Origin of the sequence: Streptomyces sp. NPDC088246 (assembly GCF_044741025.1) — a bacterium.
GTDB lineage: Bacteria > Actinomycetota > Actinomycetes > Streptomycetales > Streptomycetaceae > Streptomyces.
Window position 1 is genome coordinate 177,409 of sequence record NZ_JBIURV010000006.1, and the last position, 57,164, is coordinate 234,572.

Annotated in this window: 47 protein-coding genes and 5 pseudogenes (2 of these 52 only partly in view); 18 read left to right on the top strand and 34 right to left on the bottom strand. The window is 70.0% G+C overall.

Annotated features, from left to right (window positions below):
• Positions 1–69 (top strand): annotated as a pseudogene (locus tag ACIPEK_RS11620) (polyphosphate kinase 2); its annotated part reaches 60 nt to the left of the window's first position; the annotation flags it as partial.
• A gap of 126 nt (positions 70–195) precedes the next feature.
• On the opposite strand, the pseudogene ACIPEK_RS11625 reads toward ACIPEK_RS11620, so the two are convergent.
• The 11 genes and pseudogenes from ACIPEK_RS11625 to ACIPEK_RS11675 form a co-directional block, all read right to left on the bottom strand.
• Positions 196–354: pseudogene (locus tag ACIPEK_RS11625) on the bottom strand (alcohol dehydrogenase); the annotation flags it as partial.
• Between the two features lie 12 nt (positions 355–366).
• Positions 367–537: pseudogene (locus ACIPEK_RS11630) on the bottom strand (aldehyde dehydrogenase family protein); the annotation flags it as partial.
• Positions 538–726: 189 nt separating this feature from the next.
• Positions 727–2,613 (bottom strand): ABC transporter ATP-binding protein, encoded by a 1,887-nt coding sequence (locus tag ACIPEK_RS11635; RefSeq protein WP_401993822.1) that lies wholly within the window; start codon positions 2,611–2,613, stop codon positions 727–729.
• Between the two features lie 44 nt (positions 2,614–2,657).
• Positions 2,658–2,846, bottom strand: a pseudogene (locus ACIPEK_RS11640) (ATP-binding cassette domain-containing protein); the annotation flags it as partial.
• Positions 2,847–2,895: 49 nt separating this feature from the next.
• The gene (locus tag ACIPEK_RS11645) at positions 2,896–4,149 is read right to left on the bottom strand and encodes an MFS transporter (protein ID WP_401993825.1); all 1,254 of its coding nucleotides are present in this window, start codon (positions 4,147–4,149) and stop codon (positions 2,896–2,898) included.
• A gap of 2 nt (positions 4,150–4,151) precedes the next feature.
• Positions 4,152–5,591 carry a CitMHS family transporter gene (locus tag ACIPEK_RS11650; RefSeq protein ID WP_401993828.1) on the bottom strand — a complete coding sequence of 480 codons (1,440 nt, stop codon included), beginning with the start codon at positions 5,589–5,591 and terminating at the stop codon, positions 4,152–4,154.
• Positions 5,592–5,724: 133 nt separating this feature from the next.
• A complete protein-coding gene (locus tag ACIPEK_RS11655; protein WP_401993831.1) occupies positions 5,725–8,022 on the bottom strand; it encodes a molybdopterin oxidoreductase family protein in 2,298 nt (765 codons plus the stop codon).
• A gap of 167 nt (positions 8,023–8,189) precedes the next feature.
• Positions 8,190–8,810, bottom strand: a complete 621-nt coding sequence (locus ACIPEK_RS11660; RefSeq protein WP_401993834.1) for a TetR family transcriptional regulator — start codon at positions 8,808–8,810, stop codon at positions 8,190–8,192.
• A gap of 49 nt (positions 8,811–8,859) precedes the next feature.
• Complete coding sequence (locus tag ACIPEK_RS11665; protein ID WP_401993837.1) at positions 8,860–10,143, bottom strand: hypothetical protein; 1,284 nt, start codon at positions 10,141–10,143, stop codon at positions 8,860–8,862.
• A complete protein-coding gene (locus tag ACIPEK_RS11670; protein WP_401993840.1) occupies positions 10,140–10,988 on the bottom strand; it encodes a hypothetical protein in 849 nt (282 codons plus the stop codon). The genes ACIPEK_RS11665 and ACIPEK_RS11670 overlap by 4 nt, the downstream gene beginning before the upstream one ends.
• Positions 10,985–13,096, bottom strand: a complete 2,112-nt coding sequence (locus ACIPEK_RS11675; protein WP_401993843.1) for a right-handed parallel beta-helix repeat-containing protein — start codon at positions 13,094–13,096, stop codon at positions 10,985–10,987. Before ACIPEK_RS11675 ends, ACIPEK_RS11670 begins: the two co-directional genes overlap by 4 nt.
• A gap of 121 nt (positions 13,097–13,217) precedes the next feature.
• Between ACIPEK_RS11675 and hmgA the strand changes: the two genes are divergently transcribed.
• The 3 genes from hmgA (at position 13,218) to ACIPEK_RS11690 (ending at position 15,827) form a co-directional block, all read left to right on the top strand.
• Positions 13,218–14,546, top strand: coding sequence for a homogentisate 1,2-dioxygenase (hmgA, locus tag ACIPEK_RS11680; RefSeq protein ID WP_401993846.1), 1,329 nt, complete (start codon positions 13,218–13,220; stop codon positions 14,544–14,546).
• A gap of 83 nt (positions 14,547–14,629) precedes the next feature.
• The gene (locus tag ACIPEK_RS11685) at positions 14,630–15,397 is read left to right on the top strand and encodes a GntR family transcriptional regulator (protein ID WP_401993849.1); all 768 of its coding nucleotides are present in this window, start codon (positions 14,630–14,632) and stop codon (positions 15,395–15,397) included.
• Between the two features lie 25 nt (positions 15,398–15,422).
• Positions 15,423–15,827, top strand: coding sequence for a type ISP restriction/modification enzyme (locus tag ACIPEK_RS11690; protein WP_401993852.1), 405 nt, complete (start codon positions 15,423–15,425; stop codon positions 15,825–15,827).
• A gap of 22 nt (positions 15,828–15,849) precedes the next feature.
• Here ACIPEK_RS11690 and ACIPEK_RS11695 read toward each other — a convergent pair whose 3' ends face one another.
• The 3 genes from ACIPEK_RS11695 to ACIPEK_RS11705 all read right to left on the bottom strand — a co-directional run bounded on the left by ACIPEK_RS11695 (position 15,850) and on the right by ACIPEK_RS11705 (position 17,742).
• Positions 15,850–16,230: a hypothetical protein gene (locus tag ACIPEK_RS11695; protein ID WP_401994076.1), complete on the bottom strand. Its 381-nt coding sequence runs from the start codon at positions 16,228–16,230 to the stop codon at positions 15,850–15,852.
• Between the two features lie 166 nt (positions 16,231–16,396).
• On the bottom strand, positions 16,397–16,660 hold the full coding sequence (locus tag ACIPEK_RS11700; protein ID WP_266362702.1) for a hypothetical protein: 264 nt from the start codon (positions 16,658–16,660) through the stop codon (positions 16,397–16,399).
• 272 nt (positions 16,661–16,932) lie between these two features.
• Positions 16,933–17,742 (bottom strand): SGNH/GDSL hydrolase family protein, encoded by an 810-nt coding sequence (locus ACIPEK_RS11705; RefSeq protein ID WP_401993856.1) that lies wholly within the window; start codon positions 17,740–17,742, stop codon positions 16,933–16,935.
• A 214-nt stretch (positions 17,743–17,956) separates the two neighbouring features.
• Here ACIPEK_RS11705 and ACIPEK_RS11710 point away from each other — a divergent pair, with 214 nt between their 5' ends.
• Positions 17,957–19,060: a DUF5925 domain-containing protein gene (locus ACIPEK_RS11710; RefSeq protein WP_401993859.1), complete on the top strand. Its 1,104-nt coding sequence runs from the start codon at positions 17,957–17,959 to the stop codon at positions 19,058–19,060.
• Positions 19,061–19,175: 115 nt separating this feature from the next.
• Here the strand turns inward: ACIPEK_RS11710 and ACIPEK_RS11715 are convergent, their stop codons facing one another.
• Positions 19,176–19,553, bottom strand: coding sequence for a GntR family transcriptional regulator (locus tag ACIPEK_RS11715; protein WP_383072307.1), 378 nt, complete (start codon positions 19,551–19,553; stop codon positions 19,176–19,178).
• A gap of 69 nt (positions 19,554–19,622) precedes the next feature.
• On the opposite strand from ACIPEK_RS11715, the gene ACIPEK_RS11720 reads away from it, so the two are divergent.
• From ACIPEK_RS11720 to htpG, 3 genes are all read left to right on the top strand, one after another.
• A complete protein-coding gene (locus tag ACIPEK_RS11720; protein WP_401993862.1) occupies positions 19,623–20,543 on the top strand; it encodes a GNAT family N-acetyltransferase in 921 nt (306 codons plus the stop codon).
• Positions 20,524–21,018 carry a DUF402 domain-containing protein gene (locus ACIPEK_RS11725; protein WP_401993865.1) on the top strand — a complete coding sequence of 165 codons (495 nt, stop codon included), beginning with the start codon at positions 20,524–20,526 and terminating at the stop codon, positions 21,016–21,018. Before ACIPEK_RS11720 ends, ACIPEK_RS11725 begins: the two co-directional genes overlap by 20 nt.
• Positions 21,019–21,353: 335 nt before the next feature.
• Entirely contained in the window at positions 21,354–23,291 is a 1,938-nt protein-coding gene (gene htpG, locus ACIPEK_RS11730; RefSeq protein ID WP_401993868.1) for a molecular chaperone HtpG, read from the top strand.
• 297 nt (positions 23,292–23,588) lie between these two features.
• On the opposite strand, the gene ACIPEK_RS11735 is transcribed toward htpG, so the two are convergent.
• Together ACIPEK_RS11735 and ACIPEK_RS11740 are read right to left on the bottom strand one after the other, a co-directional pair.
• The gene (locus ACIPEK_RS11735; RefSeq protein WP_401993871.1) at positions 23,589–25,136 is read right to left on the bottom strand and encodes a trifunctional class I SAM-dependent methyltransferase/NUDIX hydrolase/VOC family protein; all 1,548 of its coding nucleotides are present in this window, start codon (positions 25,134–25,136) and stop codon (positions 23,589–23,591) included.
• Positions 25,137–25,171: 35 nt separating this feature from the next.
• Complete coding sequence (locus ACIPEK_RS11740) at positions 25,172–25,636, bottom strand: GNAT family N-acetyltransferase (RefSeq protein ID WP_401993874.1); 465 nt, start codon at positions 25,634–25,636, stop codon at positions 25,172–25,174.
• A 19-nt stretch (positions 25,637–25,655) separates the two neighbouring features.
• On the opposite strand from ACIPEK_RS11740, the gene ACIPEK_RS11745 reads away from it, so the two are divergent.
• A complete protein-coding gene (locus tag ACIPEK_RS11745; RefSeq protein WP_401993877.1) occupies positions 25,656–25,850 on the top strand; it encodes a hypothetical protein in 195 nt (64 codons plus the stop codon).
• 23 nt (positions 25,851–25,873) lie between these two features.
• Here ACIPEK_RS11745 and ACIPEK_RS11750 read toward each other — a convergent pair whose 3' ends face one another.
• From ACIPEK_RS11750 to ACIPEK_RS11760, 3 genes are all read right to left on the bottom strand, one after another.
• Positions 25,874–26,767, bottom strand: coding sequence for an esterase/lipase family protein (locus tag ACIPEK_RS11750; RefSeq protein WP_401993880.1), 894 nt, complete (start codon positions 26,765–26,767; stop codon positions 25,874–25,876).
• Positions 26,768–26,950: 183 nt separating this feature from the next.
• Positions 26,951–27,958 carry a DNA polymerase thumb domain-containing protein gene (locus ACIPEK_RS11755; protein ID WP_401993883.1) on the bottom strand — a complete coding sequence of 336 codons (1,008 nt, stop codon included), beginning with the start codon at positions 27,956–27,958 and terminating at the stop codon, positions 26,951–26,953.
• Positions 27,955–31,452, bottom strand: a complete 3,498-nt coding sequence (locus ACIPEK_RS11760) for a DNA polymerase III subunit alpha (RefSeq protein ID WP_401993885.1) — start codon at positions 31,450–31,452, stop codon at positions 27,955–27,957. The genes ACIPEK_RS11755 and ACIPEK_RS11760 overlap by 4 nt, the downstream gene beginning before the upstream one ends.
• Before the next feature lie 179 nt (positions 31,453–31,631).
• Between ACIPEK_RS11760 and ACIPEK_RS11765 the strand changes: the two genes are divergently transcribed.
• The 5 genes and pseudogenes from ACIPEK_RS11765 to ACIPEK_RS11785 all read left to right on the top strand — a co-directional run bounded on the left by ACIPEK_RS11765 (position 31,632) and on the right by ACIPEK_RS11785 (position 35,793).
• Complete coding sequence (locus ACIPEK_RS11765; RefSeq protein ID WP_401993887.1) at positions 31,632–32,669, top strand: DUF3533 domain-containing protein; 1,038 nt, start codon at positions 31,632–31,634, stop codon at positions 32,667–32,669.
• 11 nt (positions 32,670–32,680) lie between these two features.
• Positions 32,681–33,064, top strand: coding sequence for a hypothetical protein (locus ACIPEK_RS11770; protein ID WP_401993890.1), 384 nt, complete (start codon positions 32,681–32,683; stop codon positions 33,062–33,064).
• A 238-nt stretch (positions 33,065–33,302) separates the two neighbouring features.
• Positions 33,303–33,683, top strand: a pseudogene (locus ACIPEK_RS11775) (VWA-like domain-containing protein); the annotation flags it as partial.
• Between the two features lie 150 nt (positions 33,684–33,833).
• Positions 33,834–34,346: a hypothetical protein gene (locus tag ACIPEK_RS11780; protein WP_401993893.1), complete on the top strand. Its 513-nt coding sequence runs from the start codon at positions 33,834–33,836 to the stop codon at positions 34,344–34,346.
• Positions 34,347–34,914: 568 nt separating this feature from the next.
• Positions 34,915–35,793 (top strand): septum formation family protein, encoded by an 879-nt coding sequence (locus ACIPEK_RS11785; protein WP_401993895.1) that lies wholly within the window; start codon positions 34,915–34,917, stop codon positions 35,791–35,793.
• A 184-nt stretch (positions 35,794–35,977) separates the two neighbouring features.
• Here ACIPEK_RS11785 and ACIPEK_RS11790 read toward each other — a convergent pair whose 3' ends face one another.
• Positions 35,978–36,427 (bottom strand): ATP-binding protein, encoded by a 450-nt coding sequence (locus ACIPEK_RS11790; protein ID WP_401993898.1) that lies wholly within the window; start codon positions 36,425–36,427, stop codon positions 35,978–35,980.
• Positions 36,428–36,674: 247 nt separating this feature from the next.
• Between ACIPEK_RS11790 and ACIPEK_RS11795 the strand changes: the two genes are divergently transcribed.
• The 3 genes from ACIPEK_RS11795 to ACIPEK_RS11805 all read left to right on the top strand — a co-directional run bounded on the left by ACIPEK_RS11795 (position 36,675) and on the right by ACIPEK_RS11805 (position 38,837).
• Positions 36,675–37,520: a helix-turn-helix domain-containing protein gene (locus tag ACIPEK_RS11795; protein ID WP_401993901.1), complete on the top strand. Its 846-nt coding sequence runs from the start codon at positions 36,675–36,677 to the stop codon at positions 37,518–37,520.
• Positions 37,517–37,723 (top strand): DUF397 domain-containing protein, encoded by a 207-nt coding sequence (locus ACIPEK_RS11800; RefSeq protein WP_401993904.1) that lies wholly within the window; start codon positions 37,517–37,519, stop codon positions 37,721–37,723. The genes ACIPEK_RS11795 and ACIPEK_RS11800 overlap by 4 nt, the downstream gene beginning before the upstream one ends.
• A gap of 238 nt (positions 37,724–37,961) precedes the next feature.
• Positions 37,962–38,837, top strand: coding sequence for an alpha/beta fold hydrolase (locus ACIPEK_RS11805; RefSeq protein WP_401993906.1), 876 nt, complete (start codon positions 37,962–37,964; stop codon positions 38,835–38,837).
• Between the two features lie 86 nt (positions 38,838–38,923).
• Here the strand turns inward: ACIPEK_RS11805 and fxsT are convergent, their stop codons facing one another.
• The 4 genes from fxsT to fxsA form a co-directional block, all read right to left on the bottom strand.
• The gene (gene fxsT, locus ACIPEK_RS11810; RefSeq protein WP_383072329.1) at positions 38,924–42,859 is read right to left on the bottom strand and encodes an FxSxx-COOH system tetratricopeptide repeat protein; all 3,936 of its coding nucleotides are present in this window, start codon (positions 42,857–42,859) and stop codon (positions 38,924–38,926) included.
• Positions 42,843–44,174, bottom strand: coding sequence for an FxsC protein (gene fsxC, locus ACIPEK_RS11815; RefSeq protein ID WP_401993911.1), 1,332 nt, complete (start codon positions 44,172–44,174; stop codon positions 42,843–42,845). The genes fxsT and fsxC overlap by 17 nt, the downstream gene beginning before the upstream one ends.
• 234 nt (positions 44,175–44,408) lie before the next feature.
• Positions 44,409–46,643, bottom strand: a complete 2,235-nt coding sequence (gene fxsBH, locus ACIPEK_RS11820; RefSeq protein ID WP_401993914.1) for a radical SAM/SPASM protein FxsBH, inactivated beta-hydroxylase extension form — start codon at positions 46,641–46,643, stop codon at positions 44,409–44,411.
• Between the two features lie 64 nt (positions 46,644–46,707).
• On the bottom strand, positions 46,708–46,875 hold the full coding sequence (gene fxsA / locus ACIPEK_RS11825; protein WP_401993917.1) for an FxSxx-COOH cyclophane-containing RiPP peptide: 168 nt from the start codon (positions 46,873–46,875) through the stop codon (positions 46,708–46,710).
• A 226-nt stretch (positions 46,876–47,101) separates the two neighbouring features.
• On the opposite strand from fxsA, the gene ACIPEK_RS11830 reads away from it, so the two are divergent.
• Positions 47,102–48,028, top strand: coding sequence for a DUF4231 domain-containing protein (locus ACIPEK_RS11830; protein WP_401993920.1), 927 nt, complete (start codon positions 47,102–47,104; stop codon positions 48,026–48,028).
• 57 nt (positions 48,029–48,085) lie between these two features.
• Here ACIPEK_RS11830 and ACIPEK_RS11835 read toward each other — a convergent pair whose 3' ends face one another.
• The 9 genes from ACIPEK_RS11835 to ACIPEK_RS11875 all read right to left on the bottom strand — a co-directional run.
• The gene (locus tag ACIPEK_RS11835; RefSeq protein ID WP_401993923.1) at positions 48,086–48,565 is read right to left on the bottom strand and encodes a hypothetical protein; all 480 of its coding nucleotides are present in this window, start codon (positions 48,563–48,565) and stop codon (positions 48,086–48,088) included.
• Positions 48,566–48,777: 212 nt separating this feature from the next.
• Positions 48,778–49,677 (bottom strand): S1 family peptidase, encoded by a 900-nt coding sequence (locus ACIPEK_RS11840; RefSeq protein WP_401993926.1) that lies wholly within the window; start codon positions 49,675–49,677, stop codon positions 48,778–48,780.
• A gap of 247 nt (positions 49,678–49,924) precedes the next feature.
• Positions 49,925–50,740 (bottom strand): DUF1684 domain-containing protein, encoded by an 816-nt coding sequence (locus ACIPEK_RS11845; RefSeq protein WP_401993929.1) that lies wholly within the window; start codon positions 50,738–50,740, stop codon positions 49,925–49,927.
• 4 nt (positions 50,741–50,744) lie between these two features.
• Positions 50,745–52,046, bottom strand: coding sequence for an NtaA/DmoA family FMN-dependent monooxygenase (locus tag ACIPEK_RS11850; protein ID WP_401993932.1), 1,302 nt, complete (start codon positions 52,044–52,046; stop codon positions 50,745–50,747).
• Positions 52,043–53,110 carry an LLM class flavin-dependent oxidoreductase gene (locus tag ACIPEK_RS11855; protein ID WP_401993935.1) on the bottom strand — a complete coding sequence of 356 codons (1,068 nt, stop codon included), beginning with the start codon at positions 53,108–53,110 and terminating at the stop codon, positions 52,043–52,045. The genes ACIPEK_RS11850 and ACIPEK_RS11855 overlap by 4 nt, the downstream gene beginning before the upstream one ends.
• A 19-nt stretch (positions 53,111–53,129) precedes the next feature.
• Entirely contained in the window at positions 53,130–54,104 is a 975-nt protein-coding gene (locus ACIPEK_RS11860; protein WP_401993938.1) for an ABC transporter substrate-binding protein, read from the bottom strand.
• A gap of 44 nt (positions 54,105–54,148) precedes the next feature.
• Positions 54,149–54,901 (bottom strand): amino acid ABC transporter ATP-binding protein, encoded by a 753-nt coding sequence (locus ACIPEK_RS11865; protein ID WP_401994061.1) that lies wholly within the window; start codon positions 54,899–54,901, stop codon positions 54,149–54,151.
• Between the two features lie 38 nt (positions 54,902–54,939).
• Positions 54,940–55,839, bottom strand: a complete 900-nt coding sequence (locus ACIPEK_RS11870) for an amino acid ABC transporter permease (protein ID WP_401993941.1) — start codon at positions 55,837–55,839, stop codon at positions 54,940–54,942.
• 59 nt (positions 55,840–55,898) lie between these two features.
• Positions 55,899–57,164: the 3' portion of an FAD/NAD(P)-binding protein gene (locus ACIPEK_RS11875; protein ID WP_401993944.1), read on the bottom strand. It continues 591 nt past the right edge of the window; only the last 1,266 of its 1,857 coding nucleotides appear in the window; the start codon falls outside the window, past its right edge; the stop codon is at positions 55,899–55,901.

Sequence of the window (57,164 nt, forward strand, 5' to 3'; positions counted from 1 at the left end):
TGGCACTTCCAGCGGTACGCGGCCCATCTGCCGGCCGCCGGGGAGATCGTGCTGTTCGACCGGTCCTGGACGTGACAGACGAGCCGGACCCGCTGATCGTCGGCCCGGCCTCCCGGCTCTTCGAGCGCGGCAAGATGGAGGCCCGGCTGCTCGCCACGGGGCGGCGGGCACAGGACGGGCCGACGACGTGACGGACTACTGGAACACCACGAGGGCGCGGCCGCCCTTGCCCGCGATCATGTTGTCGAAGGCCGCCGGGATGCCGTCCAGCGCGATCCGTTCGGTCACCATCGTGGAGAGGTCGAACCTGCCCGCCAGGATGTGCTCGGCGAGGACCGGCAGGTCGCGGGCCGGATGGGCGGTGACCGTCTGCGCGATCTCGTCCTTGCGGGCGACGAGGACGTCGCGCAGGGCGGCGATCTTCGCGGCGCGCTCGGCGGGCGGGGTCGCGGCCCACGCGGGGAAGGCCTCACGCGCGGCGGACACGGCGGCGTCGACGTCCTCGGCGGTGCCTGCCGGGACATGGGACCGCGGCACGCCGGGTCGTCGAGGCGATCTCCGTGGCCGGCGGCGGGGCCGCGCTGAGTGAGTTCGGGCGGGCTGCGGCCCTGGCCAGGGAACTCCCCTATCCCGCAGGGGCGTTCGCGGTGGAGGAGGCCGGCGGGACGGACTGGACCGCCGCCCGCACCGGATTCCCCGGCGGTCCGGCGGTCCGGGCGGCCGTCGTCAGCCGAGCTCCGCGGCCTCCGTACCGGGGCTCTCGAACTGGGTGCGGTACAGCTCCTCGTAACGGCCGCCGGCCGCGAGGAGTTCTTCGTGGGTGCCCCGCTCCACGATCTGCCCGTCCTCCACGACAAGGATGAGGTCGGCCGCCCGTACGGTGGAGAGCCGGTGGGCGATCACGACTGCCGTGCGTCCGGCCAGCGCTTCGGTGAGCGCCTCCTGGACGGCCGCCTCGGAGGTGTTGTCCAGGTGGGCGGTGGCCTCGTCGAGGATGACGACGCGCTGGCGGGCCAGGAGCAGCCGGGCGATGGTCAGCCGCTGGCGTTCGCCGCCGGAGAGGCGGTAGCCGCGTTCGCCGACGACTGTGTCGAGCCCGTCGGGCAGCGAGGCGACCAGACCGTCCAGGCGTGAGCGGCGCAGCGCGTCCCAGAGGTCCTCCTCGGTGGATTCCGGCCGGGCGAGCAGGAGGTTGGCGCGGACCGACTCGTGGAAGAGGTGGCCGTCCTGGGTGACCATGCCGAGGGTGTCACGCAGGGTGTCGGCGGACAGGTCGCGTACGTCGATGCCGCCGATGCGTACCGAACCCTCGTCCGTGTCGTACAGGCGCGGCAGCAGTTGCGCGATGGTCGACTTGCCCGCGCCGGACGAGCCGACGAGTGCCACGGTCCGGCCGGGCTCGGCGCGGAAGGAGACCCCGCGCAGCACTTCGCTGCCGCCGCGGGTGTCGAGGGCCGCGACGTCCTCGAGCGAGGCGAGGGAGACCTTGTCGGCGGACGGGTAGCCGAAGCGTACGTCGTCGAACTCCACGGACACCGGCCCTTCCGGGACCGTCCGTGCGTCCGGCTTCTCCTCGATGAGCGGCTTGAGGTCGAGGACCTCGAAGACCCGCTCGAAGCTGACGAGGGCGCTCATCACCTCGACGCGCGCCCCGGCAAGGGCGGTGAGCGGCGCGTACAGCCGGGTCAGCAGCAGGGCCAGGGACACGACCGCGCCCGCGTCCAGCTGCCCGCGCAGGGCATAGAACCCGCCGAGCCCGTAGACCAGGGCGAGCGCCAGCGCGGACACGAGGGTGAGGGCGGTGATGAACGCGGACTGGGCCATGGCCGTGCGCACCCCGATGTCGCGCACCCTGCCCGCTCTGGCGGCGAATTCGGCGGACTCGTCGGCGGGCCGGCCGAAGAGCTTGATCAGTGTGGCGCCGGGTGCGGAGAAGCGCTCGGTCATCCGGGTGCCCATCGCGGCGTTGTGGGCTGCGGCTTCCCGCTGGAGCCTCGCCATCCGCGTACCCATGCGGCGCGCGGGCAGCACGAACACCGGCAGCAGCACCAGCGCGAGCACGGTGATCTGCCAGGAGATGGAGAGCATGACGCCAAGGGTGAGGAGCAGCGTGACGACATTGCTGACGACGCCGGAGAGTGTGTTACTGAAGGCGCGCTGGGCGCCGATGACATCGTTGTTGAGGCGGCTGACGAGCGCGCCGGTGCGGGTGCGGGTGAAGAACGCGATCGGCATGCGCTGCACATGGTCGAAGACGGCGGTGCGCAGATCGAGGATCAGCCCTTCGCCGAGGTTCGCCGAGAGCCATCGGCCGACCAGGCCGAGTGCCGCCTCCGCGACGGCGATCACCGCGATGAGCAGGGACAGCCGTGTGACGGTGCCCCCGTCGTCACCGGTCACGATCGCGTTCACGACGCGGCCGGCGAGGACGGGGGTGGCGACCGCGAGCAGCGCCGTCGCCACGCTCAGCATCAGGAACAGGGCGACCCGGCGCCGGTGCGGACGGGCGAACGCGGCGATGCGCCGCAGGGTGGCTCGGTCGAAGGGGCGTCGGTCCGCTTGCGCGTTCATCACGTTGTGGAGCTGCGTCCACGCGGTTGCTTCCATGCTCATGGGAGGAACGTACGACCTCCAGTGGACTTGAGGTCAACCGCCCCGGTTCGGCCGGTGCTCCTGGACGTCGAGACCAGGGATGTCCTTGGGCAGTGGGCAGATCCGGCGGCCGTGGTGCGGAGTTCGGCGTCGAGGTTGGAGAGCGGCTCGTCCATCAGGAAGACGGAGGGCCTGCGTGAGATGGCCCGGCCCATGGCGCCCCGCCGGCGTTCACCGCCGGAGAGCTGACCGGGATGACTCGGGCAAAGGTTGCGTCGCACTGGGATGGGTGCGGCGGAATTGTCAGGTGCGGTTGCGGTCCACGGGGCACTGTCGGGGCCGGGGCGCCGGCACGACCGGGGTCGCTTCGGCGTTTCCGGCGCGCCCGCCGCGTAGCCCCAGCCCCGCCGCCGCGAGCAGGAGTGCGCCGAGCATGACGAACGGCGCCGCGGTGCCCGCCACTGCGGCGATGAGACCGGCGGACGCCGGGGCGCCGGCCTGGCCCAGGCGGTTTCCGGTCAGCCGGAGAGCGAGTGCGGTGGAGCGGGCCTCCGCCGGGGCGGCCTGGACGACGGTGCTCATCGACAGCGGCTGGCCGACCCCGAGACAGAAGCCGAGCGCGGCGAGCATCACGGCCAACGCTGCTACGGGTACCGGCAGGGCGATGCCCGCGCAGAGCATTCCGGCCAGCAGACAGGTCGCGGTGAGCAGCGCTGTGCGGCCGAGGACGCGGAGCATCGGGGTCATCACCAGGCGGCAGGCGATGGTGGCGGCGGCGCGCAGACTGAGCAGCAGCCCGATGGTGGCGGGGGCGATGCCCCGGTGCTCGCCGACGACGGGCAGATACGCGGTGAGGATATCCGTGGCGGAGAGCACGGCGAGGCTGATGAAGATCCCGGCCGGAACCCCGCGGGCGCGCAGGATGCGGCCGACGGGAACCTTGTTGACCGGATCCGCGCGCCGGGCCGTGGGCGCGGAGCGGTGCTCGATGCGGCAGAGCGAGACGAAGGAGACGGCGGCGACGGCTGCCGAGACGGTCAGGGCGAGTGCGCTCGTACGGGCCATGGCGCCGTCCCGCTCGGAGATCACATACCCGGCGGCGATCGGACCGATGAGCTGGCCGAGGGAGGCGCCGATGGTGAAGTGGCCGAAGTTGCGGTCCTGTTCGTCCGGCGCCGACTGCCGGGCGACGATCGACTGGGCGCCGATGACGAAGCAGAGGTGACCGAGCCCCATCACACCGCTCCAGGCCGCCATCGCCGTCAATGAGTCCGCCCTGCCGCTGAGGGCGCAGCCTCCTGCGATCAGAACGACGCCGATCGGCAGCAGGGGTGCGCACCGGCCGTGATCGGTCCTGCGCCCGAGCGGGACGGCGGCGAAGAGCGGCAGGAGCGCGTACACCCCCGCGATCACACCGATGGCGGGCTCTTCCGCGCCCAGTGAAAGAGCCCGGTAGGAGACGGCGGGCCGCGCCATCGACACCGCCCCCTGCGCGAAGGCGAAGGCGATGACGAGGCGCAGCAGCCAGCTCCTGCCGGGCTCTTGTGTACGGGGCACGGTCAGATGATTCCGAAGAGGAGTCCGGCGCAGAGCACCACGAGTGAGGTGAGCGCGGCCCACTTGACGGTGAACCTGGTGTGGTCGCCGAACTCGACCTTCGCCATGCCGACGAGGACATAGACGGCCGGGACCAGCGGGGACGACATGTGCAGGGGCTGCCCGACCAGGGAGGCGCGGGCGATCTCCAGCGGGGAGACACCGTGGGCGGCACCGGCCTCGGCGAGCACGGGGACGACGCCGAAGTAGAAGCCGTCGTTGGACATGAAGTACGTCAGCGGGATGCTCAGGATGCCGGTGACGATGGCCATGTGCGGGCCCATGCCGTCGGGGATCGCGCCGACGAGCCAGTCGGCCATGTGGTCGACCATGCCGGTGCCGGAGAGGACGCCGGTGAAGACGGCGGCGGCGAAGACCATGCCGGAGACATTGAGGACGTTGTCGGCGTGGGCGGCGATACGGGCCCGCTGGTCGGGCATGTGGGGGAAGTTGACGGTGAGGGCGAGGGCCGCGCCGAGCAGGAAGAGCACCGGGATCGGCATCAGTTCCATGATCATCGCGGTGAGCAGGGCGACGGTGAGGCCCGCGTTGAACCAGTAGAGCTTCGGGCGCAGGGTGGCGCGGGCCGGGTCCAGGCCCTTGAAGCCCTCGTCCGCATCCGCTTCGTCCTCTGCCGCCTCGTCGCCGACAGCGCCCGTGCCCGTACCGCTTCCGCTTCCGCTTCCGCCGGGGCTCTTGCGGGTACGGCCGCTGCCGCCGCCCGCCCCGACGAGAACCGTCTCCGACTCCGTGACCGTCTCCGTGACCAGCACCTCGTCGAGGGTGAGCGTGCCGAGCCGCTTGCGCTCGCGCCGGCCCAGAACGACGGCCAGGAGCAGAACGGCGACCAGTCCGACGCCGAGCGCGGGAATCATCGGGACGAAGATGTCGCCCGCGTCCAGCTTGAGCGCGGTGGCGGCACGGGCAGTGGGGCCGCCCCAGGGAAGGGTGTTCATGACGCCGTTCGCCGTGGCGGCGACACCGGTCATCACGACCAGGCTCATCTTGAGGCGCTTGTAGAGCGGATACATCGCCGAGACGGTGATCATGAAGGTGGTGGAGCCGTCACCGTCGAGCGAGACGATCGCGGCGAGCACCGCCGTACCGATCACGATCCGCATCGGGTCGGCCTTGCAGAAGCGCAGGATGCCCCGCACGATCGGGTCGAAGAGGCCGACGTCGATCATCACGCCGAAGTAGACGATGGCGAACATCAGCATCGCGGCGGTCGGGGCCAGATTGCCGACGCCCTCGATGACGTAGTCGCCGAGCTTCGCACCCTTCCCGACGGCGACGCAGAACAGTGCGGGGATCAGGACCAGCGCCGCGATCGGCGACATCTTCTTCATCATGATCAGGACCAGGAAGGTCGCAATCATGGCAAAGCCGAGGATTGTCAGCATGTGGGATACCTATCGCTCACCCTTGAACTCCCACCGGAGTCGGCGGTGCGGATGACGTTAGGGCGCGCCTCGCAGCGTTAACAAGATGTTGACATGCGAGCAATAAGAGCAAAACACCAGGTCAACGCGGTGGTCACGTGATGGGCACAGCCGGTGGCACCCCCTGGCTCATGGCATCGGACGCCGTGGCGGGCGCCACCGCCACCGGGATGCCGTTGAGCACGGCGGTGCCGGAGAGCGGGTCGAGCCGGCTGCCGTCGAGAAGCTGGTTGACGTTGACGCCGGGGCGGGCCGCGGCAATGGACAGCCGGGTGCCGGGGCGGTTGTGCCCCCACCCGTGCGGGAGGCTCACCACCCCGGTGCGTACGCCTTCCGTGAGCTCGACCGGGGCGGTCACCGAGCCGCCGTCCGATGTGACCGTGGCCGGGCGGCCGTCCGTCAGTCCGAGCCGGGCCGCGTCGGCGGGGTGCATCTGCAGGGTGCAGACGTTCGAGCCGCCGCTCAGCTCCGCGATGTTGTGCATCCAGCTGTTGTTGGAACGCAGATGGCGGCGGCCGATGAGAAGGAGTGCGCCCGGTCCGCGGCGGTCGGCCAGGGCGTGGCGGAGCCTCGGCAGATCGGCGGCGATCGGTGCGGGGAGGAGTTCGATGCGTCCGCTGCGGGTGGTGAGGACCTCCGGGATCCGGGGCCGGAGCGGGCCGAGATCGATGCCGTGCGGGTGGGCGAGCAGCCGCCCCAGCGTGAGGCCGTCGGGGGCGGCGCCGAAGCCCTCGCCGTACGGGCCGAGGCGGAGCATCAGGTCGAGGCGGCGTTCGGGTCCGGTGCGGCCGGTGAGGGACGCGGCGAGTTCGGCGGGCGTGCGGCCGTGCACGGGCGAGTGCGGGTCGCCGACGGCCCTGGTCAGCATCCGGTCGATGACCACGGCATCAACCGCGGACGGGTCGGTGCCGTGCATCCCGGACACGGCGAGGACGAGCCGGGCGAGGATCTCGCTCTCGTCGAGCAGACCGTCGTCGAGGGGGACGGCGGGTCGGGTGTAGCGGACCTGGTTGTGCACGGCGAAGGCGTTGAACGCGAAGTCGAAGTGGGCGCTCTGCGAGGGCGGCGGCGGGGGCAGCACCACGTGCGCGTGGCATGAGGTCTCATTGAGGTACGGGTCGACGCTGACCATGAAGTCGAGACCGTCGAGAGCCCGGTCGAGTCGGTCGCCGTCGGGTGCGGAGAGTACGGGGTTGGCGGCCAGGACGATCAGGGCGCGGATCCGGCCCTCCCCCGGCGTCTCGATCTCCTCGGCGAGCGCGGAGATGGGCAGTTCGCCCTTGGCCTCGGGGTGTCCGGAGACCCGGCTCGACCAGCGCCCGAGGGCAAAGCCCTTGCCGGGCGCGGCCGGACGGGGAGCGCGGGCGGTGGCGGAGAGCGGGAAGAGCGCACCGCCGGGACGGTCGAGGTTGCCGGTGAGGATGTTGAGGACGTCGATGAGCCAGCTGGCGAGGGTGCCGTGTTCGACGGTGCAGCTGCCGATGCGTCCATAGACGGCGGCGGTGGGGGCGGCGACGAGTTCCCGGGCGATCGTACGGATGGTCGCGGCGTCCACATCGCACGCTTCGGAGACCGCCTCGGGCGTGAACTCCCGGACCGCTCCGGCCACTTCGCCGAGCCCTTCGACATGCTCGGCGAGTGCGCCGGGGTCGGCGAGCTTCTCCTCGAAGAGTACGTGGGTGAGTGCGGCGAGGAGAAGGGCGTCGGTGCCGGGCCGGATGGCGACGTGCCGGTCGGCGAGGCGGGCGGTGCGGGTGCGGCGCGGGTCGACGACGGTGAGAGTGCCGCCGCGGCGGCGCAGCGCCTTGAGTTTGCCGGGGAAGTCGGGGGCGGTGCAGAGGCTGCCGTTGGATTCGAGGGGGTTGGCGCCGAGGAGCAGCAGATGGCCGGTGCGGTCGAGGTCGGGCACCGGGATGGCGTTCGGGTCGCCGAAGAGCAGTCCGCTGGAGACGTGCTTGGGCATCTGGTCGAGGGTGCTCGCGGTGAACAGGGCCCGGGTGCGGAGGGCGGAGAGCAGCGCGGACGGGTAGAGCGCGCCGGCCATGGTGTGCACGTTCGGGTTGCCGAGGACGACGCCGACGGCCTGCTGCCCGTGCTCCTCGGTCAGTGCGGGCAGGGCGCGGGCGATCGCGTCGAACGCCTCGCTCCAGCTCGCCTCCGTCAGGACGCCGTCCTTTCGGACGAGCGGGGTGCGCAGCCGGTCGGGATCGGCGTCGAGCCCGCCGATGGACGCGCCCTTGGGGCAGATGAAGCCGCGACTGAAGACATCGTCCCGGTCCCCCCGGGCGCCGGTGATCCTGGTCCCCTCGATGGTGAGGGTGAGTCCGCAGGTGGCCTCGCAGAGGGGGCAGATGCGCAGGGCGGTGCGGGAGCTGCTGGGGTCGTGCGACATGGGCCCTCCCCGGGGCGGCGACAGCGGTGGCGCGCGTACGTGGGCAAGCACGGCCGAGCATACCGACCGGTACGCATGGCGGGGAGGTGTTGTCGCGCCGATATCGCCGGACCTTGGGGCGGCGTGGGGCGGGCCGGGAGACGGGCCGTGGGACGAGGCCCTCGCGGTCAGTCCAGGACTTGCGCGAGGTAGGCGCGGAGCAGGACGCGGGTCTCACCGACGATGGCCCGGTCGCCCGACGGGTCGGTGCGGAAGGCGAGTTGGAGGAGTGCGTCGGCGGCCTCCACGCAGACCAGGATCGTCCGGAGCAGCTCCTCGTCGGGGGCGCGGCCGAGATACCCGGAGAGCAGTTCGGTGAGCCGGCCGGCGACCCGGTGGTTGGCGTCACCGGCCGGGTCGTCGTCGGGGGCCGGAGCGCCGAAGTCGACGAGTGCGAAGCCGGCCACGGAGCGCTTCATGGCCAGGTATTCGTCCAGGACGGCATCGATGGCGCTGCGCCAGTCGGCGTCCGGGATGGCGGCGAGGCGGGTGGTGATGCGTTCGGCGTAGCTGTCCAGATTGCGCCGGGCGAGCGCATCGGTCAGCGCGCGCTTGTTGGAGAAGAACCGGTAGACGGAACCGATGGGGACCTCGGCGCGGACGGCGACGGCACGGGTGGACAGCTGCTCGTATCCGGTCTCGTCGAGGAGTTCGGCACAGGCATCGAGTATCCGGGCGAGGCGCTCGGCGCTGCGCTGCTGCACGGGGGCGCGGCGGAGGTTCGTGTTCGCATGGGGCACGGGATCCATGATGCCGTGGGTCTCCTCTGCGGGTGGCAGGTCGGTGCCGGTACGGCCCTCACGCGATGAGCAGGGACAGCCCGCCGATGGTGTAGGTGATCATCAGGGCCAGCAGCGGGAGTTGCCCCGCGACGGCGCGGCCGGGCGGGAAGAGGCGCACGGACCGGTCGTGGGCTGCGATGACGCCGAGTACGTGGCCGAGGACGATCGCGGCGACCTGGAGCGTGGCGACGCCGCCCGGACCCAGGGGCGGCTCGGGCGGGACGGGATTGTCGGTGCCGGATGCCACCATGACTGTGCGTGGTCCTTCGGTGACGAAGAGCGTGAAGTAGTGGGCGATGAGATAGCCGAGGGCGATCGGGACGAGTGAGTGCGCGAAGGCGGTGAGGGGGTGGCGGAGTTGACCGGAGATCAGCCGGGTGGCGCCGGCGCAGAGGGCATAGAGGGTGGCGACGAGGGCGACGGCGCCCAGGAGTCCGAGCGTGGCCGCGGTGGTGCGGCCCAGGGGTGAGGTCTGGACCGCGGCGATCCAGGAGGGGGCGTCCGAGAAGCCGTCGTAGGCGGTGGAGCCGAGCATGACGCAGACGGTGGCGACGAGTCCTGGGGTCTGCGGGGTGGCATCGAGGCCATTGAAAGGGGAGCGGAGTACGAGGCGGCGGTCGGCGGGGCGACGGCCGAGCGGGGAGAGCCGGGCGAGCAGCCCCGAGTAGACCTCGAAGGCGTCCGCGTGGTCGAACCATCCGGCGCCGTGGCGGGCGGCGCCTGCGAGGTGGACGGCGGCGTAGAGGGAGAGGAAGAAGAGGAGGGCGGTGGTCGATGCGGGGTCCGGGGCGACGAGTTCGAGCCAGGTGAAGGCCAGGAGTCCGGCCGCGGCGGGCCAAAGACCGAGGCGTACGGGAAGGGGGTGGCCTGCGGCGGGATCACGGCCGAGCACGCGGCAGCCGAGGAGGTGGACGGTACGGAGCGGGTTCAGCAGTCGCCAGACGGGGCCGAGCAGGAGTGAGGCGGGGACGAGCCCGACCCAGAGGAGTACGTAGACGGCGCCGGGCGCCGGGTTGCGGTCCGGGTCGTCCGGACCGAGGAGGAGGTGGAGCGTGACGAACAGGGCGGCGGCCAGCCCGAGTACGCGCACGGCGATACGGGTGGGGCGTGCGTCGGCGAGGCGCTGGACGGCGGCCGGGAGCGGGCGGCCCGCCCGGTCGCCGCGGAATCGGGAGGAGGACCAGAGCAGGCCGAGAGCGAGGAAGGAGACGAAGAGCGCGGCAAAGGCACCGGCGAAGGCGTAGAAGGGGGACAGCGGAAGGTCGTGCTGGGCGCCGATGCCATGGGCGAGGACGCTCACCGTACGACGAGCTGGGTCAGGAGCAGGTCGGACTCATGTGTCTCGACTTCGAAGAGCCCGGTGCGGTCGGCGGTGAACGTGAGGGTGACGGTCTTTCCTGCGGGCAGCCGGGCCTCCTTGTCGTAGCCGTGGACGTGGAGGGTGTCGGCGTGGTCGCTGCGGACCCGGAGTTCGATGATCCGGCCCTTCTTGATCTCGGTGCGGCCGGGGGCGGGGCTGACCTTGCCGTGGGAGACGACGATCTCAAGGGTCGTGTCGGGCCGGGGCGTTTCCGGTTGGTGCGGCGCGGGGGCGGTGGACTGTGCGGAGGCAGCGGTAAGGGAGGTGGTGGCCTGGATCGGGGCGGAGTTCACGGCCCAGGCGGTGTGGTCGTCGGCGTAGAGGCGGGCGGTGAGGCCGGCGCCGCCGCCGGCGCTGCGGACGAGGGAGTCGGGGAGGTGGTACCAGGAGCCGTAGACCCGGGCGAGGGGGTGGCCGTCGAGGAAGAGGCGGGCGTGGCCGCGCCCGAGGAGAGCGGCGCCGCCCACGCTGTCCGGGGTGAACCGGAAGTTGCGTACGGAGAGACGGACGTTCCAGCCGTCCTCGGAGTCCCGCCGGACGGAGACCGTCACCCCGGGAGCATCCTTGGCGTCGACCTGACGCAGCCGGTGGCCGGAGCCGTCGGCGGCGGCGAGGAGCCGGCCGACGCTGCCACCGGCCTGCTCATGGCTGGTGCCGGGTTTGTGGTGAGTGGTGGGCCGCCCACCACAGGCGCTCGCACCGAACACGAGCGCGCCTGCGATGAGCACGGTGACGGCTGAGACGCCCGGCCGGGCGGGCAGCAGTCGCCTGCGGGAATCCTTCACGATGCGTCTCCTTCCTGGGCGGGGGCCGGAGCGACGCCCGGAGCGGCAGGCGCTTCCACGCCCGCGTCCGGAGCAGGGCCCTCCTCCGGCGCTCCCTGTTCGCCCGGCGCTCCCCGTTCGCCGTGCCTGGCGGCGGCCACGACGGCCCACACCACCCAGATCACACCGAGCAGACCACGGACCCAGGCCGGGCTGAGCGGAATCCACGGGATCATGAACACGGCCTTGTCGACGGCGTCGAGCAGGGTGAGCGCACCCAGGACCACCGTGGTCCAGCCCAGCCAGGGCCGTTCGCCCCGCAGCACCAGCCCGGTCCCGGTCCACCACACCCCGGTCAGCAGCAGTGCCAGCGCGGGCACATAGGTGGAGGCAAACCCCGTCGTCGATCCGGCCACATCCAGCCCGAGGCCGATCGCGCCGAGCACTGTGAGCGCGGTGGCGAGCCCGCTGCCGCGCAGTCTGCGCCACCACAGCACCCCGCCGACCAGCGCGAGCACTACCGCGATCGCCAGCGTCACCTGTACCTCGATGCGCTCGATGCCGCGTGCTCCGTACCAGTCGCAGCCGGCAGGCAGCCGTCGTGCCTGCACGTTGTAGTCGGCGCAGACCAGCAGTTGGGCGAGCTTGACCGGTTCGCCGACGAGCCGGTCGGTGCGTCCGGACACGGCGCCGCGATCGGAGCCGCAGGTGGGCAGGGCGCGCGGGGAGGACGGCCCGGTGTCCGACTGCCAGCAGTTGCCGTCGCCCTGGCCGTCCCAGAACACGTCGGTGCGGTTGGGCCGGGAGTTGCCCGCCCTGTCCGTGCCGAGGTGGTTGCCCGCGTACCGGTTGTGGTGGGAGGTGTCGGTCTGCTTGGACAGCGCGCTCTCGCCGCGGATGAAGGCGGGGACCGCGGTCAGGAAGAAGGCGGCGCGCTCCTGCCCGTAGATCCAGTTGTTCTCGTACAGGTTCCAGTTGCCGCCGGCGGTGATGATGCCGGAGCCCGGCGGCATGGAGATCTGCGGGCAGACGACCCCGTCCTCGTAGCCGCGGTCCACGGGCGGCTTGGCGCAGGTCCCGTCGGCGACATACGGGTAGTAGTCGGCGTTGTTGTCGTGGATCAGGTTGCGTTCGAAGCGGGCGTGATTCTGCGGCAGTCCTGGGTGGCCGGGGAAGGCGCTGTCCATCGAGGCGCCGCCCATGTTGTGGTCGAACTCGTTGTCGTGAACGTAGACGGAGTCGCCCGCGGTGCCGGAGTAGCCGACCATGTTGTGGTGGCTGCGGCAGCCGGTGATCTCGATCGAGTAGCGCGGGACCTTGTAGCCGTACCCGTCGTTGATGTCGGACGCGCTACCGGGGTAGATGCCGGAGTCGCCGTTTCCGTACGACTCGCAGTTCTTGTACAGCCCGTGGTCGCTCGCGAAGGTCAGAAAGCCGTACTCGTCGTTCCACCGGGTGAGGACGGAGTCGATGACGAAGCCGTCCTGCGCCAGGACGTACAGGGAGTTGAACGTGGTGCGCTGGGCGGTGAAGTTCTTGAAGTAGATACCGTCCGAGCCGTCCGCGCGGATCGCGTTGAGTTTCTGGTACTTGGCGTCGATGACGACATCCGTGCGCTCGGCGCCCGTCCCCTCGATCTGGAGGTTCTTCTTGCCGAGGATCGCCACCAGATTCTGGTTGTGCGGGCACTGCGCCTGCTGCGCGTAGGACAGGATCTGGTAGCCGAGCTTGGAGTTGGGCGCCTTCAGGCGAGTGCACTCCCCCGCCGGTTTGGGCAGTGAGGGCTCCTCCTCGTACAGGCCGGGCAGGATCGCGATGTTCATACCGGGCCTGCCGACCGCGTCGACGGCCTGCTGCAGATGGCGGTAGCCGGACTTCTGGCACCGGTCGAACAGCTGCAGGTTCCGGGCCCGCAGCCCGTCGGGGAAGCCGGATATGCGGCGCTCGAAGTCCGCCCGGTCGCTCTTGCAGACCAGCAGATCCGGTTCGCCGGTGCGGTACACGGGGACGCTGCCGGTTCCGTCGGGCAGGGCGACCGGACGTTCCTCGTGCGCCTGGGCGGCCGGAGCCGCGAGGAGGGCGGCGGCGAGCGCCGCCAGGACCACCAGAAGTCTACGTGTCCACGACATGTGCGCGAGAGTAGAGCATTGTTCAACTTTTGGAACCCCCTGTGCACCACGAATGCCGTTGACGCGCCTCGATCCGATTCCTACGGTTGTCCATAGGATTACTTCGGCACCGGGAGCGCACATGAGCGGCATCGAGCAGGCAAGGAAGACCGCGGAAGGGCTTGAGCATTCCGCCGGTTTCGGCAATCAACACAGCTCGGAGGCAGTGCCAGGAGCGCTGCCGCACGGCCGCAACTCGCCTCAGCGCGCGCCGCTCGGGCTCTACGCGGAGCAGCTGAGCGGCTCGGCCTTCACCGAACCGCGGGTACACAACCGCCGTTCCTGGCTCTACCGGATCCGCCCGTCGGCCGCTCATCCCCCGTTCGTCCGCATCGACAACGGCGCGGTGCGCACCGCCCCGTTCACCGAATCCGTGCCCGACCCCAACCGGCTGCGCTGGGATCCACTCCCCGCGCCCGTGACCGGGACGGACTTCCTGGCCGGTCTGTGGACCCTCGGCGGCAACGGCGACGCGACACAGCGCACCGGCATGGCCGTGCACCTCTATCACGCCAACTCGTCCATGACCGACCGGGTTTTCAGCGACTCGGACGGCGAGCTGCTGATCGTCCCGGAGCAGGGCGGCCTGCTGCTCCGTACCGAACTGGGCCTGCTGCGCGCCGAACCGGGGCACATCGCACTGATCCCGCGCGGTGTCCGTTTCCGCGTGGAGCTGCTGGATGCCACCGCCCGCGGCTATGTCTGCGAGAACTACGGCCAGCCGTTCACCCTGCCCGACCTCGGCCCGATCGGCGCCAACGGCCTGGCGAACGCCCGGGACTTCCTCGCCCCCGTCGCCGCGTACGAGGACGACGACCGCCCGGTGGAGGTGATCAACAAGTTCTGCGGAAACCTCTGGTCCGCGACCTACGACCACTCACCGCTGGACGTGGTCGCCTGGCACGGCAACCACACCCCGTACGTCTACGACCTGCACCGTTTCAATGTCATCGGCTCGATCAGCTACGACCACCCCGACCCGTCGATCTTCACGGTGCTGACCTCCCCGTCCGACACCCCCGGTCTGGCCGGCGTCGACTTCGTCGTCTTCGCGCCGCGCTGGCTGGTCGGCGAGGACACCTTCCGGCCGCCGTACTTCCACCGCAATGTGATGAGCGAGTACATGGGCCTCATCGAGGGCGCGTACGACGCGAAGACGGCCGGCAAGGGCGGCTTCGTCCCGGGCGGCGGCTCGCTGCACAACATGATGTCGGCGCACGGCCCGGACCGGGAGACCTTCGACCGGGCGAGCGAGGCGGAGCTGAAGCCGCAGAAGATCGACGACGGTCTCGCCTTCATGTTCGAGACCCGCTGGCCGGTGACGGCGACCGGGCAGGCGGCGACCGCCGGCCATCTGCAGCGTGGCTACGACGACGTGTGGCAGGGTCTGAGCCGCAACTTCAGGCCGTAGGCAACGACGCCGCTTCCCGGCCCCCGCGTCGTCGCGTCCGCTGTGTCGCAGTACGGAGAGACCAGGTGACCCAGGTGCCTCAGATGCCCAAGATGCCCCAGGGGCATGCCTTCGCCCCCGATTCGCTGGTCCTGAACCGCAAACTGCCGCTGTGGTACCAGGTCTCGCAGTCGTTGCGCGCCTCGATACTGGGCCGCGCCAAGGACGCATCGGCGCGGCTGCCGACCGAGGAACAGCTCGCCGCGCATTACGGCGTCAGCGTCCTGACGATGCGCCAGGCGCTCAAGGAGCTGGAGACGGAAGGGCTGATCAGCAGGCACCGGCGGCGCGGCACCTTCATCGAGCCGCGCGCCCGCCGGGTGTCACCGGTCCGGCTGCTGGGCTCGATCGATGCGATCGTGGCCCAGCAGTCGGGCGAGCGGACCGTGGTCCTCGGACATGGTCCGCTCGCCGTGCCGGGAGACCTCACCGAGTACTTCCCCGACTGTGCGGAGGTCGTCAGCTACCGCCGGCTGCGCCGCGACGGGGAGAGCGACGAGCCCACCAACTGGGCGGAGAACGCGCTGCATCCCGAGGTCGCGGCCCGGCTCGATGTGGCCGATCTCGAACGCTGGCCGATGACCAAGGTGCTGCGCGACCGGGTCGGTGTCCGGATCGCGCGCATCACCGACACGGTCGAGGCGCGCCTCGCCGACCCGGCCACCGCCGGACTCCTCCAGGTGCCGCTGCTGAGCCCGATCCTGTTCTACACGGGCGTGACGTACGACGAGAGCGGCCGGGTGGTGGATGTGGCGCAGATCCGCTACCGGGGCGACCGGTTCTCCTTCTCGGTGACGGTGGAGGCGCACTGACGGCCCACCGCCCGTACCGACTGCCTTGGAGTACGACCCCGACGACGAGACGCTGACGCTGGGCACGGGCCGTATCTCGCCCGTGCCGGGCGGGGCATGGGAGTTCCGGGTGGGCGGGGTCCGGATGCTGGAGCTGTGGTTCGGGCGCCGTACGGCGGCGGCCGGAGCGGAGGACCTGGACGGCCTGGAAGCGGTCAGGCCCCGGGCCTGGCCCCAGGAGTGGACCTCGGAGTTGCTGGAACTGATCACCGTGCTCGCCCTGCTCGACGGACTCCGGCCACGGCAGGAGGGCCTGGCCGACGGCCCGCAGATCACGGCCGACGACCTCCGCGCGGCGGGCGTCCTGCCGGTCCCGGCGGCGGCCCGGCGGCCCGCATCGGTGCTCGACCATCAGGAGGAGGGCCCGGACGGGCAGTTCGCGCTCCTTTGACCGGGCGCCCTGGACCCACTCGCTACCGGTCGAAGGAGTCCATCACCCGGCGCAGCGCCCGGCCGAAGACCCGGTCCAGATCGATCGGCCGGGGCCCTCGGCGAGAGGTGATGCGGTGACGCACCGTCGTCCGGCTCACCCTGGCCGCAGCCCCGGAGAGGGCGATGACCTTGTCGAGCAGCACCTGCACGCGGGCCGGGCCGCCTTCGCGTACGTGGTACGGGATCTCGGCGGTCTCCGGGGTGATGCCGGAGATGTCGCCGCCGTTGTCGATCAACCGGTGGAGCCGCCCCGAGGGCGCGAGATCTTCCTCGCGCAGGAACTCCGGCATGGTCGCCGTCATCACGGCGGCGTCCAGCGCGCTCTGGTTGCCGAGCGGTGTTCCGCCGTGCCCGGCGAACACACCGAAGCGCTACTGCGAGCCCTGGGGATGACGGGAGAGCAGACAGCAGCGCAGCGCCGGGACGGTGTGATCGCCTGCGCGGCCCCGAGCGGGGGGCCTGGGGCGACGGACCCTGGCCGGGGAGCCCGGGCGGTGGACCGAAGCGCGGTCGTGACGTGCCGTCGGGTCAGTGGCGGCTGCCGAAGAGCGAGCGTCGCAGTCGCCGCAGCGGCGCGAAGAGCGAGACCCGCGCACTCTTGCTCCGATGGCTGTGGGCGGCATCGCGCGAGGTGAGCTCACGCATCAGCAGCGTCGCCTCCGCGGCCTCCCGCTGCGGGACGGCAGGTCCGCCGAGCACCGCGAGATGGCGGTCGAGGCGCGAACTCGTCGCACTGCTCCCGCATGTGATGGCAGGCACACGCGGCCTGCTGCGCACCGTTATCTGTTCCATGTCACTCCCCACCCGTACGAGGGCACCCGGCCCGGGCAGGTTAACCCTATCCCCCCGCGACGACACTCGTGTATCCCGGTCGCAGGATTGAGCACACACATACGGAGGCTGACGACCGACCACTGAATCCGCCTCATTCCAGGGCGAGTTGGACAGAACGGAAGTGGCTCGCCCGCGATGAACCGACGGGGCGCCGGACGGAGGCCCCTGCGTACGGGGCCTCCTGCCCGTCAGACGGTCGAACGGGCCCGGCGTATGTACTGGGTGGGGGGTCAGACAGCCGACTTGAGGCCGGGCAGGTAGCCGCCCGACTGTCCGGCTGCGGTGGGGTGGTACGACTCACCGATGTCGAGCCAGTTGAGGCTGTGCAGCCAGGCGCTTCCGGAGCAGATCTCGTGCCCGGTGAAGTTCCCCGTGACATCGGCGAAGGTGAAGCCGTGGTCGGCGGCGCGCTTGGCGGTCGCCGCATTGAGGTAGTCGGCGGCACCGTTGATCGCGGTGCGCACCTTGTCGCTCAGGCCGACGACACAGCTGCCACCGATCTTGTAGAAGCGCGGGTAGCCGAGGACGACGACATGAGCGGACGGCGCCTTGGTCCGGATCGCCGAGTACACCGAGTCGAGGTTGCCGGGCAGGGTGGTGTCGACATAGCTGCGGGCCGTGGCGATCCGGCTGAGGCAGGTGGCCTCCGACTGGAGGACACAGGTGGTCATGACGTCGGAGAAACCCGCGTCATTGCCGCCGATGGAGATCGAGACGAGGTCGGTCGAGGCATTGAGGGGGCCGAGCTGGTTGGCCTTGACATCACCCGTGCGGGCACCGGAGCAAGCGGTGAAGCCGAAGGACGAGGGCGAGTTGGCGGCGGCCCAGAGTGCGGGGTAGGCCTTGGTACTGCGCTTGCAGTCACCGCTGGCGCTGTCGTAACTGCCGGATCCGACACCCGAGGAGTACGAGTCGCCGAGGGCGACGTAGTCGACGGCCTGAACAGACTGTGCGGCATTGGCGGTGGCCGCTCCGGTCAGAGCGAGTACGGCACCGAGCAGGAGCGAGGACGAGAACGCCACGAGTCTGGACATTTTCATGGAACCTCCTTGGACCGACCGGCAGGATCTCCGCCTGGTCTGCCGTGTCCGTGGTAGCAGTACCCACACCTCTACCGGAAGTGTCCATGCCAAGTTTGCCCAATGAGTTCGCCCGCGCGCCCCGCTGAGTTCGCGTCATGTCCGCGGTCCGCCCGCCGGAAGCGGGGAGGAAGGTGGCGAAACCTGGGTGCGCCGGGTGCCCCCTTGCCGGATCATGGGCGTCATGTCTGCCAACCCTGAGTCCGCTCTCCCGATCCGGCTCACCGTCGACGACAGCGATTCCCCGTCCGACGTCGTCGACGCGCTGTTTCTCGGCCGCTTCGCGACGGGCGAGCAGCCGTACTCGCACAGCTCCTCCCTCGATCGCGTCAAGGCAGCGGCCACCTTGCTGCCCCCGGCCGCCAAGGTGCTGCGCGCCGCCCGCGACGACGACCGCAGCGCCACGCTCGCCGAGGGCGACGGCTGGACGCTGCTCATCTCGCGGTGGAACCGCGGCGCCGATGTCACGGTCACCGCGACCAGCCCGGAGCTGGCGCAGAGAATCCTCGGCCAGGCGACGGACGGCGCCCAGGACGAACCGGAACCGCAGCCCGAGAATGTGACGATGGGCTTCTGGTACGTGTCCCCGCGCCGCGGCCCGTACCGCACCACCCGGCAGATCGCCGCCGGTACGTGGGACGAGGTCCGCAACAACTACACGGCACCGGTGGCCGATGCCATGGGCCGGCTGATGAAGGTCACGCCCGACGACATCGCCGGCCGGCTGCTCCTGCTGCACGGCCCGCCCGGCACCGGCAAGACGTCCGCGCTGCGCACGCTGGCGCGCTCGTGGCGGGACTGGTGCCAGGTCGACTGCGTGCTCGATCCGGAGCGGCTCTTCAACGATGTCGGCTATCTGATGGACATCGCGATCGGTGAGGACGACGGCACGGCGAAGGGCCGTTGGCGACTGCTGCTTCTGGAGGACTGCGACGAGTTGATCCGCGGCGAGGCCAAGCACGCGGCGGGCCAAGCGCTGTCCCGGCTGCTGAACCTCACCGACGGGCTGCTGGGCCAGGGCCGCAATGTACTGGTGGGCGTCACCACCAACGAGGACCTGGAGCGGCTCCATCCGGCCGTGGTCAGGCCCGGCCGCTGCCTCGCCAGGATCGAAGTGGGCTCACTGACCCGCAAGGAGGCGGCGGCCTGGCTGGGTACGGAGGAAGGGCTGGGCCGCGAGGGCGCCACGCTCGCCGAGCTGTACGCGCTGCGGCGCGGCAGCGGTCCCGCGTCGGTGCCGAAGCAGGATTCCGGTGCGGACGCGGGCCTGTACCTCTGAGCCCGGCAGAACCAAGCCCGTCCGGCGCTCGAGGACGCCCTTCAGGCCCGTCCGGCGTCTGAGGGCAGACCGGCGGCCGGACGGTGCCGGGCTGTGCCCCGCCCAGGCCCCCGACTCATCGCGCCGCGTACGCCGCCCGTACCGCGTCCTCGGCCAGGGACAGCGCCTCGGACCGGGACAGGCCCAGTCTCCGGGCCTGCTCCGCGTATTCCTGCGCCGCGGCCGCCGCATGCCGGTCCGCCGCATCACCGGCAGCGGCGATGAACGTGCCATTGCGGCCACGGGTCTCGATCACCCCGTCGGCCTCCAGCGCCCGGTACGCCTTGGCGACGGTGTTCGCGGCGAGGCCGAGCTCCTCGGCGAAGCCGCGTACGGTCGGAAGTCTGAATCCGACGGGCAGCGCGCCGGAGCGGGCCAGTTCGGAGATCTGTGTGCGCAGTTGCTCGTACGGGGCCGTACCGGAATCCGGATCAAGGGCGATCTTCAGGGTCACGCGCCGATTGTCCCCCACCGCCGGAAAATCAGCGGCGCCCCGTGCGGGACCACGCGTAACGTCCGGCCCATGACTATCCTCGTTCGCGACTTCCTGCCCGCCGACGCAGAGGCCTGGGTGCAGGTCCGGCGTGCCGCACTGCCCTACATGGTGACAACTCCCGAGCAGGTCGCCTTCGATCTGGCCTCCGCCCATCCCGACAAGCGCTACCGGCTACTGGTCGCCGAGGAGGACGGTGAGCTCATCGGGACCGCACAGGTCGGTCTCGTCCACGACAGCCCCGAACCCGGCCAGGCGTTCTGCAATCCGTACACGCATCCGGACCGCACCGGGCACGGGGCGGGTGGGTTGCTGCTGAACACGGCCGAGGAGTACCTGGCGCGGGAGGGAGCGCTCGCGATCTACACCTGGGTGCTCGACACCCCGTCGAATCGCGCGTTCGCCGAGAAGCGCGGCTATGCGCCGAGCCGCTCGGCTCATTTCCTCCACCTCGACCTGGCCAACGGCTCGCTGCCGCCCCGTCAGGAACTCCCGGCGGACGTCGAGCTGCGTACCGCCGCGGACTTCGCGGACGATCCGCGCCCGCTCTTCGAGGCGGATGCCGAGACCACGGCCGACGAGCCGAGCGACACCCCGGCCGAACTGTCCGACTACGAGGACTGGCTGAATCAGATCTGGCGCCACCCCGGGCTCGACCACGAGTTGACTTCGGTCGTGGTGGCCGACGGGAAGGTGGCGGCGTTCAGCGCGGCGCAGACCGACGGTCTGACCCGCTACATGTCGGGGATGACCGGAACCCGCCGGGCCTACCGCAACCGGGGCCTGGCCAGGCTCGCGAAGAACGACTCGCTGCACCGGGCGCGCGCCGCCGGGTACACGGACGCGTACACCGGCAACGACGCGGACAACGGTCCGATGCTGGCGGTCAATCGATGGTTCGGCTACGAGATCTGTGCCACGGAGGTGCGCTATGTCCGCAAGCTCGGCTGAGACCGCGCTGGTGGTCGCCCTGGTGAAGGCCGGGCGGACCAAGATCCGCTACCCGGCGGATGTGGTCCGCGACGACGGCACCCGGGTGACGGTGCGTGCGCCCTGGGCTGCGCCGGGGGTCCGTGACTTCGGCTTCGTACGGTTCGAGCCGGGCGATGTGTTCACCGAGCACTACTGGCGCGACCGCTGGTTCGCCGTGAAGGAGGTCCGTACCGGCGCGGGCGAACTCAAGGGCTGGTACTGCGACATCACCCGTCCCGCCGTGCTGCGGGACGCGGAACTTCTGGTCGAGGACCTGGATCTCGATCTGTGGGTGTCGGCGGACGGCTCGTCCGTACTCCGGCTGGATGAGGACGAATTCGAGGAGAGCGGTCTCGCCGAGCGCGATCCGGCGGCGGCCGATGCGGCCCGCCGGGCGCTGGACGAACTGGAAGACCTCGCCCGCGCGGAGGGCCTCGCGACGCTGCTGGCCTGACCGGCGGAGGTACTCGTTCCGGGTTCCTGGGCGGACCGCTGTACGGTCCACCCGGAGCCCCGTCCACCGTTTCCGTCGGCCGTCGGCTCGACGGCCGCAGCGGAACAGAGGGTTCCGCACGGCGGGGCCCACAGCCCGGATGCCGCGTCCGTCGGCGCATCCAGGGAAAGCGCGCCCGCTTTGTACTGAATTTCTGTGAATCCGGTCCGGCCCTACCGCCGGAACCGCACGACGGACGACCCCTGACTGTCGGAACGCAGCTCCCGCGAGGACCAGTTGATCTACAGTGCTCAGGTCAGTTCCCCACCCGGTGACCTGAGAAGGAATCACGGATTATGCCCACTGAGACGTTCGAGTTTCAGGTGGAAGCGCGCCAGCTTCTGCAGATGATGATCCACTCGATCTACTCGAACAAGGACGTGTTCCTGCGCGAACTCGTCTCCAACGCCTCCGACGCGCTCGACAAGTTGCGGCTCGAAGCACTCCGCGACGACTCGCTCGGCGCGGACGTGTCCGACCTCCACATCGACATCGAGACCGACAAACAGGCCCGTACGCTGACCGTGCGGGACAACGGCATCGGGATGTCGCACGACGAAGTGGTCCAGCTCATCGGGACCATCGCGAACTCGGGCACAGCGAAGTTCCTGCGGGAGCTCAAGGAGGCCGAGGACAGCGCCGCGGCCGAAGGGCTGATCGGCCAGTTCGGTGTCGGGTTCTACTCCAGCTTCATGGTGGCCGACGAGGTCACGCTGCTCACCCGGCGCGCGGGCGAGAGCCAGGGCACCCGCTGGACGTCGACCGGCGAGGGCACGTACACGATCGAGACCGTAGACGGCGCTCCCCAGGGCACCTCGGTCACACTCCGGCTCAAGCCGGAGGACGCCGATGACCGGCTCTACGACTACACCTCTCCCTGGAAGATCAAGGAGATCGTCAAGCGGTATTCGGACTTCATCACCTGGCCCGTCAGGATGGCCCCGGAGACCGCTGCCGACGACGCCGCGGACTCCGGGGCAGGGGCCGACGACGCCCCGCGCGAACCCGAGACCCTCAACTCGATGAAGGCCCTCTGGGCGCGCTCGCGCGAGGAGGTCACGGACGACGAGTACCACGAGCTGTACAAGCACATCAGCCACGACTGGATCGCCCCGCTCGAAACCATCCGGCTGCAGGCGGAGGGCACCTTCGAGTACCAGGCGCTCCTCTTCATCCCGTCGCACGCGCCCCAGGACCTGTTCATGCAGGGGTACAAGCGCGGCATCCAGCTCTATGTGAAGCGCGTCTTCATCATGGACGACTGCGAAGCGCTGATGCCGCCGTACCTGCGCTTCGTCAAGGGCGTCGTCGACGCTCAGGACCTGTCGCTCAACGTGTCGCGCGAGATCCTCCAGCAGGACCGCCAGATCCAGTTGATGCACCGGCGTCTGGCGAAGAAGGTGCTGTCGACGGTCAAGGACATGATGTCCGCCGACCCGGAGCGCTACGCCACGTTCTGGCGGGAGTTCGGCCGCGTCCTCAAGGAGGGGCTGCTGAGCGACTTCGAGAACCGCGACGCCATCCTCGGTGTCGCCTCCTTCGCCACGACCCACGACAAGGACGAGCCGACCACGCTGCGGCAGTACGTGGAGCGGATGAAGGACGGCCAGGAGCACATCTACTACCTCACGGGCGAGTCCCGGCAGGCCATCGAGAACTCCCCGCACATGGAGGCGTTCCGGGCCAAGGGCGTCGAGGTGCTGCTGCTGACCGATCCCGTCGACGAGGTGTGGGTCGAGGCCGAGCCCGAGTTCGACGGCAAGAAGCTGCGGTCCGTCGCCAAGGGCGAGGTCGACCTCGGCACCGAGGAGGAGAAGAAGGAGGCCGCGACCGAGCGCGAGAACCGGCAGCAGGAGTACGCGGATCTGCTCGCCTGGATGACGGGCCGGCTGAGCGAGACCGTCAAGGAGGTACGGCTCTCCTCGCGTCTCACCGTCTCGCCCGCCTGCATCGTCTCGGACACGCACGATGTGACGCCGGCCCTGGAGAACATGTACCGCGCCATGGGCCAGCCCGTCCCCCATGTGAAGCGCATCCTCGAACTCAACCCGGAGCACCCGCTGGTCAGCGGTCTCAACCGGGCACACGCCGAACGCGGCGAGGATTCCGGCACCGGCCTGGAGGAGACGGCCGAACTCCTCCACGACCTGGCGCTGCTGGCCGAGGGCGGCGAACTGGGCGACCCGTCACGCTTCGTCAGACTGATGGCCGACCGCCTTGAGCGCACCCTGTGAGTGAGAGCCGCAAGCTCCAGGTCCTTTCGTCAACCTGCCGTCGTCGCCCGAAGGGCGGCCGTGCGTCGCACGGCAGACGGCAGTTTGACGACAGGACCCAGGAGGGTTCTGAAGATCTTGGCCGGGCTCGCGACGCCCGGCACGCACATCTGCGGCGTTGCCGAAACGCCCTGATAGCTCCTTCCCCGAGCTCTCAGCTTCGTTCGAGCAGGGGAGACCCCATTCGAGGACGCTCCGGCGCCTTGCAGCTGCACGCACCGAACGCCGCTCCCTGATCCGGCCGAGATCTTCAGCACCCTAGTCCCGGCGCCGCGCCCATACATCGGTGTGCGGCGCCGGGTCCTGAGGCGCCGGGCGGGCTTGCCGGATTCCGGCGACCAGCTCCACCTCGTACCCCGCCGCGTCCTCCAGATACGCGGCGATGTGCCCGTCCCCGCCCGCGTGCGGGTAACGGTCCGGGAAGAGCGGCCGCCAGCCGTGCTCCGGGGCCCCGGCCACCAGTGCGTCGAGGGTGGCCCGGTCCCGGACGTGGAACGCCAGGTGGTTGAGCCCGGGGCGGCGGCGGTCGTGCGTCCCCCCGGTCAGATCGGGTGACTGCTCGACCACCACATAGCTGTCGCCGCGCCGCCAGCTCCGCCCGTGTTCCCAGCGCTGGTACGGGACATGGCCCAGCGCGCCGAGCAGCCAGCCCCATCCCTGCTCGGCCGCCGGCAGATCGGGCACCCACAGTTCGATGTGGTGCACCCCGCCGGTGCGGGCCCCGCCGGCCGGCAGCGGGACGGCGCGGCGGATCGCGTGCGGCTGGTACGCCACGGTGTCGCCGTCCTCGTGCCAGTGGATCAGGAAGTGCTCCCCCGCGCGGTAGCCGTCGAGCCCTGCCCTGCAGTAGGCGACGATGTCGTCCGGAAGGGCGTCCAGCGGGAACCACGCCAGCTCGGAGCACTTGTCCGGTTCGCGGTTGTACGGCGGGCGGCCGGGGTCGTACTCCGCCTCGAAGAACCAGCCGGTCCTGGGGCTGCCGCCGGGGCCCCGGTGCTGCATGACCAGGGCGACCCGCAGCTCGTCCGCGCCGAGTTCGACACCGATCTCCTCGGCGGCCTCGCGGATCATCGCCTCGCGGACGTCCTCACCGTCCTCGACATGTCCGGACGGGCCGTTGAACAGCCCGTCCGCGTAACCGGTATTGGCCCGGCGGGCGAGCAGGACCTCCGGGCCGCGGCGGAGGATCAGATGCACATCGACGACCTCGGTGTGCCGGTGCGGCGGTTCGGCGCGGGCCACCAGAGCGTAGCGCTCGTCGTCGACCTGCTTGCCCCACAGGGCCGGATCGTCGGAGAGCCGCTCGTGGTGGATGCGTTCGGTGAGCCCGGAGAGAAGTCCGGTCAGCCGCTCGGCGGAGGGGCCGACGCCGCCCCGGACACCTTCGATCAGGATCAGCCGGCCGCCGGGCCGCAGCAGGGTGAACCAGTGGCACAGGACCGCCGCCGGATCAGGCAGCAGAAACACGACATGTCTGGCCATGATCACATCGAACTGCTGCTTTCCGACCGGTGGTTGGGCCGCGTCCCCGAGGAACACCCCGGTACCCGTCCCGGCAAGCTTGGCCCGCGCCTGCTCCACCATGCGCGGCGACCGGTCGACGGCGGTGACCCGGTGTCCCTGCCCGGCGACGAGCAGCGCAAGGCTTCCGGTGCCGCATCCCAGGTCGAGCACCTCGGAGCGCTCACCGGGCAGCCAGCTCTCCAGCCGCTGCGCCCAGGCATGCCGGACCGCCGGGTCGAGCAGCCCGTGGTCGGGCTCCTCGTCGAAGGAGTCGGCTGCGGAATCCCAGTCGATCGTCGTCATGAGCCGATCGTGCCATCCCCCACTGACGGAGTCGATCAGCCGGCCAGCCGCTTGCGGTAGTGGAAGCGGTCGTACGCGCCGTCCACACGGCGCTCCACCAGCTCGTACCCGTAGCGTGGGTAGAGCTTCTGGTTCTCCCACATCAGGGCGTTGGTGTAGAGCCGGATCTCGGGGAGGCCGAGACTGCGGGCGTACGCGTCCACGTGGGCGAGCAGCCGCCGGCCGACTCCCCGGCCGGCCGCGTCCGGGTGGACGGCGACGGACTCCAGGAAGAGGTGGTCGTCGTGCGGTACGAGGACCAGGACGCCGACGACGTCCAAGACCCCTGTCACGTGCACCCGGCCCGCGGCGACATCCGCCGCGTGGTCCGCCTCCATCGGTGCGGGTACGAGACCGATGCGTTCGATGTAGTGCCGGTAGGCGGCGTCGGTGACGGCCCGCACGGCGGGGACGTCGGCCGGGGTGGCGAGGCGGATCTTCTCGGAAGCTTCGGCGGTCATGTACACACCGTACGGCCGGTTGTTCTCAATCCCTGCTGAGCGGGTCCTTGAGACGGTCTTGAGGAGCGGCTACGAAGGACCCGCCGAGACGGGTGGCGACGGCAGTGCCCGTTACCTGGCCAACGACGGTGCGGCCGCGCTTGCCGTGGGTTCGGCCGCGTTGTTCGCCTCGGTCCGCCGCCGGGCCGCCGCCGCGACCCGACGCGGAGACTGAGCACCTGGAGCGAGCCCGGGGCCCTAGCCGATGACCGAGGCGCAGGTGGTCGGGGTGGCGTGCGCCGGGTCCAGGGCGTTCGCCACCTCGTGGTAGGCGATCCGGTCCACGGTCCCGATCGCCACATGCTCGGACAGGTCGACCGGGCACAGGTCCTGGAGCAGCACGTTGTGTACGTTCGGTCCGTCCAGGTACTGCGTGCGGTACGGGGTCACGACCTCGTCGTACCTGGTCGCGATGACCGTGTACCGCACCCCGGGCACGGTGTCGCCGCCCGCGTTGAGCTTGGTGATGAACGGGGATCCGGCCATCTGGTCGGCGAGACCGGGGGTGTTGGCGTTCAGCAGGTCCTCGGCGCCCGGGAAGTACGGCAGCAGTTTCGTCAGGCCGAGAAGAGTGGTGCCGTGGTTGTCGGGCGCGAGCCCGACCAGGGCGTTCACCTTGGCGGCGCCGCCGAGGAACTTCAGGTAGTAGTTGGGCATCATGCCGCCCTGGGAGTGGCCGACGATGTCGGCCTTCGGCGCTCCGGTGGAGGCGAGCACCTGGTCGACGAACGTGGCGAGCTGACCGGCCGACCTGTCGATCGGGCCGAGGCCGTTGAAGAGCGGCACGCCGGGCAGCTGCCCATAGTCGAGCGAGTAGACGCAGTAGCCCCGGTTGACGAGGTAGGGGGCGAGAACCAGCCAGTTGTCGATCGAGTTCCCGAAGGTTCCATGGACCAGGACGACAGGGCGGGGATGGGCTGCGGAGGGCTTGCAGGAGTAGTCGTTCCAGCCACGGGAGGTGGCTGTGGCGACGGTGGGGGTGGCTGCAGCGGCAGTGGCCGTGGGGGTGGCGACTGCCGCGACGGCGAGGAGCAGTGCGGCGAGGGTTCTCCGCGCACGTGGGGTGCGCGGCGCACGGGTCCGGGGCAGCATCGTGTGGTCTCCTTGCGGCTCAAGGGAGTTGCGATGTCTGTGCACCCTGCGGCCCGGACCACAAGTTCTGACTGCTGAATTTCCTATGTGCTCATGCCAAATTACGGGTGAGTAAGGTGGCGTGGGAAGTTACGCGTCGGTAAAAACTGATGAGTAATCAACCATGCGACGCCAACGGATCGATCAGGCCGCGAGCCGCCCCGGCATCACGGCCCGCGGGCCGAACCTGGCCCGCAGCCGGTCCGCCACCGCCTCGATCCGGCGCGCCCGTTCGTCCACCGGGTCGAACGACAGCTGGTGCGCGGCCCGTTCGGCGTCCGTCAGCCCCTCCGCACGCAGCCCGATCCCCCGCACCCGGGCCCGCTGCAGTCCGAACGAGTCATGGATCCGGTACGCGAGTTCGGTGAGCGCCGCGGAGTGCGCGGTGGGCTCCCGGAGCGTACGACTGCGGGTCAGCGTCGAGTATCCGGTCCGGTCGGCATAGCGCACGGAGACCGAGAGCCCCCGGCACACCTGCCTGTCCCCGCGCATCCTGGCCCCCAGCTCCTCGGTGAGCGACATGAGCGCGCGGCGCTGCCGCTCCCGGTCCAGCTCGTCGCGCGGGAAGGACCGTTCGGCGGCGATCGACCGCGCGGCGGCGCCCGGTACGACCGTCGTACGGTCGATGCCGCGCGCCCGCTCCCACAGTTCACGTCCGGTCCGTACGCCGGTGATCCGCTGCAGGGTGCCGAGCGGGGCCGCAGCGATCCGGCCGACGGAGTCGAGCCCGTACCCGCACAGGGTGCGGGCCGTCGCCGCCCCCACACCGTCCAGCGCGGCGGCCGGCTTGGCCGCGAGGAACTCCGCTCCCCCGCCCGCGGGGACCACGAAGGTCGTTCCGGGCGCGGCCTGCCGTGCCGCCATCCGGGCCAGCATCGGGTTCTGCGCGGCCCCGATCGCGCAGTCCACGCCGTGCAGGGCGAGCGCACGGATCCGGATCACCGAGGCCAGCCCCTTCACGTCCCGCCCGAAGTAGCGCAGCGCGCCGCGCACATCGGCGAGCGCCCCGTCGGGCGGGACCGCCTCGACCACCGGGGTGAACGCGCCGAGAAGGGCGAGCAGCCCCTCATAACCGGCGCTGTCCGGGAGGCCACCGCCGACCTTGCGGAACCGCAGATACAGGATTCCCGGCGCATCATGTGCAGTGCTCATCCCGCGCTCCCCGGACTCTGGTGCCACAACTTCCTTCCGGTGGCGACGCCTTCGCCGGGCGGCTGGAGGTCGGACCAGGGGTTCATCTCGTACCCGGTGGACATCTGGATGCGGCGGCCGTTGTCGGCGGGAGCAGGCTCGGGAGCCTCGGGGGCGCCCTCCTCGGACGAGGGTTCCTCCGCCAGCCGGGCCGCGACCGCGTCGAGTCCGCCGGTACGCCGCAGCTCGGCCAGTTCCGCCAGGTTCCAGGCGGCCGCACCGACCACGCTCAGGCTCTGCGGTCCGCGCCGCTGCACCACTCCGCGTACCAGCAGCAGCCAGGAGTGGAAGACGGTGTGCGCGCATGCGGCATGGCTGTCGTCGAAGAAGGCCAGGTCGACCAGGCCCGTACCGTCGTCCAGGGTGGTGAAGATGACCCGGCGGCCGGAGCGGACCGGCGGTGTCTGGGTGGCCGCCTTGGCGCCCGCGACCAGCACGGTGTCCCCGTGCCGCGCCTCGCGCAGCCGCTTGGCGGAGACCGCGCCGAGCTCCTTCAGGAACGCATGGTGATCGCCCATCAGATGGCGGGAGACATCCATGCTCAGGACGCCGAGCTCGGCACTGAGGCGTTCGGCCTCGTTGAGGTCGGGCAGGCCGATGGAGCCGGTCCTGCGCCCCTCGCCGAGCGGGAGCTGCGCGCCACCGGAGCCGGACCGCGCCCCGGTACCCCGCTGGGCGCGGTGCAGTTCGGACAGATGCAGCAGCAGATCACGCCGGTTGGCACCGAACGCGTCCAACGCGCCGACCTGGGCCAGCCGTTCAGCGGCCGGCTTTCCCGGCCTGGCCCGCTGCCAGAAGTCCAGCAGCGAGGCGTAGGGCTGCCCGGCCTCGATCCGGGCGACCTCGGCCTCACTGATGCCATGGACGTCCGACAGCGCGAGCCGCACCCCCCAGACCTCTCTCCCTTTCCCATCATCAGACACCAGTTCGATTCGATGGGCGGCCGCCGACCGGTTCACATCCAGCCCCAGCACCGGCACTCCGCGCCGCCGCGCGTCCGCGAGCAGCAGCCGCTTCGGATACATCCCCGGGTCATGGGTGAGCAGCCCGGCGTAGAAGGCCGCAGGGTGATGCGCCTTGAGCCACGCCGACTGGTACGTCGGTACGGCGAAGGCGACCGCGTGCGCCTTGCAGAAGCCGTACGAGCCGAACGCCTCGATGATCTCCCAGGCGCGGGCGATCACTTCGGCGCTGTACTTCTTCGCCGCCGCCTGCTGCGCGAACCACACCTTGATCCGGCCCTGCACCTCGGGGTCGGAGAGCCCGCGCCGCACCCGGTCGGCCTCGTCCCGGCCGCAGCCGGTCATGATGTCGACCATCTCGATGATCTGTTCATGGAAGACGACCACTCCGTACGTCTCGCGCAGCGGCCCTTCCAGGTCGGGGTGGGGGTAGCGGACGGGCCTCCGGCCGTGCCGGGCCTCGATGAACGGCCGCACCATGTCGGCGGCGACCGGCCCCGGCCGGAACAGCGAGATGTCGACCACCAGATCGTGGAAGGTGGCGGGCTGGAGCCTGCCGACCAGGTCGCGCTGGCCCGGCGACTCGATCTGGAAGCAGCCCAGCGTCTCGGCACTCCTGATCAGCCGGTACGTCTCCGGGTCACCCTGCGGAACGGCGTCCAGGTCCACGTCCTGCCCCGAGGCCCTCTTGACCTCCGTGACCGCGTGCGCCATCGCCGACTGCATCCGTACGCCCAGCACATCGAGCTTGAGCAGCCCGAGATCCTCCACGTCCTCCTTGTCGAACTGCGCCATCGGGAAGCCATCGCCGCTGGTGGGCATGACAGGCGTACGGCGCAGCAGCGTGGCATCCGAGAGGAGGACCCCGCACGGGTGCATGGCGATGCCGCGCGGCAGGCCGTCCAGCGCCTCCACCAGTTCCCAGAGCCGCCCGTACTTCTCCTTCTCCGCCGCGACAGCCCGCAGCTCGGGCAGCTCTTCCATGGCCGCGCGGGCATCGCGGGCCCGGATGTGCGGGAAGGCCTTGGCGAGCCGGTCGGTCTCGGCCGGGTTCATGGAGAGCGCGGCGCCGACGTCCCGGATGGCGTGGCGCACCCGGTAGGTCTCGGGCATGGCGACGGTCGCGACCCGCTCGGTGCCGAAGCGGCCGATGATCGCGCGGTAGACGTCGAGGCGGCGTGCCGATTCGACGTCGATGTCGATGTCGGGCAGCACGAAGCGACGCTTGGAGAGGAAGCGTTCCATCAGTAGCCCGTGCTCGACCGGGTCGGCGTGAGCGATCCCGAGGAGATGGTTGACCAGGGAGCCCGCGCCGGAGCCCCGGGCAGCAACCCGTATCTTCATCGCCCTTACGTCATCAACGACTTGAGCAACCGTCAGAAAGTAGGAGGCGAAACCGTGGTAGGCGATGATGTCCAGCTCCTGGTGCATCCGCTCCCAGTAGTCGCGCCTGCGGTCGTAGCCGCGCAGCACCATTGCGGCGGCGGCGCGGGAGGCCAGCACCCGCTGGGCGGTGCGCCGCCCGGCGCCGACGAGATGCGGTTCGGGGAAATGGACGGTGCCGAGGCCGAGGTCGCTCTCTGGGTCGACGACGCAGGCGTCGGCGGTGCGCCGGGTCTCCGCGAGCAGCCGCGCTCCGCCGCCCCGGCCGAGCCCGGCGGCGGAGGCGATCCGCTCGGCGGTCTCCGCCATCGCGCGGGCATCCTTCAGCCAGCGCTCATCGCTGTCGAGCGGGGCGCGGCGGGGGTCGACGGGGACCAGCCCGCGGGCCGCGTCGAGCACATCGGCGACCGGGCCCTGCCCGGCGTCGGCGTACCGGACGGCATTGGTCAGCACGGCCCGCACCCCCTGCTCGGCGGCGAAACCGACGGTACGGGCGGCAAGCCGCAGCGATCCGGGTCCGGTGCCTTCGCGTCCGTGGTGGACGGCTTCGAGGCGCAGGTCGTCGCCGTAGATCTCCCGCCAGGGGGCGAGCAGTGCGGCGGCCCGGTCCGGGCGGCCGGCGGCCAGCGCCCTGCCGACGTCGGAGGCCGGGCCGAGCAGCACGGTGAGCCCTTCGGCGGGCAGCTCGGACCGGCCGACCAGGGGCTGTCCGGCACCGGCGGGCGCGGGGGCATGGGCGGCGGTGACGAGACGGCACAACTCCGCCCAGCCCTGCGCACCGTCCCGGGCGAGGAAGGTGACCCGGGGTGCGGATTCATCGACAAAGGCACCGCCACGGACCGGGGTCCGCAGCCGATGCGCGCGCCCGCCTTCTCTCGTATGCTCCGCCGCCGCAGGGCCCACCGCGAGCTCCACCCCGAAGAGCGGCCGCACCCCGGCCCTCTCGCAGGCCTTGGCGAAGCGGACCGTACCCGCGAGCGTGTCGCGATCGGTCAGCGCGAGAGCGTCCATCCCCCGCTCCGCGGCGCGCTCCGCCAGCCGCTCCGGGTGCGAGGCCCCGTACCGCAGGGAGAACCCGGAAACGGTATGCAGATGCGTGAACCCTGGCATCTGCACCTCCTGGACCGATCCGCACTCACCACCCCTCGCTCTCCACCATAGACCAAGTTTCGAACATTCGTACGATACCCGGAGCGCGGGACATGCACCCGGCCCCGGACCGGCGCTCCGGTCAGCCATTCGGCTCAGTCCCACCTGCACGAACGGCCGACGCCCCGGACCGTGGGGGCATGACTTTCGCTGACGAGGTGAAGAACGCCGTCACTCCACGGGCCGCACTGCTTGTGATCGGTGTGCTCGGACTGCAGCTGCTGTTCATCGCGTCCTACGTCGGGGCGCTGCACAAGCCGAAACCGACGGACGTACCCTTCGGGGTCGTCGCGCGCCAGCAGATGTCCGCACAGCTGATGGCCGAGCTGAAGAATCTCCCGGGCGGTCCGCTGGCCCCCCGTACGGTCGCCGACGCGGCCACGGCCCGCGAGCAGATCCTGAACCGTGAGATCGACGGCGCCCTGATCGTCAGTCCCAGGAGCACGACCGACACCGTGCTGGTCGCCTCCGGCGGGGGTGCCGCGCTGGCCGACACCCTGACGAAGATCATCACGAAGGTCGATCTGACCCAGCAGCGCACAGTGCGGTCCGTGGACGTGGCCCCGGCCTCCGACCAGGACTTCGACGGGCTCTCGTCCTTCTACCTGGTCGTGGGCTGGTGCGTGGGCGGCTACCTCTGTGCCTCGATCCTGGCGATCAGCGCCGGCTCCAAGCCCGCCAACCGGCAGCGCGCGGTGATCCGGACCGGCGTCATGGCGCTGTACTCCATCGTGGGCGGGATCGGCGGCGCGATCATCATCGGCCCGATCCTCGGCGCCCTGCCCGGAAGCTTCTGGGGCCTGTCGGGGCTGGGGGCACTGACCGTCTTCGCGGTCGGCATGCTCACCCTCGCCCTGCAGGCCCTCACCGGCATCGTCGGCATCGGCCTGGCCGTCCTGATCGTGGTGATCGCGGGCAACCCGAGCGCCGGCGGCGCCTTCCCGCTGCCGATGCTCCCGGACTTCTGGCGAGCGATCGGCCCCGCGCTGCCGCCCGGGGCGGGCACCTGGGTGGCACGCTCGATCGCGTACTTCAAGGGCAACGCGGTCACCGGACCACTGCTGGTGCTGTGCGCGTGGGCGGTGGCGGGCACGCTCGTCACACTCCTGATGGCCATGCGCCGCACACCGGATGATGACGCCGGTGACACGGCGCCCGTGGGCTCGACGGCCGCCTGACCCAGCGGATCGTGGCAGCGCGAGCGCTCATCGGCATCCGGGAACCGCGCGCTGCAAAAACGTCCGGCCGGGTCTCCTGTCGCATCCTGAAGGATCGTGAGGAGATCCGGTGTCCGCTCGGCGTGACCTCCGTCGAGGGCGTCGGCGACTATGCCGTCCGGATCTGCCGGGGCGCCGTCGAAGTCGGTGAAGAGCGCACCGCGCCGACGCCGTGGTTCCATCCCTCAACGGGCGGTACGGGCGCCGTGGTCGGCCCCGGTAGGAAGTCACCGCCGCGGCTCGCGTACGCGTCCGCGGCCCGGGGCCGGGCCGGCTCGACCAGTGGTGGAGGAACGGGATCCGTCGACGTGACCACGGCCGTGGGCGTCGGCATGAACCGGGCGGCGTCCGGGTGAGGAACTGCTCGTCGCATTGACCGGCACTCCGCTTCCCTGCCTGCAGGCCATCGATGAGGCGCACCGTCATCCGGACTGCCTCACCGGCGTCCGCGAACGTCTGGACCACGGCGACATCGCCGGTGCGCTGGCCGTCATCGAAGGCCTGCTGGGCCCCGACGCAGTGCTGCGCAGCGGCGCCCTGCGGGACAAACTGGAGGCGGCCGCCCTGCGGCGGATCACCTACGGACTGTTCAGGCTCGAGGTTGCCGCGATCTCCCGTGCCGTGGGCGGCCGTCGCGACCTGATCACCGTCCTCCCGTGCGACGCGGCGACCCGGGTCGTGCACCCGCTGTGCCGTGCCGAGGGAATACCGCTGGTAGACGGTGGGGGTACGGATCTGCGCACGGGCTTCGCAAAGGCGCTCCGAGCGCAACCCCGACCAGACGTCATCGTGGTCCTGACCGACGGGCAGACGCCCTGGCCGAGCTCGCAACCACTGTGCCGGACGGTGGTGGGTCTGTTCCCTCGGCAGCAGGCAGCCGGGTCGTGGGACGAGGACGATCCCGATTACGTCCCGGACTCGCCACCCGCGTGGGCACGAGTGGTTGACATCGGGGCGGCTCCCGCTGCTCGGTGAGCCCCCCAGGGGATCCACTCGATCATGCCGCCCATGCGCTCCGCGCCCAAGTAGGTGCAGAGGCCGCCGCCAAGCCATTCATCCGCCCTGGGTACTGTCCGCTTGTTCGAAACGAGCCCTGAGTCAGGGGCTGCACGCGGGAGGGGCGTCATGAGTGGTCCGGAATCGGTCGACAGTACGTGGAAGCTGAGCGACGAAGAGGGCGGGGTGCTCGCAGGCCGGTGGTGGAAGTGGGCCCTGGCCGCCCCTGACGGTCGCAGTCCGGTCGAGGACACAACGGGCGAGCACGCCGCCTGGAACCAGCCGGACGACCTCTGGTTCCTGGCCGGCACCTACGGCGGCCACGTGGTGCGACGCTGCGCGATCCCCTCGGACCGGCCGGTCTTCTTCCCTGTGCTCAATATGCAGCACACCAGGTCGTACTCAAGGATCCCCCAATCCTTGACGGTGGCAGAGGCCACGGCATCGCTCAACAGCATTCCGTTGCCGCTGCGGGAGTTCTCCGCGCCGTTCAGGACGGGGCTGACCCAGCGCTACGCGTGGGGCATCTGGGGTGGCATCGCGTCGCTGACTCCCGGTCAGTACGTACTGGAGATCAAAGCCAGGGCTACAAACGGTTTCTGGGTCGACACGACCTACCACCTGGAGTCGAAGGCCTCCTGATCCGGACCACTCTGCGAGTGGTCCGGCGCGGGGCGGGGAGCGGTGTCGGGCGCTGAGCTCTGGCTGTGGGGGTGATGGCCCTGGACAGGGCTACCGGCGCCCGCCTCCACCCCCGTAGCTCTCCGAGAGCATCACTTCCGCCCAGACCCGTCTCGGTGCAGGCGTCGCGAACTGTGCAGCCCCAGCGGCTCGCATGGGCGTCGATCAGGAGAAGGCCGCGACCCGAGTCGGCATCGGTGGGGACGGGGACCGGGTGGCGGCTGGGGCGGGAGGCGGTCCGAGCGGGTGTCTGATACCTCGACGCGGACCACCTGAGGCAGAAGCAGGAGCGGCAGACGGAAGTCGCGACCGGGAAGGCTGCCGTGGTGATCGCGTTGGCCGCGAGCTCGGTGGTGAATGTCAGGAGTTCACTTCTCGACCACTCTCAAGCGCCGGACGGCAACTCGTCCGGTTATCACCTGCACCACCACCGCCGGTGCATCAAAGCGCCTGCGCACAGAACTGTCACTGACATGACATACGATGCGCACATCTGTTCACAACCCTTCCGCTTGAGGATGCCTACGTCATGTCTCTCGGTGTCACGTCCCGTTCCCTGCGCGGCATATCCGCTGTCGTAGCCCTGATCTCGGTCGGAGCGGTGGGATGCTCCGAAGCCCTCGACAGCGCAAAGACCGGCGCCAAGAAAGTGGTCCGCCAGCGATCGGTCTTCTCGCTCGCGACCGGCGACTGCTACAACCCGAACAACGGGACATCCAAGGGCGAGGAGTTCAGCGTCGAGGTCGTGCCGTGCAAGGAACCGCACAAGGGCCAGGTCGTCGGTGACTTCAAGATCGACGGGCAGTCGGCGTATCCCGGTGAGGACAAAACCGCACAGATCGCCGACGAACGATGCCCGGCCGAGGCGCAGAAGTTCACTCCTGACGCCTGGGCCCTGCCCAAGGGCGTCGACGTCTACTACTACTCCCCCACCAAGGAGAGCTGGGCGACGGGCGATCGGGCCGTGAGCTGCACGTACACCAAGGAAGCGGGCACGTTCTCCGGTTCGTTGAAGAGCAAGCCCCTGAACGCCGACCAGCTCGCGTACCTGAAGGGCTCGAACGCCGTCTACGAGGCCCTGTGGACGAACCAGCCCGAAGCGGATCACGCCGAGGACGACTTCACCGGCTACAAGAAGCAGGCCAAAGCCGTTGCCGCCGCACTCGGCAGCCACCTCACGGCCCTGAAGGGCATTCAGCAGCCGGAGACCGCCAAGCTCCGGGCACAGCTGGAGAAGACCGCCGGTGCGTGGGAAAAGGCCGCCTCGGCCGGTGACACGGACGCCTTCTACCTCGCCTACGACCGGGCCTTCGACGGCATCAACCCGGACAAGACGCTCGCCGCCCGCAAGGAGCTGAAGCTCGCCGCCACCGTCCCGGCCGACGATGCCAAGGTCTGGTCCGACTGACCCCGTCGGGTCACGTCGACCGGCCGGGCCCTTGCCGGACGGCGGGGACACCGCCGGATCCGGCACGTCGGCCTGCGTAGGGCCTTCGGTCCCGGCATCCTGGCTTCGGCCATGTGCCGGGACCGAAGAACAGCCCCGGAGCCTGAGCAGAGATCGCCTGGCCCAGCTGTCCTCCGCGCCGCACTCAGGGGGAGCAAGTCACCTCCGCCCAAACCGTTTTGGTGAGCGCGTCGCGGACGATGCAGCCCCAGCGGTCCGCGTACGCCTCGATGAGCAGCAGACCGCGGCCCGATGCCGCGTCGGCGGACACGGGTCCCGCTGCCGGGATGGGCGGCAAGCGCTCCGGGCGGGTGTCGGTCACCTCGATACGAACGGCGTGGGGCAGAAGGAGAAGCGTCAGCCGGAAGTCGCGTCCGGGGAGGCGCCCGTGGGTAATGGCGTTGGCGGCCAGCTCGGCGGTGACGAGGGCGACGGTTCGAGCAGTCCCGGAGTCGTACGGACTGCCGCACCACTCGGTGAGCTGCTGGACCGCGAGGGTACGGGCCAGCCGGGCGCCACGCGGGGTGCTGCTGAGGCGGAGGCTGAACTCGGGGGCTGGGCCGAGTGGTTCATGGGTGCTTTCCTGTTGCTTCACGACGCCATCGTGGGACTCGGCAGAAGTCGCCGACCAGGTGCGACGGCCGTACGGGATATCGGTCGTACGAGCTGAGCGGAGAAGCTCCACCCTGCGTTGTACGGGTCTTGTACGGGTGCTGTACGGGGCGGGGACCGTGTCCCTGGAAACGGGCCTTCCGTTGAACCTTGCCCAGCTGTAGTCGAGTTGCGGAGCGCTACGGGTGGCTGCGGGCGGGCGTGAACGGTGACGGAAGGGCGTGAGGGCAATGCGGGATACGCGGAACAGTCGCGCGGCGAAGACCAAGGAGAACAACGACCTGCCGGGGGTCTGGGTGGCCTACGGCAAGCTTCTCCAGCACCTGCGCAAGCGGGCCGAGTTGAACCAGCAGGCGCTCGGAGATGCCATCGGCTACTCCCTGGAACAGGTCGCCTCGGTCGAGCAGGGACGGCGACCGGCAAAGGAGGCGTTCACCGTCGCGGCGGACCGGGTGCTGGCTTCGGGCGGGTTGCTGGAAGTTCTCCAGGCCGATGTGGACCGGGCGAAGCTTCCGCAGTTCTTCCGCAACTTCGCCCTCATCGAGGCGGAGGTGCTGAGCCGCTTCTCGTACGACCCGCTGCTGGTGCCGGGCCTGTTGCAGACGGAGGCGTACGCACGGGCCGTGTTCGGCGGCCACTGCCCGCCGTTCAGCGAGGACATCATCGACCAGCACACGGAAGCGCGGCTGAGCAGGCAGAAGCTGCTGACGCGGGACCCGCTGGCGGAACTGTCGTTCATCATCGGGGAGGAGGCGTTGCGTAACCCGGTGGGCGGCGCGGAGGTGATGCGGGGGCAGTGGCAACGCCTGTTGGAGGTGGGCTCGTTGCGGACGGTGGAGGTTCAGGTAATGCCTGCTGGGCTCGGATTCCATGCGGGTCTGGACGGACCGTTCGTCCTGGTGGAGACAAAGGAGCTCCGCCGCCTCGGGTACATCGAGTCCCAGGAGGTCGGATGTGTCGTCAGTGATCCTGCAGAGGTCAGCTCGTTCGGGTTGCGATATGGCAAGCTGCGATCGCAGGCCCTGAACGTCGAGGCGTCTGCGCGGCTCATCGAACGGCTGGTGGGAGAGACATGAGCATGGAGCAGGTAACCGGAAACGTTGACGAGCTGCGCTGGTTCAAGAGCAGCTACAGCGGATCGGGCGGCGGCGACTGCGTGGAAGTGGCCGCCGCCCCCGGTGCGGTGTATGTACGGGACTCGAAGGTCACGGGTGGCGGACCTGTGCTGCGGGTCGGACGGGGCGAGTGGGCGGCGTTCGTGACGCTCGCGCGGGGGTAGCGCCGACGAGGCTTCCTGATCGGAATCGACGGGCTCCCCCGCATCACGTGAGGTGATGCGGGCGAGCCCCGGCAGGCCTGATCGAGAACTGCCCGAAGAAGCCGCACGATTACGCGCCCCCCTAACGCCCCCACGGTTTCCCAACACGCAGTCCCGGTAAGGGCTCTGATGAGCCATCATCGAATCGGGCGGGAAAAGTCGGGCACGCGGTGCCCGCACCATACGGAGGAGGCACCAAGTGCGTAGTCGGGTGCGCGCAACGGACGGGCGGCAGCTGGTGGTGGAGCATCTGGGAGACCCATGCGGCAGACCGGTCTTCCTGCTGCACGGAATGCCCGGCAGCAGGCTCGGTCCGGCTCCGCGCGGCATGGTGCTGTACCAACGCAAGACCCAGCTGATCACCTATGACCGGCCGGGCTACGGCGACTCCGACCGGCTGCCGGGCCGCTGTGTCGCCGATGTCGTTCAGGACGTACGGGCCATCGCGGATTACCTCGGGCTGGAGCAGTTCGCCGTGGTGGGCCGATCCGGTGGTGCCCCGCATGCCCTGGCCTGCGCCGCGCTGATGCCCGAGCGGGTCACCCGTACCGCCGCACTGGTCGCGCTGGCCCCCTGGGGCGCCGACGGCCTGGACTGGTTCGACGGGATGGCCGCCTCCAATGTGCTGGCGTACTCCACCGCGGCGGCCGATCCGGACGGGCTCGCGGAGTCGTTCATCTCGCGGTCCGCGGTGATCAGGAAGAACCCGGTCAGGCTCATCGACGATCTGCGCCGGGAGCTGACCGACTCCGACCGGATGGTGGTCGACGACGCCGGGGTCCGCACCATGCTGCTGCGCAACTACCGTGAGGGGCTGCGCACTTCGGCATGGGGCTGGATCGACGACGCGATCGCGTTCAGCCGTCCGTGGGGGTTCGACCCTGCGGACATCCCGGGTCCGGTGATGCTGTGGCACGGCGAGAAGGATGTGTTCTCGCCGGTGGGCCACTCCCGCTGGCTGGCCGAGCGCATCCCGAACTCCACCGTCGTGGTGGAACCGGCGGCCGCGCACTTCGACGCGCTGCACGTCCTGCCCACGATCCTCAACTGGCTGCTGGAGCCGGCTGCCTGCTGAGGAACGGACCCGGGAGAGACAGTAAGACGCAGGGAGAGACAAGGAGAGACAGGGAGCGTCCGGTGGCGGCCGGACGCTCCCGTGGCTCATACCGCCGTCGGTTCCAGTTCGCGCTCGAACCGGCGCTCGTCCCGGGCGATCCGGGTCATCGGGTGGTCTTCACCGAGCTGCCGCGACAGCTCGTCGGCCGTCTCCGTCCTCAGCCGCAGCGCCTCGTCCTTGCGCCCCATCGCATCGAGCGTGACCGCCATGTTCGACATCATGGCCAGGGTCTCCGGGTGATGCGCCCCGAGGACGTGCCTGAGCTGTCCTGACACCTTCCGTTCGGTCTTCAGCACGATTTCGAGATCGCCCCGTTCGGCTGTCGCATTGGCCAGATTCATCACGCAGAACAGGGTGTTGGGGTGCTCGTGCCCGTACACCTCCCGCATCGACGCGACCACCCGGGTCAGCACCTGCTCCGACTCCTCCACCGCGCCGGCCCCCAGCAGGTAGACGCCGAGGTTGTTCAGGGCGGCCAGGGTGTACGGGTGCTTCTCCCCCGGCACCTTCATGTACTGGTCGACGACCTCCTGCGCGGTGTCCCTGGCCTCGGACGCCTCGCCCGCCGCGAACAGGTCGGCCGCCAGATTGAGGTCACAGGCCAGCCACTCCGGGTTGGCGGTGGTGTACTTGGCCCGGTACCGGGCACGGGTGGCCACCGTGAGCCTGCGGGCGTCCTCCAGTCTGCCCGCCCGGCGCAGCGACACCGCCAGGCTCTTCGCCGCGCTCAGCGTGCCGGGGAAGGACCGGCCGAGCGTGGCCTTGTAGCTGTCGTACGTGCGGCTGAGGATGCCGACCGCGTCCTCGTACCGCCCGACGTCACGCAGGTCACGGGCCAGGTTCATGGCCGAGGAGAGGCTGTACGGGTGTTCCGCGCCGAGCACCTCGACCCGCCGGTCGAAGACGTCCTGGTCGATCTCCCTGGCCTTGGCGTACTGCCCGATGGAGCGCAGGGTGAACGCCAGGTTGTTGGCCGCTGCCAGGGTCCTCGGATGCGAATCGTGGAAGATCTGGTTGAACCCGTCGGTGGCCTCGGTCGCCAGCTCGATCGCCATGGTGTACTCGCCGAGCGTGCCGAGGTCCGTCGCCAGACTGCTGGTACTCATGTACGTGTGCGGATGCTCCGGTCCCAGGACCTCCCGCTGCGTCGCCAGGGTGATCTCGTCGAGCTCCCTCGCCTCCACATAACGGCCGCGCGAGCGGTAGATGTTGGCGAGGTGGAAGCAGAGGTAGAGGTACTGGATGTCCCGCTCCCCCAGCGTCTCCTTCCAGATGGCGCGCAGCTCCTCGCCGAGGGCCGCGGCGGTCCTGAAGTCACCTCGCTTCCAGAGATAGCGGACCCGGTCGATCAACAGCCTGCGGGCCTCGGGCTCCTTGCAGTTGCGGGCGTCGGACGGGACGAGGTGCGGCCAGAGGGTGGCGAACTGCGGCCAGGTAGCGGGGTTGTCGATCGGCTCGTCCTCATCGGGCCGGGCACCCGCCAGGATGCGGTGGACGGCATGCCGGGCGTCGCGCTGCTCCTCCTCGCTGAGCTGTGCCCGGATGACGGCCTGGACGAGACGGTGCACCTGGATGGAGTTGGAGACCTGGTCGACCTTGGCGAGGGCGAACCGGCCGATCTCCCGGATGACCCGGCCCAGCACGAGCTTCTCCTGGAGCGCGGCGTCGTACGGCTTCAGTGCCTCGATCATCTCCTTGCTGTACAGGAGGTTCCCCGAGATCGGCTCGGGGGCGAAGAAGGCACAGAGCTGGAGCAGCCGCACCGCGGCGGGCGAGCGCTCCTTGAGCCGTTCGATGGAGATGTTCCAGGTCGCTGCGACCGGCTGCGGGTAGCCGGCCGGCTGGTTGAGCGCCAGGACCTCGGGGGCCTGCTGCGCCAGCTGTTCCAGATAGGTGTCGATCGGGGTGGCGGTCTCCGCGATCCAGGCCGCCGCCTGTTCGACGGCGAGCGGCAGGTCACCGACGGCGGTGGCCACCTGGGCGGCGTCCTCGTCGCTCAGCCCCGGGGCCCGGCGCTGGAGGTGCTCGATGGACTCCTCGCGCAGGAAGACGTCGACGGGCAGTGCGTCGCCGTGCTGGGACCAGGCCTGGTTCCGGGAGGTGACCAGGATGTGTCCGGAGCCGCCCTGCGGGAAGTAGCGCCTGAGCCGTTCGGGGTCGTCGGCGTTGTCGAAGACCAGCAGCCAGCGGTCCGAGGGCACGCCGCGCCGCAGCAGGTCCACGGCTTCCTGGGAGGCGGCCGCCATGTCGTCGCCGCCCTGGGCACCGAGCCGGACGGCGAGCTCGGCGAGCCCGGCCACCACGTCGTCGGTCTGCTCGGACGATATCCACCAGACCAGGTCGTAGTCGGCCATGAAACGGTGCACGTACTCCAGGGCGACCTGGGTCTTGCCGACGCCGCCGAGTCCGTACAGGGTCTGCGGCTGCGGCAGCACGACGGCCATGCCGCCGCCGAGCTGGTCGCGCATCCGCTCCAGGACCAGGGAGCGGCCGGTGAAGCCGGGGTTGCGCGGCGGCGCGTTCCAGATCCTGGGGACGGTACCGGGGAAGCGGGGTCCGGGCGACACACTGTCGGTCAGTTGTACGGGCCGGTCCAGGGCGCGCAACAGGGCGGCGGTGGCATGCACCTCGTCGAGCCGGAAGAGATCGACGGGGTTGCGGTCGATGTAGGGCGCGGACAGCCGTACGTCACCGACCCTGAGCGGCAGCAGATGACGCCGGCCACCGCCGGGGTCCTCCGCCACGGCACGCTCCCAGAGGTTCACCGCACGCTGCGACTTGAGGTAGGCGCTGGAGAGCAGCACCACGGTACGGGCCGCGTTCCCCGCGGCGGCAGCCGCCGGTTCCGGGGTCTCCCGCTCGGCGGACACATCGCGCGGTACGACGCGGAACCCGGCCCGGGTGAGCACGGATTCGATCCAGTCGGCCCACATCCGGTTCTCCGCCACATAGCTGAGGAAGAGATCGGCGGGCAGCGCGGGCCTGCGCCGGGTGAACGCGTCACGGATGCGCAGCCGTACCTCTTCGCCGACCGGCGGCATCGAGGTGATCTGCTGGTCGGTGATGACGGAGGTGAGCCGTTCGAAGGCGGAAAGCAGGGAGTTGGTGAGACCGGCCTCGTCGCCGAAGGTCGCGAGGGTCTCCTCGTAGGCGTAGTAGGGGCGGTACGGAATCTCCACCGCGCCCCAGTAGGCGGTGAGTTCGTCCCCGGACAGATCGCGCGGCAGCCGGTCGAACTTCAGCCGGGCCAGCGCCCGTCCGGCATCGGCCTTCTCCTTCTCGCCCTCGTCGATGCGCATCGGGACGGGGAAGATGGAGATGGGGCGGCCGGTGTAGCGCTCGGAGATCTGCCGGGCGACGGAGGCGGCGCCGTCTATGGACTGGTCGCTGAGGGTGAAGCAGTCGACGAGGACGTCGGGCAGGTGGACGGTGCAGATGTCGGCGATGTCGCTGAGGCCGGTCCGGCTGTCGATGAGGACGTAGTCGTAGTTGGCCTTCATGTCGTCGCGCAGGGCGTCGAAGAAGTGGCCGCCGCCGAGCCGGTCGTAGAAGTTGTCCCAGTCGAAGGTGGAGACGGTCGCGGAGTATTCGCGGTTCTGCCGCCCGGCGGAGACGAAGTCGAGGGTGCCGCCGTGCGGGAACTCCCAGCCGAGCGCCTCGGGTGTGAGGGAGACGGCGTGCGGCTGGATACGGGCGTAGTCGCGGTGCCAGTCGTCGGCGCGCTGGACGGGGCTGGTCGCGGCCCACGCGTACTCGGTGATCAGATCGATGACGCCGGTGGTGGCACCGAGTGTCGACGGATCGAGGAACGGGTGGAAGAACCGGTGGAGCCCCGGTGCCTCCAGATCCCAGTCGACGGCCAGTACCCGTTTTCCGTTGGCGGCGAGTATCCAGGCGGTGTTGGCCAGAGCCATGGTGCGCCCGGTGCCGCCCTTGTACGAGTAGAAAGTGACGATGCGCCCGTCACGACTGGCCGTCATCCGTGTCCTCCGCATCCGTCGCAGGGTCGTGTGTCTCGGGGGTGTAGTACGTCTGTGCCATCGGCCCCATCAACCGTGTCCGTTCGGTGTGCCCGCCGCCGGTGGCAGGTGGGTAGACCGCCGCATGTCTCAGGTACTGCTGGGCCGCCACCTCGACCACCTGCGGCAGGATCTGCCCGAAGGCCTCCATGCTGGGTACGCCCTTGGCAGCGGCGCGGCAGTAGGCCCGCCCCTGGCGCATCTTGGTCGGCATGGTCTGTTCGAGCTTCTCGGTCAGTTCGGCCTCGGCCGCCCTGCTCTCGTGGTCCTCGCGGTTCCACGGCACGACCATCGTCACCCAGGGACGGTTCTCTGCGTCGAAGGCGGCGAGCCGTCGGCGACGGTCCTCGTCCTGCAGGGCCCACCGGTCGACGAGCAGGATCTCCGGTCTGCTGGGCGGCTGTTTGCCCTCCGGGTGCCCGGACTCCTCGTCGAAGGAGGAGATGGTGGCCTGGTAGTTGAGGGAGCGCACCAGGTCCTCGGCGACATAGGCCAGGGGACGGGCGGCGGCCGGGTGGTAGGGGTTCCAGTCCTGCGGGTTGTCGCCGTAGTAATCGGCGTTGCGCCCCTCGGGCAGGTCGTGCCGGGTGGGAGCGGCAATGGTCACCTGCATGGGGCGGGGGCCGCCGGCTCCGCTGTTCGGCGGACCGAAGGCGCTGGGGGCCAGCCGGTAGTCGACCGGGCGGCCGGTGCCGATCCGTATGGTGTCCGCGACGTTGACGATGCGCTTGGCGAGTTCGTACACCGCGCGCTCGTACTCCTCGGTGAAGAGCTTGAGTTTGATCAGTCCGTAGAGTCCGTCGCTGACGTAACGGTCCCCGAAGTCGCGGTGGTTGAACTGTAATCTCTCGGCGGGCCCCGGGAGTTGGCTCGGTGGTACCGGCACCCAGAGCGCCGGGACGATCGCCTCGGCCGGCTGGTTGGAGCGGGCCCGGTAGTGAATGGCGCGCTGGGCGAAGGCGTACCACTCCTTGCCGCACATCTCACTGGCGAAGTAACGCGGCGAGAACAGCGGAACGAACACCCGGCAGGTGGCGAGCACCTCGCCGAGCCGCTCCGACCAGCCCTCGCCGGAGCGTATCTCGCGGTCGATGAACCCGGCGGGCGCGCCCGCGGGCAGATCGGTCATGGCCATCACATGGCCGCAGAGATCCTGGAAGAGCCGCTCGACCCACATGTCGGGGTCCGTTCCACCGCCGTACCCCGGTGTATGTGCATAACTCAAGAAGAAGTACGGCCGATGGTCCGCCGCTCGCTGCTGCGTTGTTGCGTGCACACGACCCCCGTCCTGTGTGAGCACCCGCACCCGAGGATTGAAGTGAATGCGAGCGAATTCATCATTCCGGAGCGGACGTTGCTCCACCCCCATGGCGTTCGGTCATTCAACGCCGGTTTTCAGTCATACGTTCCCAGGTTCAGTCGATCATTCCTTGATCGAATCAGGTCTGCGTCTGTTCCTCCCAGTTGTCCTGTGCGTACCGACGGCCCCGACTAAACCGGAATGCGAGCCTCAGAGCTCTTTTCGCATCTGATCCAGCAGCCGCTTTCCACTGATGGTCAGCTCGGCGGCACCCTCCAGCGTGTCGAGGGCCTGCGGTACGCCCTCCAGATAGCTCGGCTCGAAAGCCCCCAACGCCATCCGCTCATAGGTGTCGGCCAGCAACCGGGAAAATGGAACTGGTTCTTCCTGCCAGGGCATCCGATGTTCCCAGGAGCCGTCTGCCGCGTAAAGATCCGTGACATCGCGAAGCGCCCGCAATTCGGCCCGCCGGAAGCCCCGCAGCAGCGCGAACGCCAACTCCTCCGCGCTGCCGTCCGGACAGACCCCCAGAGCGCCGTATCCGTGCCGCCCGACGGCGGGCTCCGCCGGGGCCAGACGGGTCAGCGGTGTGAGGGTGGTGAGGCGGCCCGCCATCTCCCCGGTACGCCCGGGCGCCTTCGCCTCGATCAGCGTCCACGCCTCGCCGGTCCTGGCCTCCAGGCCCGCGGCGGCCCGGTCGTCGAGGGCGTCCGCGGCGGGCACGGAGAAGCATGTGCGGTACGGGTCGAGGTCGTCGAGCACGAGGCCGGGCGTCGAACCGGGCGTCGCGAGCCGGCGCAGCGGCCGCCAGCCGGGTCCGGCCACCTCCGGCCGTACGACCCTCAGTTCGGCCGCGTCACTCCCTTCCTGCCGGACCAGGAAGCCGTCCTCGGTTGCCCGCACCAGCGCCGTGCCCTGCTCCCCCGCATCCGCGATCCGCAACTCGCCGAGACCGGGCAGGAAGATCCTGCCGCCCGAGAAGGTCACCCGTACGGGCAGATCGAGGCCGCCCCGTACGGCGGCGGCCGCGAGATACACCGGCATCCGACGCGCCACCCGCATGGCCCCGGACCGCTCCTGGGCCAGCTCCATCGCGTACAGCAGCCAGCTGCGGGTGTAGGGGTGGGCCAGCACCTCGTCCAGACCGCGGGCCCCCTCCTCGGACGCGTCGATGGTGGCGGCCAGCTCCCAGACGGCCGCCCACTGCTCGCCGCCGCGCCGTCCGATGTCGGCGTTCAGCCGGGCGAGCAGGGTGCGGGTGAGGTCCTGCTGGGCGGCGAGCAGCTCGATGGGCTCGGCCACCGCGGGTGCGACAAGGGCCGCTGCGCTGCGCGCCTCGATGCCGCGCACCAGGGCCTCCAGATCGGCGCAGTACACGGACGGGTTGTCGAATGCGCCGGACGGCCCCGTGGAGCGGTACCGGTGGGTGTAGAGGCCGCCTCCGCACGAACGTACGACCGGGCATCGGCGGCAGGTCTCGCTGACGCCGGCCAGTCCGAGCTGGCGGGCCCGCACCCCGGGGTGGGCCGCGACCTCGTCGAAGGTGTGGGTGAAGACATCGAATCCGGTGGCCGCCGCGCCTTCGTAGGCGCTCTTGAGCGAGTCGACCTGCTCCAGCTGGCCGTCGGTCTCGACGACGACGAGGTCGGTGGGAGCGAGCCCCAGGGACTCGGTGAGGCTGGGGCCGCCGCTCAGCGTGGACAGCACCGAGGAGAAGAGCCGTACCGGCACCGGGCGCCCCTGCTCCTGCCAGCGGTCGAAGACCGCGAGAAGCCAGTCGGCGTAGGCGGTGGGTGAGCCGTCCGGGCGGGGCGGCGGCTCGTCCCAGGTGGCGTGCGGAAGCAGGAAGTCGATGAGCGGCGGGTCGAGCTCGGTGAGGGCGTCGAGGACCGCGCGCGGGTCGTTCTCGATGTCGACGGTGCACAGGAGCCCGAGGTTGAGATGGCGGTAGCGCTCCTGCTGGAGCAGCTCGACGGCCTTGAGAACCAGGGGGTGGCTGCTGCGTCCGTCGGCATAGCGGCGGTGCCGGTCGTTGGCGGCCCGGTCGCCGTCCAGGGAGATGCCGACCTTGACGTCGAACTCGTCGAAGAGGTCGAGAAAGCGCGGGCTGAGCTGGAGTCCGTTGGTATGGATACGGAGGTCGAGCTCCGCGATGCCTTCGAAGGCGGAGGTCAGCTCTTCGCAGACGCGCCGCAATCGGGCCGGGCCTGCCAGTAGAGGCTCCCCTCCGTGCAGGATCACTGACACGGAGGGCAGTGCATGTGTCTTGGCATGCTCGGCCAAGCGCTGAGCAGTCCGGAAGATGACATCATCAGAGATTGTTCTCGGACGGGTTCGCCAGCTCTGATCTGCATGTTCATAGACATAGCAATGGTCACAGGCAAGATCGCACCTGCTGTGAACCTTGAGAACGACTTCACGGAAAGGGACCAGGGGTCCTGTCATTCCGCCAGTCTAGCCAGCCCGAAGGGGTGGTCGGGGCATTGGTTCGGAGCGCCGAGGCGTCGGTTCAGAGTGCCGAGTTGAAGGTCGATGCCTGGGTGGGGCGACCGGCTGACGCGGCATGCACACGACCGAGCTTCCGGGCAGCAGTAGTGCCGCGGACATCGATCTCGGCGAGCGGCACACGATTCTTCTTCGCAACAGCGAAGGAGGGGGAGGATTCAGAGGTCTTCACGGCCGTCCTTGAGGGGATTTGTTCCGATGGAATGGTTCCAGACAGGAATGCAGCAACGGTATCTTCACCATTGCAGTGTCCGGCGGCACGACTTTACTCTCATGGCCTCGGTTGGCAACTGAGGACGCCCACTTGGGACAAGAGCGTCATGTGGGACCGTCCCGGATCGAACGGAACCACCGATTCCACCATTGAGGTGACGACATAACCGCAGACGGGAGTGAACATGACGGCGATTCCCGGACCGCTGCAGAGCATGGTGTTCAGGAACGCCGACCTGCCGGCGCTGTTCCATCACACGGACGCGATCGCCATCGCAAGCCAGCGGGAGGCCGTGAACACCACCCGCGTCCAGCTGATTCTACTGGTCATCGGCGCGATGCCGGCCGCGGTGCCCTGGCACCTGGAGATAGGTGACTCGTTTCAACTCACCGATTGCATAGGCGTGTTGGCCTATACGGGTGTCCTGATCACGATGTACCTCACCGCCCAGCGCAAAGCAAAGTCGCAATGGCAACTCAACCGCTCGGCAGCAGAGTTCATCAAGTCGATGTGCTGGCGTTACTCGGTGCACGGCTCGCCTTTCGACACCACCACCCAGCACCCCGAGGCGGTGTTCGCGAATCGTCTCGAAGAAGGTCTTCAGGAGCTCCGGAAGGTGGGGTGGGCCGACCCCCGCGACCTGACGGCGGATTCGGGCGGGCTGATAACGGACTCCATGCGCGAGTTACACAACAAGGCATTCACCGTGCGCAAGGAGACGTATGTACGGGACCGGCTGATCGAGCAGCGCAGTTGGTACCGCAGGCGCCAGGAGGTGTCCCGGCGGGCCACGCTCGTCTGGTCGACCACCATTGCCGCACTGGCGGCGCTGGCCCTGGTGTTCGCGCTGCTGCGGACGTTCTCCGTCACCCAGTCCTTCGCCCTGACGGGGGTGCTGTCGGCCGCCGCGGCGGCCTGTCTGGCGTGGAGCGAGATGCGCCGCCACCACCCGCTGATCTCGGCCCACTCGCTGGTGGAGCAGGATCTGGAGGCGATGCAGGTGGCGATGGAGACCACACTGACCGAGCGTCAGTGGCCGCGGGCGGTTTTCGAGACCGAGCGCATCGTCTCCCCGCAGCACACCGACTGGCTTGCCCGGCATCAGATGTGACAGGTAATCAGTCACGGTGGACGCGAGGTCACACACGAAGACGGCCGCGGGAACCGGTCAGGTGCGCTCCACACCCTCGCGCCAGATCACTGTGACCGGGCGGCCCAGGCTGCGGGCGTACGTCACGATGTCGCCCGTGCCGCCGAAGCCTCGGGCCGGCCTTCCGTCCCACACGGCGAGCAGCCGGTCGCAGTGGTCTGCGATGTACGCACCCGCCGCGTAGTACGCCTCGTCGGTGGAGTGCGGGTAGTCCAGCCGGACTTCCCGGACCGCCCGGTCCTTGAGGGCCCGGTAGCGGGCGAGTTCGGCTGCATCGGCGAAGCAGGATTCGTAGTCGCCGCTGGGGATGACCACGGTCAGATCCGCGCCGCGGGCCAGGGCGAGGTCGGCGAAGAGCTGGTCCGCCCCCACCGCCAGGCTGGAGAGGGCTTCCAGGGAGCCTTCGAAGCTGCAGAGCGCCGCCCGTAACCCGGCCAGCACATGGGCATGGGCCTCCTGCGGAATGCTGCGATGGCCGGTCACTCCGATGCGTTTCACGGACCTGGAACCCCCTGAGGTGTCTGCCGGGGGTTCCCGGAGGGCATCCCTCCGGAAGGCACAGCATCCGCCCCCGTTTACTCCTGCATGACCGACCTGCCCCACATCCTCTCAAAAGCCGCGGGGTGAACGGGAGCCCCCGCCCAGGATTCGGGCGGGGGCTCCGTCTCGGCCGACTGCGTGTTCCAGGGCCGGACCGGGGTGTTGGAGCGTCAGTTCAGGGTGACCCCGTACGCGCTGAGCGCCTCCGTGACCGGCTGGAAGTACGTGGTGCCACCGGAGCTGCAGTTGCCGCTGCCGCCCGAGGTGAGACCGATCGCCTTCGAGCCGGAGTAGAGCGGACCGCCGGAGTCGCCGGGCTCCGCACACACGTTGGTCTTGATCATGCCGTAGACGATGTCGCCGTTACCGTAGTTGACCGTGGCGTTGAGGCCCGTGACGCTGCCGCCGTGGACGCCGGTGGTGGAACCGCGGCGGGTGACGGACATGCCGACCGTGGCGTTGGCCGCTCCGGTGATGGTGACGCTGCCGACGGTGCCCGGGTGGGCGAGCGAGGCATTGTCGTACCGCACCAGGCCGTAGTCATTGGTCGGGAAGCTGGATCCGACCGTCGGGCCGATGCTGGTCGAGTTGGAGGAGTTGGTGTACCAGGGCGGGTTGCCGTCGGTGCAGTGACCGGCGGTCAGGAAGTAGTAGGTGCTGCCGCTGTGAACGTTGAAGCCGAGGGAGCAGCGCCAGCCGGGAGCGTAGATCGCGTCGCCGCCGGAGAGCAGTTTGCTGAGCTTTCCGGCGGTGCGCTCGATCCGCACGGCGCCGGCGTTGGCTCCGACGGACTGCTTGATCTGCTTGATCTCGGCCTGCGAGACCCTGCTGTCCGCGGTGACCACGAGGGTGTCGGTCGCCGGGTCGATGCTCCAGGCGGTCCCCGCGACATCGGCGCCCAGCACGGCGTCGCTCGCGGCGGAGAGCTGTTTGGCGCTGAACGTGGTGGCGGTGTCGGCCTGGGCCGTGGGGACGGCGAGCGCGGCGACGGCGACCAGGCCTGCGGCGATGGCGACAGCCCTGCTGCGTCTTGCGGTGCCGCTGAGGGGGGTGGTGCGCTTGATCCTCACTTTTCATTCCTCCCGAAAGGAAATCGGGGGTCCGCCTGTGGGGTGGTCGGACCCGTGAGGCGCAGTCGTTCGCACGGCATGCCCGCAGTGCGGAATGCCGTGTTCCTGACAAGCGCTGCTCGGGAGTATTCAAGGCGTCAACTTCTGGCGCAAGAGGGCCTTCTGGCCTGAACTTGTCCGGCTGTACGGGCGTCCCCGGCAGCACATGGACTGCCGGGGACGTCGTCCCGAGGGATGTGGCGTTGCGTCAGCCGTCGACGCGGTTCCGCTCCCCCGCCTCGACGGCGATGGAAAGGGTGTTGCCGGGCGGCGGGAAGGGGCAGATGAAGTGGTCCGCGAAGGCGCAGGGCGGCAGCAGCGCACGGTTGAGGTCGACCGTCACACTGCCGTCCTCGGACGGGGCCGCGGGCCGCAGGAACCGGAAGCGATAGCTGCTGTTTCCACTGGTGGCATCTGCGAAGACCGCCCAGAGCGAGCCATCGGGCTCGACCGCGACCTGCAGTGTGTGCTCCGTGCCGTCGATCTCGAAGACGATCTCGCCCGCGAGTCCGAGGCCGCGCTCGACTCCGTCGGCGTTCTCGACCCGGACCGTACGGGCGCTCTCGTACGGGCGGAAGGTGCCCGGCAGCGCCCAGCGGGCGTCGTACGGGGTGGCCTCGATGTCCCGGAAGGTGCGCCGCGCCACGGAGTCCGGGTCGAAGTCCCGTACCGCCCAGAGCCCTTCGCGACTCAGCACGACAAGCCGCCGCTCGCCGTGCGCGACGCGGGACTCGCCGATCGGGCCGCGGTCGGCGGTGAGGCGGACCCGGCCGGTGAAGGGCTTGCCGTCGACGCTCAGGCCGTCCGCGGCGGCGGCGCTGAGCACCAGCTCCTCGCCGTCCTCCCGCCACTGCCCGGGCACCCCTGGAATGTGGCCCTCCGGGTAGTCGGAGAGCCAGTGGGTGCCGGTGAGGGAGAGCGGTCCGTACGGTGCGGCGACCGTGGCGGTGCGCTCCTCGTGCCAGTGCTTCCAGTCCTGTGCCGCCTGCCCGGAATCGTGCGGCTGCTGTGCGTCCGTGCTCATGCGATCAACCTTTCCATACCGGCTCGGCGAGCCCGAGATGCGACCGCAGGGTGGGACCCGTGTACTCGGAGCGGAATACACCGCGCTCCTGGAGGAGCGGGACGACCCGGTCGACGAAATCGTCCAGGCCGCCCGGCGTGAGATGCGGAACGAGAATGAATCCGTCGGCAGCATCGGCGGCGACGAACTCCGTCAGCTGCGCCGCGACCGTCTGAGGGCTGCCGATGAAGGACTGCCGCCCGGTCGTCTCGATGACGGTCTGCCGGATGGAAAGACCCTTCTCCTTCGACAGCGCACGCCAGCGGGCCGCGACCGCGAGCGGGTCTCCGTGCCTGACCCGGCCCTGGGCCGGCGAGGACTCGGGGTCCGGGTCGGTCTCGGGAAGCGGTCCGTCGGGGTCGTACGAGGAGAGGTCACGGCCCCAGATCTGTTCCAGGGCCAGGAGCGCGTTCTGCGGGGAGACCTGCTGGAGGCGGATCTCGGCCGCCCTCTCCTGGGCCTCGGCATCGCTGTCGCCGAGTACGAAGGTGACCCCGGGCATGATCTTCAGCTCGTCGGCTTCCCGGCCGTACTTGGCCAGCCGAGCCTTGACGTCGGCGCAGAAGGTGCGGCCGGCCTCCAGGGTGCCGTGCCGGGTGAAGATGACATCGGCGGCGGACGCGGCGAACTCGCGGCCCTCCGGGGAGTCCCCGGCCTGGATGACGACCGGATGGCCCTGCGGGGAGCGCGGGACGGTGAACTCGCCCTCGATGCCGAAGTGCTGCCCGTGGTGCGCGAACGGGCGCGGGGTGCCGTCGGGGGCCCAGGTGTCCCACAGTTCACGGGCGGTGGCGACGAACTCGGCGGCCCGGGTGTATCGGTGGGCCCGGTCGAGATAGCCGCCGCGCCGGAAGTTCTCCCCGGTGAAGGCGTCCGAGGAGGTGACGACGTTCCAGGCGGCCCGGCCGTCACTGAGGTGGTCGAGGGTGGCGAGGCGGCGGGCCAGTTCGTACGGCTCGTTGAAGGTGGCGTTGACGGTGGCGGCGAGGCCCAGCCGCTCGGTGACGGCCGCCAGCGCGGCCAGCACGGTGAGGGACTCGGGGCGGCCGACCACGTCCAGGTCGTGGATCCGGCCGTTGTGCTCGCGCAGCCGCAGCCCTTCGGCGAGAAAGAAGAAGTCGAACTTGCCGCGTTCCGCCGTGCGGGCGAGGTGTTCGAAGGAGGAGAAGTCGATCTGGCTCCTGGAACGGGGGTCCGCCCAGACGGTCGTGTTGTTCACACCCGGGAAGTGGGCGGCGAGATGCATCTGCCTCGGTGCGGTGCTCATGCTCGTCCCCCTTCGAGGGCGTACCGGTTGGCGGGGCGGGCCAGCCCCAGGTGCTCGCGCAGGGTGCCGCCGGGGTAGAAGGTGCGGAACAGGCTGCGGTGCTGGAGCAGGGCCACCGTGCCGTTGACGATCCGTTCGAGGTCGCGCCCGGGGGTGATGGGTGTGAGGTGGAAGCCGTCCGCCGCTCCCCCGCGGTGCCACTGGGTGATCAGTTCTGCGAGGTCGACCGGTCCGCCCCGGTAGTACGAGCCGCCTGCGGCGAGCGGGGGTCCGCTCTCCAGCCCCGGTTCCGGGGCGGTCTCGGCGTCGCCGAGGTCGACGGTGAGCGCGACCAGGACCCGCAGGGTGTCAGGGTCGCGTCCGTACGCCGCGGCGCGCCGGCGCAGATCGGTGCGGATCGCGGCGGCCCGCTCGGGGGCGGGGGCACGGACGAGGACGACATCGGCGTGGCGGGCCGCGGTCTCACGGGCCGGCCCGCCCGCTGCGTCGACGACGGTGACCGGGTGTCCCTGCGGGGGCCGGGGCACGATGGCCGGGCCGCGGACCGTGAAGGAGGCACCCTCGAAGTCGACGTAGTGCAGCTTGTCCCGGTCGATGAAGCGTCCGGTGGCGACGTCCCGGATCTCGGCGTCGTCCTCCCAGCTGTCCCACAGCCGGGCGCTCACGTCGGCAGCCTCACCGGCCTCGCGCCACAGTTCGTCGGCGGGTGCTGCCGGACGCCGGCCGAACAGCCGGGCCTCGGCCTCGGTCGTCGACACATCAACATTCCAGCCCGCCCGGCCGCGGCTCACCCAGTCCAGGGTGGCCACGGCGGACGACACATGGAACGGCTCCGTATGGGTGGTCGTGACGGTCGGCACCAGACCGATCCGGTCGGTGGCGGGCGCGACCCGGGAGAGCACGGCGAGTGCGTCGAGTCCGGGCCTGGCGAACGAGTCGCCGAGGGTGACGAAGTCCAGGGCGCCGCGCTCGGCGAGCCGGGCGAGGCCGATGTAGTGCTCGTGGGTGTAGTGGGGCGGACCGCCGATCTCGGCGGCCAGGTGAAGAGGTGCGGTCGAAGGCATGGGTGTCACCTCTCGGGGCTCAGTTCTTGGCCTTGGGCAGGCCGGGCGGGTTGATCTCGGACTTCGCGACAGCCTCGTCGGAGAGCCCCCAGCGCTTCAGCACCTTGGCGTACGAACCGTCCTGCACGACGTGGTCGATGGCGGCCGCGTACGCCTCGACCAGACCGCTGCCCTTCTTCGTGGTGGCGGCGATCTCGCCCTGGAGCCCGTCGCCCGCGCCCGACAGCGTGCCGACGATCTCGGACTGGCCGACCGAGGCGACGTGGTAGTTGGTGGACGGGCTGGGGCCGAGGTAGGCGTCGATGCGGCCGGACCGGAGGGCCAGGTAGTAGTCGGTGTCCTTCTGGAAGTACTTGATGTCCACCGGCTTGCGCCCGGCCTTGACGTTCTGCTCGCTCCAGTCGACGAGGATCTTCTCCTGGTTGGTCCCGGACGAGACGGCGATCGTCTTCCCCGCCACGTCCTTCGGCTCCTTCACCTTCCAGCCGGAGCCCTTCCTGGCCTCGAAGGCGATGTTGTCGAGCCGGTAGGTCGCGAAGTCGTACTTCTCCTTGCGCTCCTCGGTGACCGTGACGTTCGAGAGAACTCCGTCGAACTTGGAACTGTCGAGACCGACGAAGAGGTTCTCCCAGGAAACCTCCTCGAACTGCGGCTTGAGGCCGAGCGTGTCCGCGATCAGGGTCGCCATGTCGATCTCCGAGCCGATCCGGGTCTTGTCGTCGGTCGCGTAGAAGCCCAGTGGCGGCGAGGCATCGGCGCTCGCGCCCAGCCGCAGCGTGCCCCGCTTGCGGATGGCCTCGGGCACCTTCGCCGCGATGGCGTCGACCTTCGCGCCTCTGATCCGGTGCTGGTCGGGACCGATATTGATACCGGTGCCCTGCTGCCCCTTCTGCTTCGCCTCACTGGTGGCGGCGTCACCGGCACCGCAGGCCGTGAGCAGTCCTGCGGCCGTGAGGGTGGCGAGTGCGGCGGAAAGGGTGCGGCGGACGGACACGTGCGTACTCCTTGAAAAGAACACTGAAGGGAACATGGGCGGAGTCACAGAACCTTGGAGAGGAAGGCGCGGGTGCGCTCGTGCTCCGGACGGTCGAGTACGTCGCCGGGGGCGCCCTGCTCGACGATCCGTCCCTCGTCCATGAAGACGACGGTGTCGGCGACCTCGCGGGCGAAACCGATCTCGTGCGTGACGACGATCATCGTGGTGCCCTGGAGCGCCAAGTCCTTGATGACGTCGAGGACTTCGCCGACCAGCTCGGGGTCGAGCGCCGAGGTCGGCTCGTCGAAGAGCAGCAGCTTCGGTTCGAGGGCCAGCGCGCGGGCGATGGCGACCCGCTGCTGCTGCCCGCCGGAGAGCTGCTTGGGGTACGCCCCCGCCTTGTCGGCGAGCCCGACCCGGGCGAGGAGCTTCTCCGCGGCGGCGACGGCTTCCTTCTTCGGGCGGCCGAGGGCGGCGACCGGGGCCTCGACGATGTTCTCCAGCACGGTGAGGTGCGGGAAGAGATTGAAGTTCTGGAAGACGAAGCCGATCCGGGTGCGCTGTCGCAGGACCTCGCGCTCGCGGAGCTCGTACAGCTTGTTGCCGTCCCTGCGGTAGCCGACCAGGGTGCCGTCGACGCTGATCCAGCCGTTGTCGACCTTCTCCAGGTGGTTGATGGTGCGCAGGAGCGTGGACTTGCCGGAGCCGGAAGGGCCGAGGACGACGGTCACTTCTCCGCTGCGCACGGACAGGTCGATGCCGCGCAGCACTTCGAGGCTGCCGAAGCGCTTGTGGACGGAGCGGATCTCGACCATGGCGTCCGCGGATCCGGTGGTGTCGGTGGTGGTGCTGCTCATCGCGCGGTCCCCTTGGCGTAGTGACGTTCGACGTAGTACTGGAGGACGGAGAGCACGGTGGTCAGGAGGATGTACCAGACCGTCGCGACCATCAGCAGGGGCACGACCCTGCCGTTGCGTCCGTAGACGACCTGGACCTGGTAGAAGAGTTCGCCGATCGCCATCACGGAGACGATCGAGGTGCCCTTGAAGAGCGAGATGATCTCGTTGGCGGCGTTCGGCAGGATGGAGCGCATCGCCTGCGGGAGCACGATCCGCCGCAGCTGCCGGTGCCGGGGAATCCCGAGCGCGGCGGCGGCCTCCAGCTGGCCGCCGTCCACCGCCAGTACACCGCCGCGGACGATCTCCGCCGCATAGGCGGCCTGGTGCAGCGCCAGTCCGAGGACGGCCGCGCTCATCGCGCCGACCAGGTTCATCGTGTCGAAGGAGAAGAAGCCGGGCCCGAACGGGATGCCGAACTGCAACTCCTTGTAGAGATAGGCGAGGTTGAACCAGAAGAGCAGCTGGACGATGAGCGGGATGGAGCGGAACGCCCAGATGTACGCGTAGGCGACCGCGCTGAGGAACGGGCTGGCCGACAGCCGCATGAAGGCGAGGACGATGCCCAGCGCGAAGCCGAGGACTGTGCCGTAGAAGGTCAGTTGGAGGGTGACCCAGACGGCCTTGAGGATGGTTCCGGCGGTGAAGAACTGGACGAAGACGTCCCACTCCCAGCCTGGGTTGGTGACCAGGCCGTGCAGGAACTGGGCGAGTACGACGGCGGTGGCGGCGACGGCGACCCAGCGCCAGGGGTGTCGTACGGGGACGACGGTGAGCGCGTCGTGGTCGGCGGTGGTGGGCGCGGCGACATGTGGTCCTGTCGCCTTGCCGATGGGTGGATCGCTGGTGAGGGACATGAGGCGTCCTTGAGCTGCAGGTGTACGAGGGTGGGGTGGGGCTTCGCGCGGAGCCGGGGTCAGGCGCCGAGGGAGCCGTCGCTACAGGCGAGGTCCCGGAGGAAGGTGAGCGCCGTGCGCGCGGTGGCGTCGTTCTGCCGGAAGGCCGGGCCGCCGGTGCGCGGCCGGGTGAACGCTCCGCCGGCGCGCGCGGTGGTGAACGGGCCGAGCGCGAAGCGGCGCGGGTGCGGACGGCCGTCGCGGCCCAGGATCCGGCCGTTGTCGGGGTCGACCGAGAGCAGCCCGGTGCCGGTGGCGGCGGCCCCGTCCTCGTACAGAGCCTGGAGCAGTGGGCTGCGGGTGCGTTCCAGCGAGGGGTCCGGCAGCCGGGCCTCGACCAGGGCGCGGGCCTCGATTTGCTGCCCGGGCACGGTGGCGCTGCCGGCCCGGAAGACGCCGCGCCGTTCATCGGCCTCGACGGTCATTCCGGCACCGAGGAAGCGGACGACACCGGCCCGGGAGAGCGCGAGGAGCTGGTGCAGCCGGGGTCCCGGCGGGCCGGAGGCGAGATAGCTGAAGAAGCCGTGCCACCAGCCGCCGATGTCACCGAGCCGGATCAACTGCCCGTAGGCGGACAGCAGTCCGAGGAAGACGGCGAGGTCCGGGCTGTGGGCGGGGTCGTGGCGGCGTTCCAGGTCGGCGGCGATGTAGCCCCGCAGCCACTCCTGCAGTGTGTCGTACGAGGGGTGGCGCACCCCGTCCAGGGGGTGGTCGAGCGCTTCCAGGTCGAGCCGGTCGGCGGGGTCGGGGACGGCGGCCGACACGAGGGCGCGCAGCTCGGGGCCGGCCGGGTCCGCGGCGGCGTACTTCGCCTCGAATTCGGGCCAGTCGCCCGTCGTGCGCTCGGGGTGGGCGGTGAAGAGCCGGTGGTAGTGGGCGTATCCGAGCTCCTTGTCGACATGTGGCCACACATCGCGCCGGAAGTCGACCGGCTCGTCCGTCTTCAGCAGCGCCTCGGTCCGGTCGGGGCCGAGGAAGCGCGGCAGCGGCGGCCGTTCGCCCTGCCAGGCGTAGCCGATCTTGGAGTGGTACGGGACACCCCGGCGCGATCCGATGTGGAGCACGGGTTCTCTGCCGGACGGCACGTACTCGCCGTTCTCGTACCGTCCGCCACGGCCCTCGGTGAGCAGCACCATCAGATCGACGAAGGCGAGTCCGAAGCCCCGGACTATGACCGGTTCGCCCGCGGGCAGGTCGGTCAGATCGGTGTCCGCGGTGAAGTCGGGCGGCAGGTGGACGAGTCCGTGCCGGTTCGCGAAGTTGGCCAACTCGACTTGTTCAGGCTC

Bases quoted from the DNA above. Each gene is read 5' to 3' on its own strand.
- ACIPEK_RS11635 (WP_401993822.1), bottom strand. From the start codon at position 2,613: ATGAGCATGGAAGCAACCGCGTGGACGCAGCTCCACAACGTGATGAAC.
- ACIPEK_RS11650 (WP_401993828.1), bottom strand. From the start codon at position 5,591: ATGCTGACAATCCTCGGCTTTGCCATGATTGCGACCTTCCTGGTCCTG.
- ACIPEK_RS11655 (WP_401993831.1), bottom strand. From the start codon at position 8,022: ATGTCGCACGACCCCAGCAGCTCCCGCACCGCCCTGCGCATCTGCCCC.
- ACIPEK_RS11660 (WP_401993834.1), bottom strand. From the start codon at position 8,810: ATGGATCCCGTGCCCCATGCGAACACGAACCTCCGCCGCGCCCCCGTG.
- ACIPEK_RS11675 (WP_401993843.1), bottom strand. From the start codon at position 13,096: ATGTCGTGGACACGTAGACTTCTGGTGGTCCTGGCGGCGCTCGCCGCC.
- hmgA (WP_401993846.1), top strand. From the start codon at position 13,218: ATGAGCGGCATCGAGCAGGCAAGGAAGACCGCGGAAGGGCTTGAGCAT.
- ACIPEK_RS11685 (WP_401993849.1), top strand. From the start codon at position 14,630: ATGCCCAAGATGCCCCAGGGGCATGCCTTCGCCCCCGATTCGCTGGTC.
- ACIPEK_RS11700 (WP_266362702.1), bottom strand. From the start codon at position 16,660: ATGGAACAGATAACGGTGCGCAGCAGGCCGCGTGTGCCTGCCATCACA.
- ACIPEK_RS11705 (WP_401993856.1), bottom strand. From the start codon at position 17,742: ATGAAAATGTCCAGACTCGTGGCGTTCTCGTCCTCGCTCCTGCTCGGT.
- ACIPEK_RS11710 (WP_401993859.1), top strand. From the start codon at position 17,957: ATGGGCGTCATGTCTGCCAACCCTGAGTCCGCTCTCCCGATCCGGCTC.
- ACIPEK_RS11720 (WP_401993862.1), top strand. From the start codon at position 19,623: ATGACTATCCTCGTTCGCGACTTCCTGCCCGCCGACGCAGAGGCCTGG.
- ACIPEK_RS11725 (WP_401993865.1), top strand. From the start codon at position 20,524: ATGTCCGCAAGCTCGGCTGAGACCGCGCTGGTGGTCGCCCTGGTGAAG.
- htpG (WP_401993868.1), top strand. From the start codon at position 21,354: ATGCCCACTGAGACGTTCGAGTTTCAGGTGGAAGCGCGCCAGCTTCTG.
- ACIPEK_RS11735 (WP_401993871.1), bottom strand. From the start codon at position 25,136: ATGACGACGATCGACTGGGATTCCGCAGCCGACTCCTTCGACGAGGAG.
- ACIPEK_RS11740 (WP_401993874.1), bottom strand. From the start codon at position 25,636: ATGACCGCCGAAGCTTCCGAGAAGATCCGCCTCGCCACCCCGGCCGAC.
- ACIPEK_RS11750 (WP_401993880.1), bottom strand. From the start codon at position 26,767: ATGCTGCCCCGGACCCGTGCGCCGCGCACCCCACGTGCGCGGAGAACC.
- ACIPEK_RS11755 (WP_401993883.1), bottom strand. From the start codon at position 27,958: ATGAGCACTGCACATGATGCGCCGGGAATCCTGTATCTGCGGTTCCGC.
- ACIPEK_RS11760 (WP_401993885.1), bottom strand. From the start codon at position 31,452: ATGCCAGGGTTCACGCATCTGCATACCGTTTCCGGGTTCTCCCTGCGG.
- ACIPEK_RS11765 (WP_401993887.1), top strand. From the start codon at position 31,632: ATGACTTTCGCTGACGAGGTGAAGAACGCCGTCACTCCACGGGCCGCA.
- ACIPEK_RS11780 (WP_401993893.1), top strand. From the start codon at position 33,834: ATGAGTGGTCCGGAATCGGTCGACAGTACGTGGAAGCTGAGCGACGAA.
- ACIPEK_RS11785 (WP_401993895.1), top strand. From the start codon at position 34,915: ATGTCTCTCGGTGTCACGTCCCGTTCCCTGCGCGGCATATCCGCTGTC.
- ACIPEK_RS11795 (WP_401993901.1), top strand. From the start codon at position 36,675: ATGCGGGATACGCGGAACAGTCGCGCGGCGAAGACCAAGGAGAACAAC.
- ACIPEK_RS11800 (WP_401993904.1), top strand. From the start codon at position 37,517: ATGAGCATGGAGCAGGTAACCGGAAACGTTGACGAGCTGCGCTGGTTC.
- fxsT (WP_383072329.1), bottom strand. From the start codon at position 42,859: ATGACGGCCAGTCGTGACGGGCGCATCGTCACTTTCTACTCGTACAAG.
- fxsBH (WP_401993914.1), bottom strand. From the start codon at position 46,643: ATGACAGGACCCCTGGTCCCTTTCCGTGAAGTCGTTCTCAAGGTTCAC.
- ACIPEK_RS11830 (WP_401993920.1), top strand. From the start codon at position 47,102: ATGACGGCGATTCCCGGACCGCTGCAGAGCATGGTGTTCAGGAACGCC.
- ACIPEK_RS11845 (WP_401993929.1), bottom strand. From the start codon at position 50,740: ATGAGCACGGACGCACAGCAGCCGCACGATTCCGGGCAGGCGGCACAG.
- ACIPEK_RS11850 (WP_401993932.1), bottom strand. From the start codon at position 52,046: ATGAGCACCGCACCGAGGCAGATGCATCTCGCCGCCCACTTCCCGGGT.
- ACIPEK_RS11855 (WP_401993935.1), bottom strand. From the start codon at position 53,110: ATGCCTTCGACCGCACCTCTTCACCTGGCCGCCGAGATCGGCGGTCCG.
- ACIPEK_RS11865 (WP_401994061.1), bottom strand. From the start codon at position 54,901: ATGGTCGAGATCCGCTCCGTCCACAAGCGCTTCGGCAGCCTCGAAGTG.
- ACIPEK_RS11870 (WP_401993941.1), bottom strand. From the start codon at position 55,839: ATGTCCCTCACCAGCGATCCACCCATCGGCAAGGCGACAGGACCACAT.